The organism is Streptomyces sp. V4I23 (assembly GCF_030817975.1).
Classification (GTDB): Bacteria; Actinomycetota; Actinomycetes; order Streptomycetales; family Streptomycetaceae; genus Streptomyces.
In genome coordinates, this window is sequence record NZ_JAUSZW010000006.1 from 1 (window position 1) to 45,356 (window position 45,356).

Sequence of the window (45,356 nt, forward strand, 5' to 3'; positions counted from 1 at the left end):
CCCGCGGAGCGGGATATGCAGCGCTGGCGCGCTGCATAGGGAGCGGCTCCGCTGACGCTCCGCCAAATTCCCGCGCAAGCGCGGGAATTGAATTCCGCAAGCGGAATTTGACAGGACGTCAATTCGCGCAAGCGCGAATTGAGGGCACCCGCGCAAGCGCGGGTGCCGAGGCTGGCAGCAAGAGGAGGTGCATCACGCGCGGGACTGTGTAGCCACTGGGAATCCCAGCCACCACCCCTGCAACGGAGGTGATGGGTCGTCGGCTCGACAGGTGCCGGCCCTACCGCAGTGACGGGCTCCACTGCACTCCACCCTAAACCCCTCCTCAACTCGCAAGACCCGTACGACCAAGCTCAACAATGCTCCACCAGCATACAGGACAACCGGCCACTACGAAGTGAGAATCAGCCATGTATCACCCTGAGGGCGGAAGTTGGCGCAAGGATGATGCATCACGGTGATGCACTGTGTAGAGTCTGGGAAAGGACATCACACCCCCGGGACGCAGCCACCGCGCCGGGATTCCCTTTCTGATTACGCGCCACATTCCGCGAGAAGGAGAACACGGCGCATGGCCGTGAAGCTGCGTGACCACCAGATCGAAGCCGTTGCCGCCATTGTGCGCGGTCTCGATATCCCGCCGGGCGGTATTCCCTGGAATGGCTTGCGCGGGCAGGTGCACGCCGCGTGCGGCACCGGAAAGACGATTATTGCTGCCGCATCGGCTAAGCGGCTTGTGCCGAAGGGGCGCATTCTCGTTTTGGTGCCGACGCTGGATCTCCTGGCGCAGACGGTGAAGGCGTGGCACGAGGCCGGGCACAAGGGGCCGGCGGTTGCCGTGTGCTCGCTCCAGGACGACCCGGAGCTGTGGAACCTGAAGGTGCGCTCCACCACGAACCCCGTGCAGCTGGCGCTGTGGCACGGCCAGGGGCCCGTCACCATCTACGCGACGTACGCGTCGCTGGGCGTGCTGGCGGAGGCTTTCGAGGGCGTCTACGGCCAGCAGCTGGCCCCGATGGACCTCGCCGTGGTCGATGAGGCGCACCGGACAAGTGGCTCCATGGGTAAGGCGTGGGCGGACATCCACGACCAGACCGTCATCCCGGCGCACCGTCGCCTGTATCTGACGGCGACGCCGCGGATCTGGCAGGAGCGGCCCAACTGGGAGGTTGCCGAGGGGGTGCGGGATCCGCTGCCGCGCGAGATGGCGGCCTCGATGGACGACGAGAAGGTCTTCGGGCCCGTCCTGTACAAGCTCAGCCTGGCGTCGGCCGTTTCGCGCGGTCTGCTGGCGCGGTACCAGATCATCGTGCTGGAGCTCCAGGACCCGGTCGTCACCCCGGAGAAGCTGATGGGTGAGGAGCGGCGCAGCGAGGAAGTGCGCGGGCAGCGGCTGGGAGCCTTGCAGGCCGCGCTCCTGCACACGATGCAGCAGCACAACCTTCAGACCTGCATCACCTTCCACCATCGGACGATGGAGGCACAGGCGTATGCGGAGGGCCTGGAGCGTGTGGCCGCGAAGCTGCACGCCGATCAGCCGGAGAAGTACCCGGCGAAGATCTGGGCGGACTGGCTGTGCGGGGAGCACGTCCCGGAGCGCCGGCGCGGCGTGTTGGGTGAGTTCGGCTCCACCGCCTGGCGTGCGGTGCTGTCGAACTGTCGTGTCCTGGGTGAGGGCGTCGATATCAGGGCCGTGGACAGTGTGGCCCTGTTGGACCCCAAGGGGGCGCCTCACGACATCGTGCAGGCCATCGGACGTGCTTTGCGGCAGAAGCCGGGGCAGGGGAAATTGGCTTCTTTGATCGTGCCGGTTTTTCTCCAGCCGGGAGAGAAGCCGGAAGACATGTTCACCTCGGCATCGTATCGGCCTTTGGTGAAGGTACTCGAAGGTCTTCGGGCTCATGATGAAGAGGCCGTGGAATTGCTAGCGATTCCACAGGAGCCGCAGAAGGATGTGGCGCAGCCGTCCGTGAACATCGGTCCGGCGCCCGAGGAAGGTGAGGAAGAATCTCGTCTGTTGCTCCGTTTCGCGGTTCCGCGTGACCCAGTGATGGTCGCGGACTGGGTCAGCTTCAATGTGATCGACACGGAGAAGCAGGACTGGGCGCGCGGCTGGGCGGCGCTGAAGAAATTCACGGAGCGCGAGCAGCATGCCAGAGTCCCATATGGTCACAAAGAGGGCGCATACCCTCTTGGGTCATGGGTGGCGGAACAGCGACGGGCCTACGGCGCGGGGCAGATGAGCGGCCTGCGCGCCCGGCGACTGGAGAAGCTCGGCATGGTCTGGTCCCTGGCCGATGAGCGGTTCCAGGAGAACCTGGAGGCCGCGAAGGCGTACTACGACCAGCACTGGACCCTCTGTGCTCCGAGGTCCGCAGTGGCCCTGTCCAGACCGGTAGGACAGTGGTTGAGCAATTTGCGCCGCGCGGGTGCGCTGGACGGCCACCCCGAGTGGGAGACAGCGCTCAAGGAGGTCGACGAGGACTGGAACCCGTCGTGGCCGGCCGACTGGCAGCGGCACTACGCCGCACTGCGCGAGCTGGTGGCCGAGGAAGAGGGCCAGGCGGAAGTCCTGCCTGGCGTCACGGTCCACGGCATGGACATCGGCAAGTGGCTGGCACGGCAGCGGACGCCGAAGGTCTGGCAGGCCCTGACCGACGGACAGCGCGAGCGCCTGGAGCAGCTCGGCATCACACCGCTCGCCTCGGCGCCGGAGGAGCCGACAAGGGCTTCCACGCCGTTCGAGCGGGGCGTGGCGGCCCTCGCGCAGTACAGAGCCCGCACAGGCTCTGTGAATGTCCCCAGGGCCCATGTAGAGCTATTGGAGGACGGGGCCGAGGTCCGGCTTGGAGTGTGGATCATGAACCAGAAGACCCGCAGGGCGAAGCTCGCCACCGACAAGCTCTCTGCACTCGCCGCGCTAGGGCTGGAATGGGCCCTGGAAGGCTAAGGAACGGGATAAGTTTGTGGCTAAGCAATGCTTGCCTGGAGTGAGGGTGCAGGGTCATGGCCTCTGAGGAAGAGCTGTTCGCGTCCGTCGACGCTCTGTTGAACGAGGAGCCGCGCCTCCCGCCTCCGGCGGAGCGTGCCCGGCTGCGTGAGGCCGCCGGTATCACCCAGGCCCGCCTCGCCACCGCGTTGAAGACCACGACTCAGTCAGTGAAGAACTGGGAGAACGGCCGTAGCGAGCCGAAGTCGCCGCGCCTGGACGCCTACCAGCGGCTGCTGAACGGATGGGCGGCGAAGTACCCTGCCCCCGGCGCAGCTCCGACAGCCTCGGTTGCCGCATGGGCTCCCGCGGCGTCTACCGAACCGGCCGCGTCCAGGGTGGAGACGGCAGATGCCCCCCAGGCTCCCGCCGTTGCGGCTGCGGCGCCGGCGCGCCCCGCCATCCAGCCCGCTGCGACATCGCGGCGTCCGGCCATGAAGAAGGCGGCGCAGCCCGCAGCCGACCCACGCTTCCCGCACGGGCCCCTCGCGGTCCTGGACGGTGACGGCTGCGCGTACGGCGTGGACGGGATCGTGCTGGACTGCCCGGCGAGCACCGTGGTGGAGCTGGTGGAGTGGACGCTGCGCGAGTCCGGCCTCGGAGCGCCGAAGCTGAACCGCTACGGCAAGGACAGTGATCCGCTGATCGTGCTCACTGCCGCGGCTGCCGTGAAGCTCGGGCTGCCCGAGCGCCTGGAAGGCCACGAGCAGCGCCGCTCCCTGCGCCTGCCGGAGGATCACCCGGTGGTCAAGCAGGTGGTGAAGGCGAAGTGGCGGCTCACCCAGCGCGGGTTCGGCCCGTGGGCGAGGATCTACCGCAAGGCGCAGGGCCGCGACCGGCAGTGCGTGCAGCTCGCGATCCTGTCCTGGGACGCCCTCGATGAGCGGTCCTGGCCCGGCGTCTCGGAGATGGAGCCGGCCGACATCGCCCGCGTCCTGGGCGTGTATGCCCAGCGAGTCATCACCCCGCGCGGCTCCACGGCCGTGTCCGGCCTGGAGCTGATGACGGCGCTACGGCCGCCCACGCGTGCGGTGCGCGACGAGGCGAGCGGGAACTGGGTGCCCGGCCACAACCCCGGCTCGCTGGGCACGGAGCCGATGGACCCGGCGCCGCCGGAGGCCACCCCCGAGCACCCGGTCGTCGTGACCTCCGGCTGGACGGGCGGGTTCCTCAACGAAGAGGCGTACCAGTGGGTGCGGCCGGTGGACCTGCTCACCGATGAGGAGTGCACCCTGCCCTTCGCAGTCGGCCTGGACCTCAACACCGCCTTCCTCGCCGCAGCGGCCCGCCTGGTCGTCGGCCTGTCCGCCCCCGACCACTTCGTGGGCCCGAAGTTCAACCCGAAGATCCCCGGCTCCTGGCTGGTCGACCTGTCCCACATCGAGCTGGACCCGCGCCTGCCCTCGCCCTTCACTCCGGACGGCACCCGGCCCACGGAACCTGCCTGGTACCAGACACACACCGTCGCCTACGCCCAGGAACTCGGCTACAACGTCCAGCCCCTCGAGGCGTACCTGCGCCGGGAGACCGGCGCGTACCTGGACCCGTGGCACGACCGCCTCAAGACCGCCTACGTCGACACCCTCGCCGACCTCGGCGTCACCAAGGACCTGACCGACGCGGAGTTCCTGGCGGCGATGGAGCGGCACAAGGAGGTCGACCCCGCCCTGGCCGCCGTACTGGCCGCCATCAAGGCCACGGTGAAGGGCGGCATCGGCAAGCTCCGCGAGCGCCCGCAGGGCAAGAAGTACAAGGAGGGCGAGCGGTGGCCGGCCCTTCAGCGGCCGACCTGGCGCCCCGACATCCGCGCCGCCGTCATCGCCAAGGCCCGCATCAACATGCACCGCAAACTGCGCAACATGGCCACGATGACGGGCCTGTATCCGCTCGCCGTGCTGTCCGACTGCGTCGTCTACCCCTCACCGGGCGCGAGCCCGTTGGACTTCCTCCCCTACGCCGCCTCCGGCAAGCCCCAGCCCGGCGCCTTCCGCCTCGGCCCCACACCTGGCCTGGCGAAGCTGGAGGGCGTCCAGTCGATGCTGTGGGCGGTCGACCTCATGGAACAGGGCTACAACCCGGCCCGCCACATCAAAGGCGGCGACGCCGTCCTGGACGAAGGCGAGTAGGCGCTGTGGGAGAGATCGACGACGCCATCGAACGCGCCGACCGGGAGGGCTTCACCCGCCAGCCGCCCAAGACCCTCCAGGCACGCATCAACTTCCTGATGAAGCAGCTCAGGACGACCAAAGCCGTTGCCCAGGAGATCGGGGTCAGCCAGCGGTCGGTGGAGCGCTACCGCAAGGGCGAACGCAAGCACCCGCCCCAGGCCATCGCCGAACGGATCGACGCGGCCGTACGGGCGCGTTGGCAGCCCCAGGTACGCAGACGCCGCCGGAAGCAGGCCGCCACCACCACGGGCATCACGGTGGAGACGAGGGCCAGGTTCGGCTACACCGCACCCATCGGCACCACCGACGACGGACGCTTCCGACGGCTCACCGTCCACCTGCCCCCCACCTACGCACAGCGCCTGTTCAACGCCCGTGACGCCGGAGCCAGCGACCAGCAGATGCGCCAGATCATCGCCGAAGGATTCAAAGACATCTACTTCCAAGACGGCGGAGCCCGCGCCCTGGGACTCTCCGACGTCACCCTCAACGACATCGACTACCTCGACCTCGACTACTGACCCGGCAGCGACCGGGAGCCCGGACCTGCTCGTTGAGCCGAAGCACGGTCGTTGTCACAAGCCACGGGATGGGTTGGGGAAACTGTTGCTGACCGCGGGTGCCTTTCGGGTGGCTCCCCTGCAGGGTGAGATGACCCTGTCGTTCCTGGGGCGGATCGCGGACAGGTACGGCCTGACGGTGCCGAGTCTGCTGTCGGCGGTTACCGAAGTGGCCGGCCAGCAGGGCGTCGCCGGGGCTCTACGGGGCGACAGTGAGGTGTTCTTGAACGCCTCGGCCCGGGACCGGGTCGCGGCGCTGTGTCGTGTGCCGCAGGTGGGCTTACACCGTGCGTTGCCGGCCTGGACGCGGGAGGAACCGCTGGGCCCCTCGAAGGAGAGGCCGACGGCGCGGCTCCACAACGGGGTCGAGACGGTTGCCGCCTGGGGTCCGGCATGCCCGGGCTGTGTGGCTGCGCGGACCGGTCGCATTGCACCAGCCCGGATGTACCTGGCGGCGCACCAGCGAGTCTGCCCACGCCACCGGTGCTGGCTGATGAGCGTGCCTGGCAGCGGGGGCCGCGTCGTCGGGCTGGCCGGATGCCCGGAGGTGGTCCAGGCGCAGGAGGATCACCGGAAGCTGCTGCGCCGCTCCCCCGCCGCTGCTTCGGCGTTCGAAGTTGCTGAGGCGGTCACCGCCTCGTGGTGGGCGCAGAAGTGGCCCGAGGAGCGCCTGTGGCCGATGCGGCTGGATGCGGCCATGCCCGCGGGCGAGGATCCGCAGCGGTGGCGGATCCTGGCGCGGGATCTGGTCACCTACCCAGAGACCGTCGCCCTCGCCACGCTTCTGGCCAGCCGGGCCTGGCGGCTCCGTGTCGCTGCTGACGGTGGTGGTCACCTGCCCTACCGGTTGGCTGATGTGCCCTGCGTGCCCAGCGAGCTGGGCCATCGCTTGCGGCGACCGTGGCTCACCGAGCGTCTGGCCGCCTGCACCCACGGACCGCTGTTTGCCTGGACGTACCAGTGCATCCGTACCAAGGGCGGCAGTGGAGACGCCGAACAGCGGCTGTGGCAGGTCCCCTTGGCGCTCCGGCCCCGGCCTCTCGCCGACGTTCTCGCGGGCTACCAGCGTCGGCAGACTGCAGGCACAGAGGGTCTGCCGGCTCAGAAGCGGCTGCGGGGCCACAGCGTGCACGCCGACGGGGCCTTCGCCGCCGGCCTGGCCCACGCGCGCACCTACGCCGCCCAGCACGGCCACCTCGCCACCCAACGCGACACCCGAGTCGGTTCCTTCGCCCTGGGGAAATGGGTGCACAACCAGCAGACCCACGCCCTGGCCCTGCCTGAAGAAAAGGCCGCCGACCTGAAGGAGGTGGACCCGTGGTGGAACATCCCCTGGTCGGTGAAGTGGCAGCGCTCCTACTACCGCGCCCGCGACCACGTCAGGCGCCACGGCCCCCTCAAGGCCGCCGACGGCTTTTCCGACACCCACGTGCTGACCGGGGAGTGGCTGTACCTGCAGTGCACCGACTACAGCTCACTCCACCCCGAACAGCGCCGTCTGCTGGCCGACATCGGCCTCACAGCCCAGGCCGCCGGCAGCGCACGCCCGCGCCGAACGAGCCGGACAGCGAGCATCGATAAGGCTCTTGCCCGTGCGCGCGCCTTCGTCGCCGAACACGGATGCCTGGCCCTGGCCACCAAGAACACCTCGTACCAGGGATTTCCGCTCGGGAAGTGGCTCACTGCCCAGCGTGTCCTCGCCCGCCGCCAGGACGAACCCGGCGCGCACCTTCAGGTGCTCGACGCGATCGACTTGTGGTGGAACCCGCCGTGGCCCTTGGCGTGGCAGCGCACCTGGCACCGGGTCCGCGCTCATGCCCGAGACCGGCACCAAGAGGCTGCAGAAGGGAGCTGGCCGGACGGCAGTGACGGCTGGGCCACGTGGCTGTCCGTACAGTGCACCGGCTACAAGCAGTTGCATCCGCTGCAGCAGCGTCTGCTGGAGGAGATCGGCATCACCGCCGAGACCGCCGCCGCTTGCCCCCACGAGATCATCGCCCAGCTCTGCGGTACGGGCCCCGGGCTGGCCCACGCGCGCACGTACGCCGCCGCACACGGCCACCTCGCCACGCCCCTGAAAGCTTGTCATGAGGGGTTTCCGCTGGGCCGGTGGCTGAGCGAACAGCGCCACCAGGCGCGGGAGCACCACCGCAGGACAGGCGGGACATGGCCGGTCAGCACGCTCCTCGCAGCGCTCGACACCTGGTGGAACCCGACCTGGTCCTTGGAGTGGCAACGCAATTGGAGGCGCGTACGCGAGCGGTCAGAGTCCGCGTCGGCAGCCGACGGCAGTGGTACCGGCAATCGGGTTCTTGTGAAGGAGTTGGCCGACTGGCTGAGGCGTCAGTGCACCGGCTACGGCACACTCCACCCCGAACAGCACCGCCTGCTGACCAAGATCGGTATCACCGCCGAAACAGCCCGAGCCGCCCAACCACCGGCTCCCCGCGCCGAGCCCGGTCTTCTGGACACCGCGCTCGCACAGGCTCGCGCCTACGCGGCCGAATACGGCCATATCGCCGCGCCCGCCAGCACCGTCCTCGACGGGTTCCCGCTGGGGGAATGGCTGGCCTGGCAACGACGACGCGCCCGTCAGGGCCGCCTCTCCCCCACCCGGGCCGAAGCCCTGACCATGATCGATCCGTGGTGGAATCCGCCCTGGCCCCTGCAATGGCAGCAGGCCTACCACCGCCTCCGAGCCACGAGCGCGGGCGGCGTGCCGACCACGAACGTCCCCCGAGGCCTGTGCCGCTGGGCCCGTGTCCAGCAGGAGTCCTGGAGGCATCTCCACCCCGGCCAGCAGGACCTCCTGACCGCCCTCGGCGTCACACCCCACGCTGCCGTAGGCGAACGGCCCGCCCCGGCCACACGCTCCTACCCCGTCAGCCCCGGACTCGACCACGCACGCGCCTACGCCGCCCGACACGGCCACCTCACCCCGGACAAGCACACCCGACAAGACGGCTTTCCCCTCGGCAGATGGCTGTGCCAGCAACGCCGCAAAGCCCGCGCCGGCACCCTCTCCACCACCACCGCAACCGCCCTCACCAGCCTGGACCCGTGGTGGAACCCACCCTGGCCCTACACCTGGCACCGCACCTGGCAGCAGTACCGCACCCTCGGCTCCGCAGGCGGGCCCGTCCCGGAGAGCTTGCGGCGCTGGGCGCACCGGCAGATCGCCCAGTGGGACCGGCTCCACCCGCATCAGCAGGCGCTGCTGACCACCGCCCGCATCACTACTGCTCCGTGACACTGACGGGGAGAGCACTTGACGCGTGTGGAGGTCCGGAGTCCGGTCGTCGGTGTAGCGGCGCTCGCCTCTGGGTGGGGCCCCCTCGCGGGGTGCATAGATTGGCTGTTCAACTGGCCTTCACCACTGCAGCGCTGTCCACCCATCTCGCCAGGATGCTGAAGGCGGCAAGCTGCTCCAGTGCCTCGTTCTCTTCCAATTCCTGATCCTCTTCGTGGGCGATGGGGTTGCGGATGGCCGCGTAGACGCCCCGCGCAAAGTTTCCGGCACCGTCGTGGCGATTTTTGAACGTATCGCCTCCGTCGTTTTCGCACAGGCGCAGGCGCGGGTGCCCTGGAGTGGGTGCATTGGTGGAGAAAGCATCGGAGAGGAGCTTGGCCTCTGAAGCGTCCCGCCGTTCGAGCTTCGCCTGGGCTTGGGCATTTACCGCCCTGGCAGCAGCGCCGACCGCCTCACGGAAGTGACCGCTGCTCCACAAGCCTTGCACGCTGCCCCAGACCCATGAATGCAGTGTGGATGCGTCAAGCTGGGGTGCGCCGCTGCCGAGATTCTCCTGTAGCTCCTGCTCAGCTTCCAGGAGGGCGATCGCGCGGTGCGCTGCCTCGCGATGGCGCCACATCGGTTGCCTCTTGGCCTCTTCCCATTCTGCGGATCGCCAGTCAGGCAGTACACGGTCCAAGATCTGCTCCACGATCTGGGCCGCAGCTTGTACTTCAGCCCTCGGGTGATCGAACTTGTAGCCCCAGAAACCAATGGTGTTCGGGGCGTCTGGCACGTACGTCACCTTGGCGGTAACGAGGAAGGCCTTCAACTTTTCGATCGCCCATTCCCTGTTCATCTGCGTCATGGCCCGATGCTGCCGCATGCCACTGACATTGCCTCACCTGCACCGAGACTCAGCGGCCTGCGGTCAAAGAGGGATCACCGGAGTCCTGACGGGACGGACGCGCCGTCATGACGGAGCACCGTTCACCCGTTCGGGTGGCGGATTCGGATCACGGCGTTCAACAGGCTTGGGTGCGCTTGGGTGTTGGGGATGGAGGGGCACGGGCACAGCAGGTTGGTGCGGCAGGCTGCCGCAGGGGGCAGCGGTGCGGGAGTCGAGGCCGCCTTCGCCACTGCTGCCGGACAGGCGACACAGCTGGCGTGGGATCAGGCGGCGATGTCGGTGCGGTTCGAGGACCTGGCGCCGGTATCCGCGTTTCCGGTCGTACCGGGCCGCCTGTGGGGGCCGGGCTGGTGGTGGTCAGCGACCACCGGACGGCACGTGGTGCACGGTTCGGCAGCGATGCTCATCCAGCTGATGATCCTGGACCGGGATCCGGACGTGACCGGCCTGTCCGCGCGCCCGGTACGGCTGCTGTGGCGGGACACGTCCGACGGGCGGGTGCGCTCGTGGGTGCCCCAGCTCTTCGCCCGGCACGCGGACGGCACCGGCCTGCTCGCCGACTGCCCCTCATGCCCGACCGCCGGTGGAGACAGGGCGCAGCGGGCGCGGATGGTCCTGGAGGCGGCGTGTACCCGCGTGGGCTGGTCTTACCGGCGCCTCGAGCCACCTCCAGCGGCGGTGGCGGCAAATCTGCGGTGGCTGGCCGGCTACCGCCACACTCGCAATCAGGGCCCGCCCGGGCTGCGGGCCGCGCTGACCGAAGCGTTCGCCGAACCCCGGCCGCTGGCCGAGGGGACAGCGGCGGTGGGCGATCCCTTGCAGGTGCTACCCGCCGCCTACCACGCGCTGTGGTGCGGGCATCTGACGACGCCTCTTGATGAGCCACTACACGAGCGGGCACTGATCTGCGCTGACGCAGAACGTGATGGGGCGCCGAAATGCAGCTGAGCACCGGCGGCAGCCAAGAGAAGGGGTGAGCACAGTGGGCGGCACACACGGTAAGAGCCAGCGACCGGTGATGGAGGTGGGCGCGCACGTCGCCTACCGGGGGCAGACCTGGCAGGTCGCCGCCCTGCAGGGCCAGCAGGTCTACCTGCTGCAGGAGAACGGCGCCGAAACAAGCCTGCTGCTGGGGCGGTTGTTCGCCGATCCGGGCTTTGACGTGGTGGGCGCGCGGACACCGGACGCGGTGCCGCAGTGGGGGCTGTTCGAGACCGTTCCGCTGGCGGCCCAGCAGCGTGCGCTGGCCTGGCTCCCCCATATCCGTGAGGTGGAGACCGGGTGGCCGCGCCCTGAGGGCGGCCGTGAGGGACAAACGATGCGGCCGGAGTACGACCCCGAGCGGTGGACTCTGGCGCAGCGGGACGCGGCCAAGGCGCAGGAACTGGCGGCGCTCGGCTTCGCCCGGGTGACGCGTACGACGGTGGAGCGGATGCGGCTCGCCTACCGCAAGCAGGGTCTGTGGGGGCTGGTCGACAAGCGCGCGGTACCGGCCCGTGGCCGTCATTCGACGGGGTATGCCGACGAGCGGGTCGTGGCCGCAGTGCTGGAGGCGCTGCGGCGTCAGCGGGGCCGGTCGAAGGGGACGGTAAAGGCGCTGCAGGTACTGGTCGGGCAGATCCTGGACGATACGCACGGACGCGGGGTGGTGGAGATGCCGTCACGGTCGACGTTCTACCGGCTGGTGAGTGTGCTGGCCGACCCAGCCGATCGTCCAGGACTTCCAGCGCGTACCGCCACCGCACCCGTCCGCGCCTCGTCGGCGCCGGTGGTGCTGCGGCCCGGGGAGCAGGTGCAGATCGACACCACCCGCCTGGACATCATGGCCGTCCTGGAGGACGGCAGCCTAGGCCGGCCGGAGCTGACGATCGCCGTCGACGTCGCCACCCGTTCCGTCCTGGCCGCCGTCCTGCGCCCGCACAGCACCAAAGCCGTCGACGCCGCACTGCTCTTGGCGGAGATGGCTGTTCCGCATCCTGCCCGGCCGGCCTGGCCCCAGTCGCTTCATCTGTCGCACGCGGAGGTGCCGTATCAGCGGATGCTGTCGCTGGACGAGCGGCTGGAGGGAGCAGCCGCACGGCCGGTGATCGTGCCCGAGACGATCGTCGTCGACCGCGGGAAGATCTACCTCTCGCAGGGCTTCGTCGCCGCCTGCGAGACACTCGGGGTGAGCGTGCAGCCCGCCCCTCCGAGACGGCCGCAGGCCAAGGCCGTGGTGGAGCGGACCTTCGGCTCGATCAACGACCTGTTCTGCCAGCACGTCGCCGGCCACACCGGCTCCACCCCCCAGCGCCGCGGCTCCGCGACGGAGGCCGAGGCGCGGTGGACGATCCCGCAGTTGCAGGACTTCCTCGATGAGTGGATCACCTGCGGCTGGCAGAACCGGCCTCACGACGGACTGCGCCACCCCGTCCTGCCCAAAACCGCCCTCACGCCGAACCAGATGTGGGCCGCGCTGATCACCATCAGCGGATATGTGCCGGTGCCGCTGAGCGGGGCCGACTACCTCGAACTGCTGCCCGTGCGCTGGCAGCCCATCACCGAACGCGGCATCCGCCTCGACTATCGCACCTACAACCACCCCGTCCTCGACCCCCACCGCAGCCAGCGCTCCCCCGTCGCGGCCAGGGACGGCAAATGGGAGGTCCACCACAACCCCCACGACGCCCGCCAGATCTTCGTCCGCCTCACCGACGGACAGCTCCACGAAATTCCGTGGATCCACCGTGACCACGTCCACCAGCCCTTCAACGACGCCATCTGGCGCCACATCCAGACCGAGGTCGAGCAACGCGGGGACCGCGAGCAGCACGAAGCCGCCCTCGCCGACGCCCTCGACCAACTCCTACGCCACACCCGCAGCCCCGCCGGGACCGAGCAGAAAACCCGCCGCCGGAGAGCCCCCCGCTCCGGAAGTACGGCAGCACAGTTGCCCGATCTGCCAGGCCAGCGGCGCCCACTCGACGCAGAGACCGCACCGGCCCCGGCACCGGACTGGAGCGAGAGCCTGGACGCCCTCATCAGCGTCGACGCGGCGGCCGAGACCGACATGAGCGAGCCGGAGGGCGAGAGCGTGCTGCCGGCCGAGGCAGGCGGATACGGGCTGTGGGACGCCGAAGCGGAGGCCGAGCAGTGGTGAACGCCCCGCCGGGCACAGGCGACACACCGGCCGGCAGGTCCCCGTCGACAGCGGACCGGTCTCCCGGCGCCTCGGCAAGCACCGACGGCGACGCCCCAGCGACGCGGACGCAGTCGGTGACCACCTGGGACGGCTTCCAGGCCTTCGCCACCACACCCATGGCGGCCCCTCCCCCACCCGGGACGCCGCCCCGCAGACTGGAGGAACGCCTGGCCTACCACTCGCGGTTCGTCACCGTACGCACCCCGGCCATCGACGCCCTCGCCAAGAACGTGCGCACGCTGATGATCCTCGGCCGCCACCAGACCGTCACCGCACGTCCGTCCCTGATCGTCACAGGCCCCGCCGGCGCCGGGAAAACCACCGCCCTGCTCCAGGTCGGACGCGCATGCCACCTCGCCCACACCCGACGCCACGGCGCTGCAGCGGCGGCCGGGCGGGTCCCGGTCGCCTACGTCCTGGTCCCGCCCGCCGCCAGCGCCAAGACCCTGGCCACCGAGTTCGCCCGCTACCTGGGCATCCCCGTCGCCGCCAGCATGTCCCAGGCGCAGATCACCAACGCCGTCTGCCACACCTACACGTCTGCCGGAGTCCAGCTGGTCATGATCGACGAGGTCCACCGGCTCAACCCCCGCACCACCACCGGCGCCCAGAGTGCCGACCTGATCAAAGACCTCACCGAACGCATCGGCGCGACCTTCGTCTACGCCGGTATCAACGTCACCACCACACCCCTGTTCACTGGGGTGCGCGGCGCCCAGCTCGCCGGACGCGCCTCCCTCATCGACTGCGCCGCCTTCCCCGCCCGCCTCGGCGACAGCGAACCCTTCCGCGACCTCGTCAAGGCGATGGAGGCCGCGCTCGACCTACGCCACCACCGGCCCGGGACCCTCCCCAAGCTGGCCCCGTACCTGCACGAGCGCACCGCCGGCCGCATCGGCAGCCTTGCCCGCCTCGTCCGCCAGGCCGCCATCACCGCCTTGGTCGACGGCACCGAACGCATCACCAAGACCACCCTCGAAGCGATCCGCCTCGATCACCTCGCTGAACAGCACTACCGGCCCTGCAGCCGGGATACCAGCACCCGGTGAGCCGGACAGACGTCGCGGCCCGTACCCGAGCCGCGACCGTCCACGCGCAGCCCAGCGTCGTCACCACAGAGGCGTGGCTGCGGACCCCGTCAGCAGCACCGGGCGTGTTCCGCGTACGGCCGCTACCCGCCGAAGCGACCGCCTCCTACACCCAACGCCTCGCCCTTACCTACCAGCTGACCTTGCCCCAGCTCCTCGACGGCGCCGGCATCACCCTGAACGGCCACGGCACGCTACCGACAGCTGAACTCCACCTCAGCCCCGCCGCCTGCCACCACCTCGCCGCCCTGGCCCGCATCCCACTGCCCCACCTGACACACGCCTTGCCCCGCCTCGCCCCCAACGACAACACCCACCACACCGCAGCCGCCGCACACTGGAAACGGCTCGAGGCCGCACAGCAGCCCGTTCTTGCCTGCACCCTGTGCACCCGCCACCGCAGCCACGACCCCACCGACACCGCCTGGGTTCACCGGCCGCCGCACCGGCTGGTGTGCCCACACCACCACCAAGCCGCCCCCGACCCACGACTCACCACCACCATCCGCACCTGGGCCGCGCCCGAACTCGCCACGGCGCACCACGCCCACCAGCGCCTCCTACGCCACCCCCGCGCAGCCACCGCCTGGACCACCGCGCACGCCATCACCACACGCTGGTACGACCACCAACAACACCTCACCCACCGCTGGCACACCCGCCTGGGCCAGCTCTGCGCGACCAACCCACACCTGACCACCACGGGCAGCGCCTCCTCCGCCCTGCTGACCCGCGACCTGGTGATCTATCCGGAAACCGTCGCCCTCGCCCGCTCGCTCGCCACCCTCCCGAGCCGGCCACACCACGACACCAACGACGCCCTCACCCTCATCGCCCACCGGATGAACCTCGACCGCCTGACCCCAAACGCGAACGACCCACTCCGCGTGTTCCTCACCCACACACGCCACTGACCAGCCAAAGCGAACTCCCAAGCCCCCAGAGAACGCAGCCGCCCTATAGACGCACCACTCCATCCACTGGAAACCCAAGATCGTTCCCACACAACTACCGGACAGCAGGCCAAGCGCCCGAACAAGCAAACCGAACACACCACCAGACCACACCAAGCACGCCTGAACGCAGCCGCTCCAGCCACCCCGAGTCCCACCCCCAAAGACGGGACACCAGACCCGAAGAACCAAACCCCCTGAAGATCAATGCTCCGTCACAGTTCTGGACCCACGCAAACCCCTACGGCTGGTTCGAGCTGGACATGAACTCCCACCTCGATCTCGCCGCCGCAGCGTCCATGGTGCCCGGCCCCGTACCCGCGCCCGTACGCAGAGGCCCGAACCGGCGGTAGAGGGTGCGGCCGGGTCGGCTTCCTGAAGACCCGCACCCCCGCTCGCCGCTGGCAGGAGGCCGTCACGCAGCACGGGCGTATTGTCCGGGTGACGTACGCTGCGGCTGGTGCGGGGCACGGCGTCGCCACTGGCCAGCTCGTCAAGACCGTTGAGGAAGAGCTCAGTCCCGTCGACGTGCTGGTGAATATCACCGGCGGCCCGCCTCCTCCCACAGCCGTCGCTGGCCAGCCTGCCCAACTGTGGTCGGAACAGTTTCAGGCCATGGTTCTTTCGGTTGTCGCCGTCACAGACCGGGTGCTACCTGGAATGTGCCAGTCCAGGTCGTAGCCGAAGGCTTCCGCCACGTTGTGCGTGGCATCCACGATGTCGGCCAGTTCGGCGTCGTTGAATGCCGGGCGGTAGTAATCGGGTAGCGAGAGCTTTTCCGTGTACTGGGCACGCGTGGCAGCGAAGTCGTCGTGGGACAGACCGGTGTGGGCCAGGATCCGGTCTATCGTCTCGGCGGGGTTGCCGCACAGGTCCTCGTACCGGACGACACAGACAGAGCGAGCCAGCTCCGGGTCGTCCTCGAGCTGGCTGAGCACGAAGCCATAGACGGACGCCCAATACAGCGCGCGACTGCGGGCGTTCCGTCCTTCCTGCCGACACTGCTGGATCTGCTGGATGACGGCGTCGTCGCCCACGTTCGCCGCCACCTCGCTCGGGCCGAAGGCGTGATGTCCGGTCAGCTGGATCGACTTCGCCTGGCGCGGGTCGTCGCGATGCAGATCGCGCCAGATGCGGTCCTGTTTCAGCAGTGATGCCACATGGTTGACCGGGTGGCGGACGTAGAGCAGGAAGCGGGCGTCGGGGAAGACCTGGCGTATGTAGCGCATGCGCGTGATACATCGGTCGTTCTTGGTGAGGTAGCGCGTGCGTTCGCGTACCAGCAGCAGTTTGCGTATGTGGTCCGCGTAGAACCGCTCGAACGGCTCGTTGGTGGTTTCGGTGTCGAGCACGCTGCGCCGCGTCTCGTCGTACAGGTGGCGGAAGTACCGCTCCCAGAGCATCTCTTCGACGCCTTCGGGACTGTCGCGGGTCACTTCGATGCGATCGCGGTGGACTCGCTGTGCCGGGGTGGTCATTGCCCGCACGGGGAGCTTGGGGAAGAGCCGGTTCCACAGCCACGGCAGGTAGGGCATCAGGAAGTCCGAGTACCGGTGGGTGGCGATGTCCGGGTGTTCGCTGAGCATCTGCAGCGAGACGGTCGTCCCGGACCGGGGCAGACCGCAGATGTAGGTGGGGCGGTCGATGGGGATCCGGGAGAGCCGGCGGCTCAGGAGTGCCGACTCGATCCGGCCGAGACCGACGAGAGCCGGGGCCGCGGCGGCGGTGCCGCGCACCAGACCGTAGAACCCGAGCGGCACGGAGAACTTCCTTGCATCACTGGAGGCTTTGGACACCTTGCCGCCTCACACCTTCTCGAAGAGGGCGCCGGAGACCGTCACCCCAGGGCCGAACGCCACGCTCAGGACCAGCGACCCCACGGGTACCGTGTCGGACTCCACGATCGCCTTCCAGATGTGAGGCACCGACGCCGACGCCATGTTGCCGTGCTCGTAGAGAACCTTGCGGCTCGGCGCGATCTGGCTCTCGTCGAGGCCGAGACCGTCACGGACTTGATCGAGAATGGCCGGGCCGCCCGGGTGAATCGCGAAGCCCATATCCACTCTCCGCTGGTGGAAGTCAACACCGGCCTCTTTGCACAGCGATCGCACGAACTCACTGATGGAGTCTCCAATCAGTTGCGGCGTCGCCTTGGCCAGGAACATGTCGAACTGGCGGGGGCCGGGCTTCAGGCTCATCTGCTGCAGCGACTCAGGGATGATGGACTCCTTCAGCGCCAGGAACTTCAGGCCCCTCTTGCCGCTCCCGGCGAGCGCGGCCTGCGAGAACGCCGTGTACTTGACGAATCCGTCGGCGAACAGGGTGCTCGTGACCAGCTTGTCGGGTTCCCGGGCCAGCAGGTTGAGGTGCACCGACAGGAACTCGGTATGGACAATATCCACGCGCTCCTTGCCGTGCGGCAGGCAGGCGTGCGACGAGCCGATGAGCCCGAGTGCGATGCGGATCGCGGGGAAGGCTCCGTAGCAGCCCATGTGGTAGGAGTGCGTGACCGTCGAGCCGAGCCAGCCGCGATCGGAGACGAATCGCTGGGCCGGGCTCGGCAGCAGATAGCCCGCACAGCTGACGTGGATGATGTCGTCAGGGGGCGGCAGCCCCGGCTCCTTGTAGCCGCGTTCGAACACCTCATAGGCCATGCGGTCGAACAGCGCCATGCGTTGGTCGAGCCCGTCTCCGGTGGGGTCGCTGAACAGCAGCTCGAAGTCGGCAGCCGAGCCGGGCGACACAAGGGGGCTCACCGGGGCCATGATGTTGACCGCACGCTGTGAGATGTGCTGAGCCGATACACCGTACCTGGTCATCAGGCCATGAATGTCGTCCCGGACGCGCTCGCGCTCGTCAGCAGAGGTGATGTTCTCAGCCTGATAGCGAGCGACGGCCATGGCCTCCGCCTGCCGCTGCCGGAGCACGTCCTGAGGAACAGGCGAACTCAGGAAAACTGGCTGGAAATCTGACAAGACAACTGAAACTGATGGATGCTTCCCTGCTGGCCCACGGGGAAGCCGCACGGCCTGTGTGCCATCGTCTGCGCGGGACCCAGTCAGCACCGTCATACGCAAGTCCTCTCCTCGGTGGCCGCCCCAACGAACCGGAGGTGCCCACACCGCCCGGCGTTGTGGACCGGGCACGTCAGTGCGCCGGCGAAGTTCTTCGCCTATCCAGTACGGGCATAATCTCCGGTTCTATTGAAGGATTGTTGAACGATAGTTGTTCCGTGGGGGAAGGTTGCAACAAGGAGGCGTCGCACCACGCTTCCCCGTGTGGCACGGAAACGATCTCTGGCGACGTGATAGAAGGGCGACCTTCCGACTCTTCGCGTGCAGTCACAGGGCGTGGAGAGCCGGAGCCTGGACGCGCCCGAGGTGTGGGTTCGGTCGCTTGGTTCAAGGGTGCGCATGGGACCGGCTGCCGTTGCCATCAGTGGACCTATCGCGATGGCCGCGCTCACGGGAGTCGCGGTCACGCAGATCAACGGCATCCTCTTCTTCGGGCCTCCGGCCGACGATCCGATGCGGGTCCGCGCTCTCGCCGGCGCCTGGTCCCTCATCAACGCTCTGCGAGTCGCCGCCACCGCCCTGACTGTGGCCGAGCTCGTCGGCATCTACACGGATGACCGGAGGGCCGCAGCTTGCGCGCCAGGTGATGTCGACGCCTAGCTCCGGTTACACACTCCAGCACCATCCGGCACCGCAGAGCCAGTGCACTGTGCCGCCACCCGCCTGGACGTCGCCGACCTCGCGCAACATGACCTGGAGGGAAACGGCGGATCTGGGCGATGGCTGCGTCGACCGCTTCGCGTCGGCGGGCTACTGCGCCACGGCCGTCAATGGTCCAGCGTGGTGGACCAGTCCCGGTGGAACGCGTCGCCGGCGTAGAGGGCAGCCTGGGCCTCGACGAGGTCACCGGCGAAGAGGATCTTGGTGCTTGGGCAGCCAGGCGACGATGTCGCCCTCGGTGTGGCCTCGGCCGACGTGCTCCAGCACGAGGTCGCCACAGTCACCGCCGGGGCCGATGGTGACCATGCCGCTGAAAGTCTGGCTTGGCCATGTCAGTCCCGGGATGGAGTCCGGCAGAGGAAGCCTTGAACGAAACAAAGGAGCATTGGTAGGATTGTTCAATAACCCCCAAGTTCTCGAATCGAACGTTTGGCCCGAGAGTGGGGGAAGGCCAGCGAGGTCGAGAGTGTGGAGCGTCAGGATCCGCAGCACTTCTCCAGGAGCGCCACCACTTACGGTCGCGGAGTGTCCGTAGGGTGGGTGGCTGTCTCGGGGCGGGAGGTGCCCACACGCGACGCCGGCTCTCGCTCTCCTCGGTCGCGAGCGTCGGCCACCCACCGGCCGCACACGAGGAGGGGGCGACCGGATCGGCCCCGCCCACACCTGGCGGCGTACGGCCCACGCGGGTCGCCACTCCCCTCATCTGCGGCCAGGACGGCGAGCTGTCACACAGGAAGCGAGCCCATACAGGCGTCAGCGGAGACGGTTCGCTGGCCGAACTGCGCTCTGGGTTTTGAACCGTATCGGCCGCGCACAGCCGGAACAGGTCAGATGAGTCGTAGTCCTGGTGATCGCGCCAAGGGGCGTCACGAAGAGCTCTCTTCCGACTCTTGTGCGGATATTGGGTGGTCAGATACCTTTTGCCTCAACTATCCGGCAGAACGCCGGACCCCCGGCCATGTCGTTGGGTGGGGTTCGGTCGGTCTCCTGCTCTGGCACCTCTGTGGCCGCTTCGCCACCAGGCGCACGGCCTGCGGAAGTTCCCGCTCTGCGACGTTTGAGCTGGGCCTGTAATGCCGTGAAGCCAAACCGAAGCGGCGCTCAGTCTGCCGCCCTGCGGGAAGCAAGGACCACATCATGGAGTACTCAACCCGGAAATCGAGCCCCTCAGGCAGACCACAACGCCCGAACCCGCAGTGGCCGGGCGCCGTGTGCCCACCGAACACTCCCGGCTTCCTGCAGTCGGCCAAGGCGTGGCTGTTCGACCTGGCCCCGGCCCGATGGCATTACGAAGAACTCCTGCACCGGCACCCAGTGGAGCTCGCCCGCCTGGTCAGATTGAGGCTGGAGGCCGACATCATGGCCATGCGGGCCGCCCTCCTGCCACACCCCTCGCCGAGCGCCGGCGACGCGGAGATCCTGGAGATCATGGAGATCTATCGGCATGAACGCGAGTGGGCCACTGGGATGCGCGAGCAGGTCAGGCAGGTCGAGACGGCCCTTGGTGAGACATGCGGACGTGCTCGGGGGAAGACCGCGAAGACGATGGCCACGCGGCACACAACGCTGCCTTCCCCGCGTCCCGCCTCCGGTTAGAGGAAGCAGTCCCGCCCGTCCCCCGTCCCCGTACGGGGCGGCGTAGCCTGCTCAGGTGGGACAACGGCCTGCTGCGCTCCCCCGCACCAGCTGCTGCAAGCGCGACCATCGTCGCCGTGTCCACCGCCAAGGGCGCGCTCCACAACCCCAGCGGCCTGGATGTGCAGTCCCTGCTCGCAGCCCGCGAGGAGCACGGCGACGACTTCGTGAACCGGCACCCCGAGGGAGCCGTCATCCCCCCGGGCCGGGAACTGACCGTCGACTGCGACATCCTGGTTCCCGCCGCCCTGCAGGATGTCATTAACGACGAGACCGCCCACCAGATCAAGGCCACACTCGTTACGGAAGGCGCGAATCTGCCCACTTCTCCGCAAGCACAGGAAATCCTCGCACAGCGCGGCATAGCTGTCCTACCCGACTTCGTCGCCAACGCGGGCGGCGTCGTTGCCGCCGCATTCGCCATGGACGCCCGATACTCTGGTTTCCGCCCCGAAACCCCCACCATCTTCCAGACGATCTCCAACCGACTGCGCGCCAATGCCGTCGCCGTCATGGAAGAGGCACTTGCTCACCGGCGGCGACGGACAAGTCGTAGTGGCCGCGCTCGAAACCGAAGTTGCCGGCCATTCCGCAGCAGCCGGACTCGAGGCTGTCGTTGTCGACACCCATGGCTTGCAGCAACGTGTTGTCGGCGCTGAAGCCGGAGGTGGCGTGCTGGTGGCAGTGCGTCGGGCTTCAAGGCGCGGTGGCTGCCAGTCGGGTACCTGCTGAACGAGGAGTTCGGCGAAGGTAACGGTCGCCCGGGCCAGGGCATGGGCGTCGCTGTTGCCGTCGAGAAGTTCGGGCAGGTCGGATTTGAGGGCTGCGGTGCAACTGGGCTCGAGGCCGACGACGGGTATCCCGACGCGTGCGGCCGGCGCCAGCGCAGTGACGGTGCGTTGCGCGATGCGGCGGGCAATGCCGAGCTGCCCGGTGGTGATCCACGTCAGTCCGCAGCACTGTGTGCCGTCGGGGACCTGAACGCGGAAGCCCGCGTGTTCCAGCACGGTCACTCCGGCCTTGAGGACCTCGAGGGTGAAGTGGTTGTTGAAGGAGTCGACCCAGAGCATGACCGGTCCGCGGTGTCCGTCACCGTCGGGGGTGCGGGTGCGGAACCAGGGCAGGAAGGTCTGTTCGGCGAACTGTGGTACGTCCCGCTCCGCGGCGATGCCGCCCAGGCGTTTGATCAGCGGGGCGATGCGGGATGCGGTCAGCGCGTTGGCGAAGCGGGGCGTGCGGGCGGCCATACGTGAGAGCAGGGGCAGCCAGCCCATCGTGTAGTGGGAGGTGGGCCGGATGCGTCTCTTGTAGTGAAGCGGGCCATGACCCGGGCGAACGCGGGTGCGTCACCGGCCTGGCCAGGCGTGAGGACGAAGGCGAGCGGGCGGCAGTTGCCGTCTGCGGCGAGGTGGATCTTCGTGGTCAGTCCGCCGCGAGATCGTCCGAGGGCATGGTCGTGCGGCTCGCCGGCCGGGGCCCCTTTTGACGGGCCCCGGCGGCGTGCTGATGAGCCCGGACGATCGTGGAGTCGACCGCGACGACCCAGTCGAGGTCGCCTTCGGCGTCGGCCTGGGCGAGCAGGGCGGTGAAGACCTTCTCCCAGGTGCCGTCGGCGGCCCACTTCCGCAGCCGGTTGTGGGCGCCCTTCCACCACCCGAAGTGCTCGGGCAGATCCATCCACGGCGTCCCAGTGCGGTACTTGAACGCAATCGCGTCGATTACCTGCCGGTGATCACGTCACCGCCCGCCCCGCCTCGGCGTCCGGTCGGGCAGCAACGGCTCGATCCGTGCCCACTGGGCATCAGTCAACGACACACATCAACCAACGATCAGATGACCCGAAGAAAACGGCCTAGGCCGCTCTCGGCGAGGTAGCCGTCTATGAGGTCGCTGCGGTACTGGATGTGCCGCAGGGAGCATCGACACAGCCGGAGCCAGACCACTACGTCGCTGCTACGGCCGTCGGTGGCTTCAGCCTATGGTCACCATGGGCCGCCATCGGCGTTGCGTCGAGCCTACTTTAACGTCCGGCCGGTGCCTTCAGTTGTCCGAGCTGCTGGCGGATTCAAACCAAGAGGGCCTCTCGTACGCGCCGAGATCGAATCCTGCGCCTTGCGGCCGCGGAATCCGCTCGATGTCTGTGGTCGGCGCATAGGTGGCCGATCCGCTATCCAGCGCCGGGGAGCCGCTGCGTAGGCGGTAGTTGGCGCTGGCGAGGTCCATGAACTTCGGATCTCCGGTGACGTCCTGAGTGTGGGGGTTGCGGAGGTTGTAGTTGTGCAGCGAGTTGTTGTACGACAGATTGTTGGTGTAGGTGTTGTGGGTACCGAAGTTGCCCTGTTCGGCGATTCCTTGGGTGTTGCCGTAGACGATGTTGTTGGAGACGTTGACGTAGTCGCACGGGCCGGCGAGATGGTAGTTGTCGCCACCGCCGACGATGATGCCGTTGCCGTTGTGAACGACCGTGTTGTTTGCGATATCGATGTTCCTGGCATCGTGCCAGAGATGGATTCCCCAGTTTCCGACGTGATGCACAACGTTGTTCTTCACCGTGCCCTTCGTCGCCATGTAGATACCCTGAACCAATTTGCAGCTGGCGGTACCTATGTGGTGCACGACGTTGCCGACGATATCGACGTGGTATCCGTGTTCGTAGTTGCTCGCGTTGATGCCGGAGCCGCCGTTGTCCGTGTTGCAGTCATCAGCTGAAGTTGCGATGTGGTGGACGTGGTTGCCCGTGATGCGGGTGTAGGAGCCGAGTGTGCCGATGCCGTTCCACCACTTGGTGCCGCTTTGGTGTGCCGTGCCGTCCACCTCGAACCCGACGATGTCGACGTAGCTGCCCTTGTTGCTCCAGGCGATACGGCTCCCGGAGATAGCTGCCGGCACGATCTTCGCACCCCACTCGACGTCGGAGACGTATCGGATGCGGCCCGCCTCCGTCCCGCTCGCTGTCGTGGTGAAGTCTCCCGGATAGGTTCCCGCGGCGACATGCACGGTGGTGTCCGGCTGGGCGGCTCGAGACGCAGCCGCGATGGTCCGGAACGGCTGCGCCTGGGTTCCGGGGTTGCTGTCGGAACCCGTAGTGGCCACGTACAAGTGGTAACGGGAGTCCCCGCTGGATGCTGACACGGTGACCTTGCCGACGGTGTAGCGGACTTGGTCGTCGACGGTAACCCCGTCTCCTTGCGTGAGGGCCACCCGGTCCCACGGTGAGTGGTTCTGGTAGAGGCCGACGCGTACGGAGTACTGTCCCGCCGGGGTTTCCGGGGGAATGGAAACGGTGTGGTCGTAGCTGACTGCGCCGCTCCACGTGGAGGTCGGCCGGGGCGGCGAGTGGTCCCCGTTCAGGGCCGAATGGTGCTCTCCGTTCACGCCTATGAAATGTACGAAGACCTCGTAGTCTTCATTCATCGGCACGGCGTCGAAGCGCATTGCCAGCGTCAGGTTCTGCCCCGTCTGGACGGACATCTCCGGCTTTCCGAGCATGAGCACCCGGGTTGCATCAGCGGCACCGGCTGACGGCAGCCAGAACAGCGATGCGAAGAGAAGAAGAACGCCTAGCAGGGTGATCTTGCGGCGGAACATCATTGGTTCTCCGTGATTGTGGGGGTTGCTGCACTATGGGGGATGACTGCGCTGTGTGGAAAGTAGAACTGCAGGTGGTGGACGAGTACCTGCCTGGAGCACACTGTCCGCCCATCCGGCATGGAGTCGAGGACTATATCTTTGTGGTCCTCGACGACCGAGGACTAGATGCGCTCCCGTTCTCACTGCGGTGAGAGGTGTGAGGAGGGACGCGAGGCTCTTCGTCATGTGGACGCGGGCAGATGGCCCGCAGGTGATGCGGTGGTGCCTCCGCGTCACGCACGGCTGGAGTTCGTTTTCGGCACCATGGCGGTGCAGCGCACTGGTCTTGTTCGCGCAGCCGGGGCAGTTGGAGTTGGCGAGGCTGAGCTGCCGAGACGGTACGAAGTATGTCTGTGCATCAACGTCAGGAATCGGGCCCTCTTCCGGATCTTTTCCGCTGGGCCCACTTGACGCGCACTGACCTGGTACTGCGCCGCCGCACGACGTGCTGCAGCTTCTGCCCCAGTCTCCTCGGTCTGTCTACGTCATTCCCGCCTCCCATGTTAATGAGCAGTGTCGGGTTGGCTCCAGGCCAGTCGGTGAAAGGTTACGGTCGCGCACGCCCCTCATGAATGTCTGCCAAGTGCGTAGTGGGTTCAGATAGTTGCGAAGGTTGCCGGGGCACGCACGAATCGTGCGTGCGGTATGGCGACCTGCCCTGCATGCCTGGCCATAGACCGTGGGAGAGGGCCCTCGCCGCTGCTGGCTTCCAGCCACTGACGGGGACTTGACTGATCTGGCCGAAAGCCGCAGTTCAATGGAAACGTATGAGAAGCCGTATCTCAACCGAACGTGATTCGCTGATTCTGCTAGTCAGACATGGTTCGTTCGGGTTGAGGGAGGCATGTGGCGTCTTGTGTCTGCTTCATGCCCGAGGGGTGTCCGGTGACGTCGGTGCTGGGAATGCTGGAGGCACGGGAGACGGCTGCCCGGGTGCGCGTGGAGGGCCTGCGGGAAGAAGTGGCGCGGCTGGCCGAGGTGTTGGAGGCCGCTCTTGATTCCACGGTGGGATGGGGCGAGTCGCCAGATTCGGGGTGTTGGGGGTGTCGCTGTGTGAGTGGTGGAGTAGGGCGTAGGTGCCTTGTTGGGTGAGGAGGTGGGTGTGGGTGCCGCTTTCGGTGAGGTGGCCGTGGTCCAGCACGGCGTCGGGGGCGAGGTTGACGTCGTGGGTGATCAGGATGGTGGTGCGGCCTGCCATGAGCCGTCGCAGTGGGGTGAGTATGCGGCGTGCGGCGACGGCGTCGAGTCCGGTGGTCGGTTCGTCCAGGACGAGGACGGGTGCGTCGCGGAGCATGGCGCGGGCGATGGCGATGCGCTGGAGCTGACCGCCGGAGAGCTGGGCGGTGTGGGGATCGATGGGGGTGTCGTAGCCGTGGGGTAGTCCGGTGATGAAGTCGTGGGCGGCGGCGCGGGCGGCCTGGACGATGTCGTGGTCGCTGGCGCCGGGGCGGCCGCAGGCGATGTTCTCGCGGATGGTGTCGTGCAGGATGAGGGTCTGCTGCGGGAGCAAGGCGATGTTCCGACGCAGGAATTCCAGAGGGATGGTGGGAAGGGGCGCCCCGTCCAGGCGGATCTCGCCGTGGCTGGGGTCGTAGAAGCGCAGCAGGAGGTTGCCCAGGGTGGATTTGCCCGCTCCGCTGGGGCCGGTGACGATGACCAGTTCGCCGGGGCGGGCGGTGAGTGAGACGTCGGCCAGGGCGGGCTCCGGTGCGCCAAGGTGGTGGAAGCGGACCTGGTGGATCGGTGACGGCTGGTCGGGTGTGGAGGATCTCCAGCAGGCGTTCCGCTCCTGCGGTCGCGGCGGTCAGGCTCAGTTGGAGCTCTGGCCCAGGGCGCGGATGGGCGGGTAGAGATAGCCCAGGAAGGCGGCGAAGGGCAGGAGCTGGCCCACTGTCCTTCGCCCCCCGCCTCCGCTCCACGCCGCGCGAGCCAGGATGGACTTCTGGCCCACTGCGGCCCTGGCGGCCGCACCACGCCTGCAGATCGCCGCCTGCCTGGCCGGCCAGAGCCGCAGCACCCAGGAACTCGCCACCCTCCTTGGCCTGTCGCAATCCGTGATCTCCCGGCACCTCCGGCAGATGACCCAGGCGGGGCTGAGGACCGCACGGCGCGACGGCTACTGCGTCCTCTACTCCCTTGACCCCACACGCCTCGATCAGATCTCTGCAGCCATCGCTGACATCGCCGCACCTGACAACTGACGCAGCAGCTCCGCCCGGGGACTGTGACGCAGGTGAGTGCGAGGTGCCGTCGTCCGCTCCGCTGCCGTCATCCCACCCCTCGTCCAGGCAGAACTACCTACCCAGTTTGGATGGTGATGAGCGAGCGCGACGGGAAGCGGGAGGCGGTGCCCTGCTCGGGAGCGGCCGCTGGTGGCGGCGGTCCGGACTGAATCATGTGGGCATGCCTTCTGCGCAGACGTCATCGGTTGGCGAGTAGCTTCCCGTCCTTCGCCCAGTTCTCCGGGTCGACCTCGTTGAAGATGATGCCGACCGATTCTGGCGCGCATCTGCCGATACGGCTGATCTCCCTGGTCAGTACTTCTGCAAGCTCACGCTTCTGTTCCACGCTCCTGCCGGGCAACCAGTCGATACGGATGAAGGGCATGGGGCTTCCTTTCGTGACGGCGAGGCTGGATACGGGATGAAACGCCCACGCGGCTGTGCAGGCAAGGCCAGGGTGTCCTCGTCGGTCAGGCGCGGTAGCGGACCTCGAAGGTGACGACACCCTCATCGGTTCGCCAGGGGCCGTGCGGCATTCCGGGAGGACGGCACGCATACATGCCGGCTGTGAACGTCTCACCCAGCATGAGATCGGTGAAGGATCCCTCGAGGATGTAGACCTCCTCCCAGAAATCGTGCTTCTGCACACCCTGCGGCGTCGAATCGGCGCCGGCCTCGTACCGCAGGATGCGAGTGGCGATGCCGGTCTCCGGATCGCGGGAGAGAATCCGCTCGGTGATCCTCGAGTCGCCACCGGGGCACACCGTGTAAGCAGCGTCGGTGACAGGGAAGAACTCGGACTCGGGTTTGCTCATGAGCTGCTCCTGATGTTCTAGAGGGACGGATCTGGCAGAGCGACAGTGCCGTCGCCCGCGTCGCCGATGAAGTGGGCGCGCAGAGCGGCGAGGACGGCGGCCGGGCGCTCGGCGGGCGCGAGGTGGGCCGCGTGCGCCAGCTCGGTGAGGGTGGCGCCCGGGACGGCGTCGGCGAGTTCGCGGGCGTGGCCGGGCGGGGTCGTCGGGTCGTCGCGGCCCGCCACGACGAGGGTCGGCGCGCAGACGGCACCGAGGTGCGGGCGGACGTCATAGGCGGCGAGCGCGTCACAGCACGCCGCGTACGCCTGCCGGTCCGCGGCGCGCAGGTCGTCCAGAAGCCGTGGCGAGGTGAACGCCGGGGTGAACCACCGGGAGGCGGCCGTCGCGGCGACGGGTGCGGTGCCCTCGCGGCGGACCAGCGCGGCCCGTTCCCGCCAGGGGGCCGCGTCCCCGAAGTGAGCGGAGGAGCAGACGACGGCGAGGCTCTCGACCCGCTCGGGGTGGTGGGCGGCGAGCCACAGTCCGACGGCCCCGCCGAGCGAGACGCCCGCGTAGCGGAAACGGTCGATGCCGAGGGAGTCGGCGAGGTCGAGGATGCGCGCGGCGAGGTCGGCGACGCTCGCTCCGGGGCCGATCAGGGACGCGGCCGAGCCGCCGTGTCCCGGCAGGTCCCAGCGTACGACCCGGTGGATCGTGGAGAGTCCCGGAGCGACGCCGTCCCACAGGGCCGTGGAGGTGCCGAGGGAGGGGGCGAGCAGCAGCGGCGGTGCGGTGGCGGGTCCCTCGGCGCGGTGGTGCAGGAGTGTGTCGTTCATCGTCTGTCCAGTGCCCGGTCGGTGAGCGGCCCGGCGGAGCCGGTGTAGCGGGTGGGGTCGGTGAGCTCGTGCAACGGCAGCCCGGCGAGGCGCGGTTTTTCGGCGAGGACGTCCGCCAGGGGGGTGCGCTTCGTGCGAACGCGCTCGGCGGCGCGGGCGAGGAGGTCCTTGGCACCTGTGCGGCCGACGCGGGGCGCGAGTACGGCGGCGAGGCGCTCGGAGACGATCAACCCGTCGGTGAGGCCGAGGTGTTCGCGCATGGGGGCCGGGTGGACGCGCAGGCCGGCGGTGGGTTCGGCGGCGTCGCGTGCGGCGCCGCCCACCAGCCGCAGCAGGTCGCGCAGTGTGTCCCACCCCGCGTGCCAGGCGCCGGCCGGGCGCTCGTCCTCGGCGGCCGTGCCGCCGAGGAGAACCGCGGCCAGGGCGGGTGCGCGCCGGGCGGCGGCCGCGAGGAGTGCGGCCCGGACCGGGTTCGCCTTGTGCGGCATGGCCGACGAGCCTCCGCCGCTCCCCTCGCTCCCCTCGCTCACCTCGCCGATCTCGGTGCGCGAGAGGGTGAGGACATCGGCGGCGATCTTGCCGAGTGCCCCGGCGGTGAAGGCGAGGGACCCGGCGAGGTCGGCGACGGGAGTGCGCAGGGTGTGCCAGGGCAGCGCCGGTTCGGCGAGTTCGGTCTCCCGGGCGTACGCGGCGGTGAGGCGGAGCCCGATGTCGCCGCCGGGGCGGGCCGTGCCGTCCGTGCCGGTCTCGGCCCAGGCGTGGAATGCGGCGAGGATGCCTGCGGCGCCGGAGACGACCCCACACGGGTCTTCGCGGGGAGACTCGTGCCTCACACGTTCCTCCGCTTGGTCTCGTAGGCGTGCGTGAGGACTGTTCCACCGGGCAGTTCAAGGTGAATGCGCCAGCCGCGGCCATGCAGGAATTCTCCGCCGAGAAGTGGCAGGGTGCCGCAGAACAGCACCAGGTCACCGTCGGCGTCGCCGAGCGCCGCGTTCATGCGCTCGAGGAGGTCGCGCGGGTGGCGCAGCGTCGACAGGCTGCCTCTCTGATAGGGCACGCCGTCGACCGTGGAGTACGCGATCAGGCCGTCCCAATCCTCGGCGGTCGGCTCGGAGCCGAGTGCGGCGACCCATTCTCCAAGTGGTTTGGCGCATGCGGCCTTCGACGCGGCGATGTCCTCGCGTTCCCGTTGCCGGTCGGTGTGGTCGGAACCAACTGCCAGGAAGTAGCGTCCACCGTGGCGGATGAGCACCGGCTCCACCTCCCCCGAGGTTGATGGTCCGCCCACCTCGACCACTGTCTCCGTGGTGAGCAATCCGGGATCGAGGTCGTAGAACGCCGGCACGGTCGCGGGTGGTGGCACCCCTATGGCGGCCAGTTCGGCTATGTGGCGGGCCACGGCGGCCTGGTCCCTCGCCGTGTACCCGGCCACGATGAGCCTTTCCGGGGACACCGACAAGGGTTCGCCGGTGTCTATGACATGCAGGTTCAGGGGTACTGCGGCGGAGGTCATGTCGGCCGCCTCACTGGGTTTCGGCCGCTCTGCGGTGCCGGAGCGGCCGGCATGGTCCAGCGACGGTCGGCGAGCACCGGGAACTCGGCGCGGACCTTCCTGACCACGCCTGGGTCGACATCGCAGAAGGTGATGCCTTCCTCGCTGCCTGCCTCGGCGAGCACGACACCCCAGGGATCGACGACTCGGCTGCACCCGCCCAGTTCGACGCGGCCGTCCTGGACACCGACGGCGTTGCAAGCGATCAGCAGTACCTGCTCCTCCACCGCCCGGCAGGTGGTGAACAGCCGCCAGTGTTCGCGGCGTGCGGCCGGCCATGCCGCCGGCACGACGACGCACTCGGCTCCGCGGTCGATCAGACCACGCCACAGCTCCGGGAAGCGCAAGTCGTAACAGGTGGTGGTGCCCAGTCTGCCGAGGGCCGTGTCGGCGACGTCGAGTTCGGCTCCGGGGGTGAGCAGTTCCGCCTCGAGCGAGGCATGGCCGAAGACGTGGATCTTGCGGTAGGTGTGGGCGATCACACCGTCAGGGGCTATCAGCACAGCGGTGTTGAACATGCGCCCATGCGCATCGCCTTCCACGATGCTGCCGACGTGGACATGGGCGCGCAGTTCCCGTGCCCACTCGCGACCGGCGCCGACAGTAGGCCCGTTCAGCGGCTCTGCCCGTTCGGCGTAGCTCTCGAACGCGAAGTATCCCGCCGCCCACAGTTCGGGCAGCACCACCAGATCGGCTCCTCGTGCCGCCCGAACCATCCGGCCGACCCGGTCCCGCCGGTCGTCCGGTGTCTCTTCCGGCGGACTAGCGACCTGCACCATCGCGATCCTCATGACAGCCCCGCCACGGACTGCGGGCCCGGCCACCCGGCGACGTCGGGCAGTTGGAGTGCTGCCAGCGTACTGGCCAGGTGACTCGCGACCGCGTCGGCTGCCTGCGCGGGATCACCGGTTCGCAGGGCCGCGACGATTGCGGAGTGTTCGGTCAGGACCGTGCGAGCGCGGTTCTCCACGTTCGCCACCGCACGCAGGCCCATGCGCACCTGGCGCTCCCGCAGTGATTCGTAGAACTCGGCGAGCACGGGGTTGCCAGCCTGCTGCACGATCGCGCGATGGAACGAACGGTCACGGTCGACGAACTCCCACGGATCGTCGATCAGACTCTCCTGCTCGTTCACCAGGCGCTCAAGCTGCGCAATGAAATCTCCGTCGACCGTGACGATCGTGCGCACAGACCAGTCCTCGATCAGCCCGCGGGCTTGCATCACTGCCCTCACTTCGGCGTCGGTGATCGGGGGGACGAAGGCGCCCTTCTTCGGGACGATCTGCAGGAAGCCTTCCGCTTCCAACCGCAGCAGAGCCTCACGCACCGGGGTGCGGGACGTGCCCGTCGCTCGCGCCACTTCCGACTCGGTCAGGAATGTGCCCTCATGCCGCGGCATCCTCGCGATGGTCCACTTCAACCACCGGTAGCTCACATCCTGGGCGGTCCCCGGGCCGGACGCCGGGAAGCCCTGCAAGTTCGTCATAGACAGCTTGTATACAAGATGTCTATGAGAGGCGCAAGGGGTTCCTCGAAGGCGTTGATTTGACCCTGCCAATCCCCGGCCATGAAACGTAGCTGTGTCTGACCTGGACTCACTACGGGGGAATGCAGCCGAGGCCAGATCCACCAGGCACGTCGCTGATGGAGCCAATGTGGCGCAGCCCGGCCGGAGCTGAACAGCCGCTGCAGACCCGAATCCACAGTCGCGACGCTGCGCCACACCGCCCACAACTGGCAATCGTTCAACGCCCCTTCAAGTCGTTGAGAGGGATCCGGACCCTGCACCAAGAGGTGCGTGTGGGCCTCACCGCGGGAGGACGACGTTGAGGCTGCCGACCGCCATGTACGAGAGGACTCGTCATGCGCGTGAGCTCGAGCCCCGCAAGTGAGTGGTCTCGCCCGGCGGACGGCACCACGGGGTGAAGGAGCCGTCTGCCGGGCGTTCGTGGTCAGATCTGCGGTGCGGGAGCCCTGCCCAGGACCTGTTCCATCGCCATACCGATCGCGAGCAGCCTCCGATCGCTGCCGACGGGTCCTTCAAGACTCAGTCCGACCGGCAGCCCCTCGCCCGACATGCCGCCCGGAAGGACCAGTCCGGGCATGCCGACGCAGCTGCCCGGCGCAGTGTTGCGGACGCTCGTGATGAACGTGTCGACCGGCGGGCCGCCGTCCACGGACATGGTGCCCGACCCGTGGACCGGGTCGATCGGCGCGGGCAGCACCGGAGCGGTGGGGAAGAGCAGAGCGTCAACCCCCTGCTCTACGAAGTAGCCTCCCACCAGCTGCTGGATCTGCGGTCTGTAGACGTTCATGGCGTCGGGGTAGGCCCCCGCCATGACGTCGTCGACCACGTTCTGGAAGAGATTGCGGACGTCCGGACTGGCGACCTCCGCCGCGATGTCCTGCATCGTCAGCCCTAGGCCGTTCTCCTGCAGGTAGCGGGGCATGTCGATGTTCGGCTCATGCAGGGCGATGGGGAAGATGACTTGGTTCGCGCGGTCGAGGAGATCGGGCATGTCGACCTCGACCAGTTCGACGCCGGCCTCGGCCAGCCGCCGCTTCGCCGCTCCGGCCACCTCGCCCACGGCCATCTGCAGGCCGTTCCACAGCACGGGCGGCACGCCGATCCGGAGACCTTCCAGACGCGCCGGCCGTACAAAGTTTGTGCCGGTGACGACGGCGTCCAGCAGGGCGACGTCGGCCACGGTCCGGCCCATGGGGCCGACCGTGTCCAGCGTGTGGCTCAACGGCAGTACGCCGTGGTCGCTGTAACGGCGCTCGGGCCCTCCGTTGCCGACCGAGGGACGCAGGCCGACGATGCCGTTGAAGGCCGCCGGCAGACGGACTGAGGCGCCCGTGTCGGTACCGAGACCCGCAGGAACGATGCGCGCCGCGATGGAGGCTGCTGTCCCGCCGGAGGAGCCACCGGGTATCCGGTCGATGCCATAGGGATTCTTGGCGAAGCCGGCGAAGGGACTGAAGTTGGTATTGGTGATTCCCAGGGCGAGTTCGTGCAGGTTGGCCTTTCCCAGGACGATCGCCCCCGCGGCGAGCAGCCGCCGCAGGACCGGGGCGTCGTCGCCGGGGACGAAGCCGCCTAGCGCCGGCGTGCCACCCGTGGTGCGCAAGCCACGGGTGTTGATGTTGTCCTTGACCAGCAAGGGAAGGCCCGCCAGAGGGCCGAGCTGCCGGCCGGCGCCACGTGCGGCGTCGATCTCCACTGCGGCGGCCAGCGCACCCTCGCGGTTCAAGGTGATGACCAGGTGGAGGTCTGCCAGCGCCTCCGCCCGGGCCAGCAGCGTCCTGACGTAGGCGACGGCGCTCAGTCTTCCCGTCCGTATGGCCGCGACCGCCTCCGTGGCGGTGAGGGCGAGTTGCTCCTCGCAGTCCATACCACCGAAACACCCGGCTGACTTGGCCTGCGCCTGAGCCGGGTTGGAACTTGCGGCGCTCAAAGAGGCAGCGACGGACAAGGCGGCTCCCGCGGCCAGGAGGCGCCGTCGTGAGAGGGCTGGGTGAGGAGAAGAGGACATCGCGTTATCCTGTTCTGGTCTAAAGCCGACGCCGCTGTCGGTGGCCTGTCGGCTGGCTCAGCAGGAGGATCTGCGCCGATACCCGGGGCGGCGTTCTGTACCGATATCCGGGACGGTCATCAGAGATGCAGCGTCTTGGTCAGACGCTCGAAACAGTGCACGACGAGGCCGCAATCACACCGCAACACAGCAGTGCTCCGGCTCGGGGGGGTATTGCTTCCCCATGGGTAGGTAGACGTTGCTGGTCAGGAGAGTCTCAACAGTCGGACGCTTCTGAGCCAGGGGAGAACTACTCAGTCCTTACTCAGACAGCTGCCCCGTATCCACTCGACGGGCCAGCGCCGGGCCCCGGCACCGCCCGGGCCGCAGGCTCTCCTACCTGGACCTCGGATGGCGGCGCTTTGTCGTGCCCCGGACTACCCACCTTGATACGGCCGGGCATGGACCGCGGCCCGCGCGCCGCCGCGTCCGGAGGCGACCTGGTCACACCGGGCCCTCACCCAACGGGTGGCCGGTACTTGTTTCGCGCCGGTCTCCGCCTCCAGCGTCGGTGGGATCCTGGCGGATCTGGACGTCAAGCCGCCCAGGGTCCGCGGCTGGCTCACCCGCCAGGACACTCCAAGCTTTTGGCACCGGGCTTCCGAGGTGTGAGCTCGACCCGCTCGTGGTCATTGTGGGCAGCCGAAGTAGCCGCGGACGATGTGCGTGGCTCGCCGGGGCGCCGTCCACGCAGCCGGGCCGTCAGCACCTCACGTCCGCCTGCCAGCCACTTCGCCACCAGTCGTCCACAGCCTTGAGCGAGACCTGGAACACCGTCGCGGCATCCTTGCGAGTCCGGCCAGCAGCCGAAGGTCCTCCTGCACCGACACGGCGGCAACAGCCGTGCCGTACGAGTCCATTCACCAGAGATCAATGACCCAGAGCATCTCGCTTTTCGGATCAATAGCCCTCGATTGGCTGCTGCGGCGCCAAGGCGGCGTGAGGCGGCCGAGCTGCCCCACGCCGCCTTGGCGGGAGAGCGGGTCTACTGGAACTGCCACGCCCTGACGTAGTTCACCTCAAAGGCGTTGCCTTCGCCGGTGGGCGTCGAGGCGTCGGGAGTACCACTCGCGCTTCCGAACCAGAGATCCAGCATGATGTACATCGGATCCGACATGGTGACGTTGAGGGAGTAGAACTCCTGGCCGTCGAAGTAGAACGTGAGCTTGTTCGGCTCCCACTTCACCGCATACTTGTGGAAGTCTGCGGAGAGGTCAGGGGTGGAGATTGCCCGGTGCCCGGCCGGGCCGCTGGCGGAAGAGCCGTTCGGCCAGACAGTCGCAGCGAATCCTGTGGGGTGCAGGTTGCTGTCGCCCCAGGGAGGTCCGCTGTTCGGGCCGGCCCCCGGGTACGCTTCCATGACATCGATCTCAGGTCGACGGTCGTCGATGTGGTTGAACAGCCAGAATGCGGGCCAGACGCCCTTGCCGAGCGGCAGTTTGGCTTCCATCTCGAAGAATCCGTACCGCTGGTAGTACTTGCCGTCGGTGTCTACGGTCCGGTTGAAGAACTGTCCGGACGCGTCACGCTCCGGCCAGATCTTGAGCGCTCCATTCGAAACCTTGTAGTTCTTCGTCGGATTTGACCCCTCGTACCAGATGTGGTCGTTCCACACACTGGTGTCGAACCCGCCGTTGAACTCCTCGGAGAACGTGGAACGGAAGTTGCTGGGGTCTTGTCCGTGAGGGCCGCTGCCGGGCGGCGTGGCGGGTGCCCCGATGCTCCAGGTCTGGTTCGCCTGTCCCGTGCAGTCCCATAGTTCGAGGTGCACGCCGTCACCGGTGGCGTTCACACCGCCGGTGACGTCCAGGCAGCGGCCGCTGGGTACGTGAACGAACCGGTACTCACCGGCGGCGCCTGCGCTCTCCATCCGCCACAGCTGGTGCGGCTGGCCGGTGCAGTCCCACTGCTGAATCTTCGTCAAGTTCGCGGTGCCGCCGTTGACGGACTCGATGCACTTGCCGCTGCTCTGAGCGATGATCTCGTACTGCCCTCCGCTCATGTCGCGCAGCGTCCAGTTCTGATTGGATTCACCGGTGCAGGACCATTGCTCGATGATGGCCCCGTTGGCGGTCTGGCCCGGGCCGCCGGTGACGTCCATGCACTTGCGCGAATGCTTGGCGACGAGCGGCTGAGGCGTCGAACCCACCGAGGGTGCGGTCAACGCCCATGATTGGTTGGCCTGACCCGTGCAGTCCCAAAGCTCGGTCAGCACACCGTCCGCAGTGGCCGTGGGCCCACCCGTCACGTCCAGGCAGCGGCCGCTGGAGACGGAGATGATCTCGTAGCTGCCATTTCCCTTGCTCTTCAAGGTCCACAGCTGCCGCGGTGCGCCGGTGCAGCCGGCCTGCTGGATGCGCGCACCGTTGTGGGTAGCACCGTCGACGACGTCGACGCATTTACCGCTGCTGCTGGCAACCAGCTCGTACCGGCCACTGCCCCGGTCATTGAGCGTCCACGCCTGGTTGGCCTGACCCGTGCACGACCACTGCTCGATCAGTGCGCCGTCCGCAACAGCAGTCGGGCCACCACGCACATCAAGACACTTACTGGAGTGCTCAGCCACAATCGTGGTCGTGGCCGGCGCCGCCGAAGCAGACGACGGCACTGCAAGGCTGCCGGCGACGACGGCGACCATGACAAGTCCTAACGCCGCGAATGCAGCCAACAGCGACGCACACGTGCTCCGCAACCGCACTTGCATGACGAACCTCCTGTTGAGTACCGGTGAATTGTCGGTTGGGTGGCCGCTATGCGCGTTTCCCGGGCTCCACTGCCGCTGGCTAGCCGTGAGCGCTTCGGACTGGGGCCGGTGTACAGATAAGGCGTGAAGGATCCGTTGGGCGCGGCATGGCAGAACGGATCCTGGCGAAGCCCGGTTGAACTGCCCATGTGGCCCTGCCACATAATCAGGCCTCAACCAATAGTCCCTTGGTCACCCTTTCCTGTCGGCGACCTCACCGGTGCGGCACCACGGCGCTGAGGGAAGACGAGAGCGGGGCCCGCGCACCTGGCGTCCCTCGCCTCGACCACCCTAGCGATCGTTCAACGATACTTCAATGGGTTTCGCGATTGTCGTGTGCGCCGGATCAGCGAGACCCCGCACATTCGGATGACTCGGCCCCGCGGCCGAGGCCTGTCCCTTCTCACGCAATCGGGCCAGGGCGGCATCGAGGGTGAAAGCCGCACCTACCGAAAGATCTGGCCACCGCTGCGGGATTCGGGCACGGTTCGCAGGGCCCTGGGCCGGCCGGTTGTCCAGGTATGCCGATGAGCGTTCAGGGGCTGGGCTGCGGGTACGGCGTGACTTCACGCCGAGTAAAGTATCGTTTAACGATCCCTCAATCGTTCTCGGGAGGTCCTCGTCAGCACCGACCAGACACGTCGCGCAGGCATCGCAGCGCTCACCGCGCTGGCCCCAGCGGCTTGGGGCACCACCTACATCGTGACCACTGAGCTTCTTCCGCCAGGACGCCCCATGCTCGCAGCTACCTTGCGCGCGCTGCCTGCCGGTGTGCTGGTTGTCCTGATCGCCCGAAGCTGGCTCCATGGAGCATGGTGGTGGCGCAGCGCCCTGCTTGGCATGCTCAACTTCACCGCGTACTTCCCGCTGCTGTTCTTCAGCGCCTATCGGCTTCCCGGCGGGGTCGCCGCCACCGTCAACTCCCTTCAGCCGCTGCTCGTGGCGGGGTGGTCGGCGGCTCTGCTGGACATCCACCCGAGCGCTCGGCGCCTGGCTGCGGGCCTGCTGGGAGTAGTGGGCGTGGCGCTGCTGGTATTGACCTCACAGGCGCGGCTGGATGCACTCGGGTTGAGCGCCATGCTCGTCGCCACTGTTGCGATGGCGCTCGCTGTCGTCCTCGCCAAGCGATGGGGGCGCCCGCCGGGCACCTCTTGGGTGGCCTTCACCGGGTGGCAGCTGGCGATGGGAGGGCTGGCACTGGTGCCGGTGACGCTGTTCCTCGAGGGTCTGCCGCCCCGGCTGACCCTCTCACACATGGCAGGATTCACGTATCTCGGGACGATCGGCACAGCGGTCGCCTACGCACTATGGTTCCGCGGCATCGAGCGCCTCAGCGCCGCCTCGGTCTCCTTCCTAGGGCTGACGAGCCCCGTCGTGGCCACGCTTGCAGGGCTTACGCTGCTCGACCAGACACTCAGCGAGTGGCAAACAGCGGGGCTGCTGCTGGTGACTGTCAGCATCGCCTGGGGACAGGACCGCCGCCGAGCCCTCCGCTCAGGCGGCTGAGGCCGGCCGCAGGTGCGGGGTGGTCGGAAGCAACCGTCATCGGGGCTGCCTCGCGAGTCGTTTCGGCAAGTGGCGGATCGCATCTGGAACTACAGATCAAGCGGGGTTGCGATATATCACCCGGCGCCCGACCCCGATCTGTCCGGCGCCAGGATGGGCGGACCGAGCGGCGACTGTACGTGGACATCGTGGCCAGGCCGCATGCCCGGGTCGGCATGCTCATGGCCGCCGACGACGAACTGGATGTAACACCAGAACCTTCACTTCTCTGTCAGGCCCGTCGGGCGCATTCGGCCGGGCCTACGCCGAAACGTTCGATGTACGCCCGTGGCGTGATCACGAACTTGGGGCGGAATCAGCACGAGACGCGGTCCCTCGGCGGTTCACCGGTTTCCTCCCATGCCTGAAGCGGCACCCGACCGTCAGCCCCTGCTCGGCTACCACCACCTGCGCCACTACGTCGGCAACGCCAAGCAGGCGGCCCACTACTACCGCACCGCCTTCGGCTTCACCCCGATCGCCTACTCCGGCCCGGAGACCGGTAACCGCGAGAGCGCCTCCTGGGTACTGGCCCAGGGGACGTACGCCTCGTGCTCACCGCCGGGCTGCTGCCGGGGCACAGGTCACCGACGAGGAGCACCAGCACGGCGACGGGGTGAGCAACATATCGCCACCAGGGGCATGGGTGCCGGTGGTGAATCGAGGCACAGCACACCCGACTGCCGTGATGGGCATCTCCAGGTGTTCCAGTTATCCGAACCGGCAGGTCCGATTCAAAGGGAGCCATCGGTCTCGGCGATCGCCAAGATTCCCATCAGCAGATGGCTCCTCCTCGCGCCCAAACCACCGATCAGGATCAGCGGGGATCAGCGCGACGCCGGCGGCGGCCGTTACGGGTGGCCCGGCTGGTCGGCTCGCCGCCTACGACCGCCGCCCTGCGCGTCTGCCGCGCGTCCTCAAGGCCACCGCCCTACGGGTGCATGCCGTGGAGCTGCAGGTCATTTGCACGAAAGAGGTTGACAGTCAGAGCATTGAGTGGATTAATCCAGGAAAGGATTGTAGGACAATCCTCGATGGGCGAACCGCGAGCGATTTCGCGGCTGGACCGATGCCGCAGTGACCAGCCATCATCCAGCCGCTCCGAGCACTCCTGCATGGCAGGCAGCTGCCTGCGGCGGGTCGTGCCACCACAGACCGCGCACACCCCCTAGTGAGCACGCAATGCCTCCTTTCATCTCCGCCCACCAGCAGCCGGACTCCACAGATGGCGAAAATGCGGACGAGGCGACCTGGGTCCTTGCCTCAACAACCGCCTCGCCCTGCTCGGCCCGCCAGCAGGTCGCTGCCCGACTGCGGACATGGGGACTTGCGCATCTCGTCGTCGATGCCCAGCTGATCGTCTCCGAGCTGCTGACCAACGCGGTCTGCCACGGCTCGGAGCGCGATCCGGTATGGCACACCGTTCGGCGCATTCACACGGAGGCCGGGCATGCAATCCGCCTTGAGGTCGGCGACTACGGCCAGGGATGGAGCGGTGCTGCCAGCTCGCTCGACCGCGGCGACGACAACAGCTGCGGCGGCCGGGGCCTGCACCTGGTCGAGGCACTTTCCTCGAGCTGGGGCGCTTGGCGCCTGCCCCACGGAAATGTGGTGTGGGCGGTGCTACCGGTCGACGCCTGCTCGGTCGGACCGGCTGAGCCCTCCGGTTCGACCGAGATGAAACCGAGTCGTAGAAGAAACTTACCCGACCTTGAAGGATCGTTCAACGATCCCTATGTTATCTCCACCCGTAACGTCGAGCCGCCTGGTTCGGCCTTGTCGGCTCTCGTCAAGGCAGGAAGCCCGGACGACCGGCAAACACGAAGAACGACTTGACGCAATCCCTTCCTTCACCCGTGAGGTCACCGTGACATCCACACCCACTAGCCCACCGACGACAGTGGCGGGCGAGGTAACCGGTCCGTTCGCTTGGTTCCGGTCGATGTCCCCGCAGGGCCGTCGCGCCTTCAAGGGGGCGTTCGGCGGCTACGCCCTCGACTCCTACGACTTCCTCGTGCTCCCGATGGGCATGGTGGCCATCGCGGCCTACTTCAGCCTCAGCACGGCACAGACCGGCCTTCTGACCACGGTCACCCTGCTGGCGTCCGCGGTCGGCGGCGTCCTCGCTGGTGTCCTGATCGACAGGGTCGGCCGGGTCAAGACCCTCATGATCACCGTGGGCACCTACGCTCTGTTCACCGTGCTCTGCGGCTTCGCCACCAACTACCCGATGCTGCTGGCGTTCCGAACCCTGCAGGGAGTCGGCTTCGGCGGTGAGTGGGCAGCCGGAGCGATCCTGGTCGCCGAGTACGCAAAGCCGCGCTACCGTGGCCGCGTCCTGGCCTGGGTGCAGAGCTCCTGGGCGGTGGGCTGGGCGCTGGCGGTCATCGTCGGCACCACGCTGACCAGCCATCTCGACCAGGACCTGGTCTGGCGGGTGCTGTTCTGGACCGGAGCCCTGCCGGCGCTGCTGCTGGTGTACGTGCGCCGCAACGTCGAGGACGCCCCCGAGGTGACCGAGCGGCTCGCGAAGAAGGAGGCGCGCGTTCCGCTGTCGTCGATCTTCCGGGGCGGTCTGGCCCGCAGGACGCTGTTCGCGACGCTGCTGTCCACCGGCGTGATGGGCGGCTACTACACCTTCGCCACCTGGCTGCCCGCCTATCTCAAGACCGAGCGCGGACTGACGGTCGTCGGCACCGGCGGCTACCTGTTCGTCCTGATCACCGGCGCCTTCTGCGGTTACATCACCGCCGGCCACCTCATCGACCGCCTCGGACGCAAGAAGTCCTTCGCGCTCTTCGCGTTGCTCAGCGCAGGCCTGCTCATGACCTACGTCAACATCCCCGCAGGCTCGAACAGCCTGCTGCTGTACCTCGGATTCCCCCTGGGCTTCTGTGCCTCCGCCATCTTCTCCGGATTCGGCTCCTACCTCGCCGAGCTCTACCCCCACGCAGTTCGCGGCACAGGCCAGAGCTTCACCTACAACGTCGGACGCGCGCTCGGGGCGGTCTTCCCCACTGCCGTCGGCTTCTCCTCCGCCGGCGTCGGCGGAGCCCTGATCTACGGTGCCATCGGCTACGCACTCGCCCTGATCGCCCTGCTCGGCCTCCCGGAGACCCGCGGCTCTGAGCTCAACTGAGTTTACAAGCAGCAGCGAACTCACTGCCTGGCAGTTCCGGTCGGTGGTGGCTGTCTAGCCACCACCGACCGGACGTACAGCGCTGCAGCCGGTTTGTTGCCGAGGACAACCGACGAAGCGGCCTGATGTGCCGGGTGGCCCTCGGCACGTGGCCCGAAGGACGCCCATGCAACACAGCACGGCCATATCCCTGCCTCTCGCTCGAGCGAGAGGCAGGGCGCACCTCAGGGCACCCCTCGTCGGAATGCCGGGACAGGCAACGATCGACGACCCCGCAGCTCCTCGGTGCGTCTCCTGGCAGACGGGCCGGCGGCATCACATGAGAGGTTCGATCCCCTTTGCGCGCGAGAGTCAGCCGACCCGCCAGAGCACGGCCCCGGCACCGTTACCGGCCCGACTTCACCGTGGTGCGTCACCTCACCCGGCCCAAGAACTGGCCCGTACGGGACAAGCTGATGGCCGCGGTGCTGATTCCCGGGCTGTTGGCCGGTGCCCTGGCGGCTGTCAGCCTCTCCCGCACCGTCAGCGACGTGGGCGACTACGGGCAGTTCTCCGCCCTCGCTCGTCTCCAGCAACCGGCCCTCCGTCTGGTCAGCGCCCTACAGGACGAGCGCGACGCCACAGCCGGGTTCATCGCCGGCCCCCGAAAGGGCGCCGAGAGCACTCCCCTCAAGGAACGGACGGAAGTTGACACCGCAGCCGCGCTCTACCGACAGGCAGTCGCCGGCATCGACACCTCCGACGATGCCCGGCTCGATGCGGTGCTTGACGCCACGGCGAAGGAACTGCGCAGTCTTCCGGCGCTGCGGGCGTCCGCGGATGAAGCGGTCTTGACGCAGGGCTCTATCCTCGCGAACTACACCACGGTTATCGGCAGGTTCATGGACCTGGAATCGGTGCTGGCCGCACACAAGGGCGACAGCAACGCCGCGCGCCAAGCGCGGGCTCTGCATGCGCTTTCTCGCGCGGTGGAGAACACCAGCCGGGTGCGAGCCCACCTCACCGGTGTTCTGACCACGGGCACGTTCCTCGTCGGCCAGTTCCCGGACTTCGCGGGCGCGGTCGCACGCCAGCAGGAGTCCGTCGACGACTTCCTGGCCACGGCCGACACGGCACAGCAGACCTTGTACGCGGACACCGTCAAGGGCGCACCCGTCAGCGCCTCCCAAGCCTTCCAGGAACGTGTCGCCGAGCAGGCGCAGGCACCCCGCCTCGACGTCGACCCGGCGACATGGAAGAAGGTGTCCACCGAGAAGATCACGCTCATGCGCACGGTGGAGGCACAGATCCTCGACGACCTCATCGCCCTCAGCGACCAGGCACACGCCTCACGGCAGAGCGCAGCGCTGTGGGGAGCAGCAGGCCTGCTCGCCGTATTCCTGGCGACGGGCGGGGTGGTCACCGTCGTCGTACGGTCCATGACCCGCCCACTGAAAACCCTGCGCATCTCGGCGCTTCAGGTCGCCAATGAACACCTGCCCGAGGCGCTCACGCGGCTGCGGCAGGCCGACATCGACGACTTGGCCGACTACCGGGCCACACCCACCGCCGTGGCGTCCCATGACGAGATCGGTGAGGTCGCCGAGGCATTCGACGCCGTGCAGAATGCCGCCGTCGCTCTGGTGAGGGACCAGGCCGCGCTCCGTGCCCACATCAACGGCATGTTCATCCACCTCTCCCGCCGCAATCAGCAGCTGGTGACCAAACTGCTCTCGGAGATCGGTGACATGGAGCAAAACGAGCACGACCCGGATCACTTGGCGCGGCTCTTCCGGCTGGATCACCTGGCCACGCAGATGCTGCGCACGGACGAAAGCCTCCTGGTGCTCGCCGGCTCCGACACCGGGCGCGGATGGGATCAGCCGATGCCCCTGTCGGAGATCCTGCTGGCCGCGAGCGCTGAGGTGGAGCAGTACACCCGCATCGACTGTCTCCCGGTGGGCGAGGTCTCCGTCGTGGCGGACGCCGTCACCGACCTGGTGCACCTGCTGGCCGAGCTGATGGAGAACGCCACGGTCTTCTCCAGTGCCCGCTCCCGCGTGATCGTGACCTGCCGGCTGGCTCCCGGCCGCCGCACCGACCTGGTGATCGCCATCGAGGACCAGGGCAGTGGCATGACGCGCGAGCACCTGGCGGCTGTGAACCACCGCCTGGGCTCGACCGTGTCCCTCGACCCCGCAGCGGGGCAGTCCATGGGGCTGTTCGTCGTCGGCCGCCTCGCGGCCAAGCACGGCATCGGCGTAAGCCTTATCCCCTCTCCGCAGCAGGGGATCACGGCCCTGGTACGCATCCCCCCGGTGCTGCTGGCGGGCGCACACGCCGTCCCGCCGGCCGTGCCCGAAGCCTCCGCGGCAGACGAGGCCACAGCCCACCCCCGTCTGCCACGGGCAGCGATTTCGCTGCCCGGGGCCGCATCCCTCCTCCATGGGGAGGCTGTGGTCACCCACGACGAGGCAGCCAGCGGCGGCGAGCCGGCCTTCCAGTCCTCACAGGAATGGCTGGCCCATCGCCGCTTCGCCGAGGGCCTGCACGCCGGTGGCCGGTCATCGCCCGCCCCGCTCCCCAGCCACCGCACCGGCGACGTATCCGGCAGCGACACTCCCGGCACCCCGCCGAGCGCAGAAGGGGAATCGTGATGGGAAGACCGGCCACCACCACCGCCATACTGCTGTGTACCGCCCTGCTCGGCTCTGCCTGCACCAGCGAGCCGTCCGTACCGGCGTCCCACGACCCGGTGCACATCGGCTTCCTCGCTCCACTGTCCGGCCCCGCCGCCTCAGTGGGCACCGACATCAAGCGGGGCGCAGAACTCGCTGTGGACATCGTCAACGGCCATCACCCGTCGATCCCCTTGCCGCTGGGGCCCGGATCGGGTCTTACCCGCCTGCACCACGCCAAGATCAAACTGATGGCAGCCGACACCAGCGGCCCGCTCGCGCGTGGCGCCGACCACATCACGCGGCTGGTGAGCACCAAGAATGTGGTCGCCGTGGCCGGCGGATATGAATCAGTCGTCACCAAGGCCGCCAGCGCACGTGCCGAGGAGCTGGAGATTCCCTACGTGAACGGGAACTCCTCGGCATCATCGCTGACCGAGCGCGGACTGGACTGGTTCTTCCGCACCGGTCCCTCCGACCTGAGCTACGGCCGCGTGGTGTTCTCCCTGCTCAAAGAACGCCAGAGCAAGGGAACCGCCGTCAAACGCATCGCGGTCCTGCACACCGACGACCAGTACGGCAATGACGGCTCGGCCATGATCAAACGCCTTGCCAGCCACATCGACGGCCAAGTCGTCGCCGACATCAAGGTCAGAGCCCAATCCACCGACCTGTCCTCCCACGCCCAGGCCGTGATCGCCTCCGAACCCGATGTCGTCCTCACCCTGCTCTACACTGCCCCCGCCCTCGCACTGGATGCCTCTTTCGACCGTCTCACCTACCGGCCCCCCGCACTCATCGCCTTCGGAGCGGGCTATACGGATCCGGTTTTCCTCAAGAAGAGCGAGCGTGCAGAGGGAGTCTGCAGCCGCTTCGCCTGGTCTTCCGACCTGGCCCAGCGCAACCCCACGGCCAAAGCCGTCGCAGACCTCTACCAGCAGACCTACAAAGCTCCCATGAACGACGACGCCGCCCGCGCGTTCACCGCCGTCATGACCGTCGCCCAGGCGATCAACGAGGCCCGCTCCCCCACACCGACTGACATCCGCTCAGCACTGGTGAACATCGACATTCCGGGCCGGGACACGATCATGCCGTGGGACGGCGTGAAGTTCGACGACAACCACCAGAACACCGGAGCCCGGGGCGTCATTGAGCAGATCCAGGATGGGCGGTACCGCCTCGTCTATCCCTTCGATGTCGCCCGCGCACAGCTGCAATGGCCCATGAGCGACAGCGGTGGATGACAGGAAAGAACCCGCCGCCTCCTGCAAGAGCGCGTCAATGGCGGAGCCTCTGGCGCCGGAGCGGGCTATGGGAGTTGTTCAAGCGGGTGGAAGCAGCAGCTCCGGTGTACGGCTCGTGTTCGCGGCCACGACAGGCTCTACGCGGCGGCGGCTGCCGCCGGCCTTCGGTCCGTCCGGGCCGACCGCACACCGGCGTTTCACCGAGTGGAGCCGGATCTGGGCCAGGCTGCACCGCCTCATCCCTTGTCGAACTCGGCTTGCGTAGAGAGTGGGAGTGGTCGTGTGCAATCGACTCCGTAAGCGTGCGGGCAGCGAAAGGAGGGACCGACGGCGCCAGATCCCGTAGAGCGCAGACAAGAAGGGCTCGAAGAGGGCACGATCCCCCCGTCGGCAGCACGCGGGGCCAACTCTGGGCATGCCGCGTCGAACGTCACTGGGCCGGCGTGTCGTCCCACTGATCCAGCAAGCTGGACTCGAATGCCTCATTGGCGATGTCGACCTCGCCGCCGTGACGTGCCTGCTCGTCCAGATCACCTTGCCGTGCGGGGGATAGCGGGTTTCCCAGCGCTGTGCGAACTGGGCAACGAGGAACAGGCCGCGGCCGCCCTCGTCGGTGGCCTTGGCGCGGTGCAGATGGGGGGAGGTGCTGGAGCCGTCGGCGACGGCTGCGGTCGCTGAGGAGGCGCAGGGTGATGGGCTCGCTGCCGTAGCGGATGGCGTTGGTGACCAGCTCGCTGAGGATCAGCTTGGGTGAAGGCGATACGTCCAGCCCCAGTCCGCCAGCTGCCGGGACACCTCGGTACGGATGGGCGTCAGCGGGCACGTCCCATGTGGCGACTCGTGCGAGGGGTTGTGGCACACATTCCGTGAGGGCGATCAACGGCTCCGGAATTCGTCACCAGTCGTGGGGGCGACGGCGTTCAACCAGCCCGGCCCTCGGTGTCCGAGTACGCGTCTTCATTCATGCTG

Annotated in this window: 31 protein-coding genes and 5 pseudogenes; 19 read left to right on the forward strand and 17 right to left on the reverse strand. The window is 67.9% G+C overall.

Annotation, left to right across the window (positions count from 1 at the left end; genetic code table 11):
• Positions 1-571 precede the first annotated feature (571 nt).
• The 5 genes and pseudogenes from QFZ82_RS39375 to QFZ82_RS39390 all read left to right on the forward strand — a co-directional run bounded on the left by QFZ82_RS39375 (position 572) and on the right by QFZ82_RS39390 (position 8,967).
• A complete protein-coding gene (locus QFZ82_RS39375) occupies positions 572-2,950 on the forward strand; it encodes a DEAD/DEAH box helicase (protein WP_307718045.1) in 2,379 nt (792 codons plus the stop codon).
• 56 nt (positions 2,951-3,006) lie between these two features.
• The gene (locus QFZ82_RS39380) at positions 3,007-5,115 is read left to right on the forward strand and encodes a helix-turn-helix transcriptional regulator (RefSeq protein WP_307718046.1); all 2,109 of its coding nucleotides are present in this window, start codon (positions 3,007-3,009) and stop codon (positions 5,113-5,115) included.
• Positions 5,116-5,120: 5 nt separating this feature from the next.
• A complete protein-coding gene (locus tag QFZ82_RS39385; RefSeq protein ID WP_307718047.1) occupies positions 5,121-5,678 on the forward strand; it encodes an XRE family transcriptional regulator in 558 nt (185 codons plus the stop codon).
• A 109-nt stretch (positions 5,679-5,787) separates the two neighbouring features.
• Positions 5,788-6,198: pseudogene (locus tag QFZ82_RS39945) on the forward strand (TniQ family protein); the annotation flags it as partial.
• 12 nt (positions 6,199-6,210) lie between these two features.
• Positions 6,211-8,967: a helicase associated domain-containing protein gene (locus QFZ82_RS39390; RefSeq protein ID WP_307718048.1), complete on the forward strand. Its 2,757-nt coding sequence runs from the start codon at positions 6,211-6,213 to the stop codon at positions 8,965-8,967.
• Between the two features lie 109 nt (positions 8,968-9,076).
• Here the strand turns inward: QFZ82_RS39390 and QFZ82_RS39395 are convergent, their stop codons facing one another.
• Positions 9,077-9,814, reverse strand: coding sequence for a TIGR02391 family protein (locus tag QFZ82_RS39395; RefSeq protein WP_307718049.1), 738 nt, complete (start codon positions 9,812-9,814; stop codon positions 9,077-9,079).
• Positions 9,815-10,003: 189 nt separating this feature from the next.
• Here QFZ82_RS39395 and QFZ82_RS39400 point away from each other — a divergent pair, with 189 nt between their 5' ends.
• The 5 genes from QFZ82_RS39400 to QFZ82_RS39420 all read left to right on the forward strand — a co-directional run bounded on the left by QFZ82_RS39400 (position 10,004) and on the right by QFZ82_RS39420 (position 15,759).
• Positions 10,004-10,804 carry a TnsA-like heteromeric transposase endonuclease subunit gene (locus tag QFZ82_RS39400; RefSeq protein ID WP_307718050.1) on the forward strand — a complete coding sequence of 267 codons (801 nt, stop codon included), beginning with the start codon at positions 10,004-10,006 and terminating at the stop codon, positions 10,802-10,804.
• A 70-nt stretch (positions 10,805-10,874) separates the two neighbouring features.
• On the forward strand, positions 10,875-12,995 hold the full coding sequence (locus QFZ82_RS39405) for a DDE-type integrase/transposase/recombinase (protein ID WP_307718070.1): 2,121 nt from the start codon (positions 10,875-10,877) through the stop codon (positions 12,993-12,995).
• A gap of 116 nt (positions 12,996-13,111) precedes the next feature.
• On the forward strand, positions 13,112-14,086 hold the full coding sequence (locus QFZ82_RS39410; RefSeq protein ID WP_307718051.1) for an ATP-binding protein: 975 nt from the start codon (positions 13,112-13,114) through the stop codon (positions 14,084-14,086).
• Entirely contained in the window at positions 14,083-15,039 is a 957-nt protein-coding gene (locus QFZ82_RS39415) for a TniQ family protein (RefSeq protein ID WP_307718052.1), read from the forward strand. Before QFZ82_RS39410 ends, QFZ82_RS39415 begins: the two co-directional genes overlap by 4 nt.
• A gap of 480 nt (positions 15,040-15,519) precedes the next feature.
• Positions 15,520-15,759 carry an SDR family NAD(P)-dependent oxidoreductase gene (locus QFZ82_RS39420; protein WP_307718053.1) on the forward strand — a complete coding sequence of 80 codons (240 nt, stop codon included), beginning with the start codon at positions 15,520-15,522 and terminating at the stop codon, positions 15,757-15,759.
• Here QFZ82_RS39420 and QFZ82_RS39425 read toward each other — a convergent pair.
• Entirely contained in the window at positions 15,687-16,874 is a 1,188-nt protein-coding gene (locus QFZ82_RS39425; RefSeq protein ID WP_307718054.1) for a sulfotransferase, read from the reverse strand. The genes QFZ82_RS39420 and QFZ82_RS39425 overlap by 73 nt on opposite strands.
• A gap of 9 nt (positions 16,875-16,883) precedes the next feature.
• On the reverse strand, positions 16,884-17,978 hold the full coding sequence (locus QFZ82_RS39430) for a 3-oxoacyl-[acyl-carrier-protein] synthase III C-terminal domain-containing protein (RefSeq protein ID WP_307718055.1): 1,095 nt from the start codon (positions 17,976-17,978) through the stop codon (positions 16,884-16,886).
• Positions 17,979-18,530: 552 nt separating this feature from the next.
• Between QFZ82_RS39430 and QFZ82_RS39435 the strand changes: the two genes are divergently transcribed.
• Entirely contained in the window at positions 18,531-18,752 is a 222-nt protein-coding gene (locus QFZ82_RS39435; protein WP_307718056.1) for a hypothetical protein, read from the forward strand.
• A gap of 243 nt (positions 18,753-18,995) precedes the next feature.
• Here the strand turns inward: QFZ82_RS39435 and QFZ82_RS39440 are convergent, their stop codons facing one another.
• Positions 18,996-19,118, reverse strand: coding sequence for a hypothetical protein (locus QFZ82_RS39440; protein ID WP_307718057.1), 123 nt, complete (start codon positions 19,116-19,118; stop codon positions 18,996-18,998).
• 831 nt (positions 19,119-19,949) lie between these two features.
• Between QFZ82_RS39440 and QFZ82_RS39445 the strand changes: the two genes are divergently transcribed.
• Together QFZ82_RS39445 and QFZ82_RS39450 are read left to right on the forward strand one after the other, a co-directional pair.
• On the forward strand, positions 19,950-20,408 hold the full coding sequence (locus QFZ82_RS39445) for a hypothetical protein (protein WP_307718058.1): 459 nt from the start codon (positions 19,950-19,952) through the stop codon (positions 20,406-20,408).
• Positions 20,324-21,106 carry a hypothetical protein gene (locus QFZ82_RS39450; RefSeq protein ID WP_307718059.1) on the forward strand — a complete coding sequence of 261 codons (783 nt, stop codon included), beginning with the start codon at positions 20,324-20,326 and terminating at the stop codon, positions 21,104-21,106. Before QFZ82_RS39445 ends, QFZ82_RS39450 begins: the two co-directional genes overlap by 85 nt.
• A 216-nt stretch (positions 21,107-21,322) precedes the next feature.
• On the opposite strand, the pseudogene QFZ82_RS39950 reads toward QFZ82_RS39450, so the two are convergent.
• The 4 genes and pseudogenes from QFZ82_RS39950 to QFZ82_RS39470 all read right to left on the reverse strand — a co-directional run.
• Positions 21,323-21,721, reverse strand: a pseudogene (locus QFZ82_RS39950) (FAD-binding oxidoreductase); the annotation flags it as partial.
• A pseudogene (locus QFZ82_RS39460) lies at positions 21,721-22,262 on the reverse strand (IS5 family transposase); the annotation flags it as partial. The pseudogenes QFZ82_RS39460 and QFZ82_RS39950, both read right to left, overlap by 1 nt.
• Positions 22,263-22,487: 225 nt before the next feature.
• A complete protein-coding gene (locus QFZ82_RS39465) occupies positions 22,488-24,038 on the reverse strand; it encodes a right-handed parallel beta-helix repeat-containing protein (protein ID WP_307718061.1) in 1,551 nt (516 codons plus the stop codon).
• A gap of 904 nt (positions 24,039-24,942) precedes the next feature.
• Positions 24,943-25,818, reverse strand: a complete 876-nt coding sequence (locus tag QFZ82_RS39470; RefSeq protein WP_373429468.1) for an ABC transporter ATP-binding protein — start codon at positions 25,816-25,818, stop codon at positions 24,943-24,945.
• Positions 25,819-26,011: 193 nt separating this feature from the next.
• On the opposite strand from QFZ82_RS39470, the gene QFZ82_RS39475 reads away from it, so the two are divergent.
• Positions 26,012-26,278 carry a metalloregulator ArsR/SmtB family transcription factor gene (locus tag QFZ82_RS39475; protein ID WP_307718062.1) on the forward strand — a complete coding sequence of 89 codons (267 nt, stop codon included), beginning with the start codon at positions 26,012-26,014 and terminating at the stop codon, positions 26,276-26,278.
• Positions 26,279-26,498: 220 nt separating this feature from the next.
• Here the strand turns inward: QFZ82_RS39475 and QFZ82_RS39480 are convergent, their stop codons facing one another.
• The 9 genes and pseudogenes from QFZ82_RS39480 to QFZ82_RS39520 all read right to left on the reverse strand — a co-directional run bounded on the left by QFZ82_RS39480 (position 26,499) and on the right by QFZ82_RS39520 (position 35,694).
• A complete protein-coding gene (locus tag QFZ82_RS39480) occupies positions 26,499-26,684 on the reverse strand; it encodes a tautomerase family protein (RefSeq protein ID WP_307718063.1) in 186 nt (61 codons plus the stop codon).
• An 85-nt stretch (positions 26,685-26,769) separates the two neighbouring features.
• Positions 26,770-27,114 carry a cupin domain-containing protein gene (locus QFZ82_RS39485; RefSeq protein ID WP_307718064.1) on the reverse strand — a complete coding sequence of 115 codons (345 nt, stop codon included), beginning with the start codon at positions 27,112-27,114 and terminating at the stop codon, positions 26,770-26,772.
• A gap of 47 nt (positions 27,115-27,161) precedes the next feature.
• Positions 27,162-27,929: pseudogene (gene pcaD, locus QFZ82_RS39490) on the reverse strand (3-oxoadipate enol-lactonase); the annotation flags it as partial.
• A pseudogene (locus QFZ82_RS39495) lies at positions 27,926-28,723 on the reverse strand (lyase family protein); the annotation flags it as partial. The pseudogenes pcaD and QFZ82_RS39495, both read right to left, overlap by 4 nt.
• A 35-nt stretch (positions 28,724-28,758) precedes the next feature.
• Complete coding sequence (locus QFZ82_RS39500) at positions 28,759-29,442, reverse strand: DUF2848 family protein (RefSeq protein ID WP_307718065.1); 684 nt, start codon at positions 29,440-29,442, stop codon at positions 28,759-28,761.
• Positions 29,439-30,260 carry a carbon-nitrogen family hydrolase gene (locus QFZ82_RS39505; protein ID WP_307718066.1) on the reverse strand — a complete coding sequence of 274 codons (822 nt, stop codon included), beginning with the start codon at positions 30,258-30,260 and terminating at the stop codon, positions 29,439-29,441. Before QFZ82_RS39505 ends, QFZ82_RS39500 begins: the two co-directional genes overlap by 4 nt.
• A gap of 8 nt (positions 30,261-30,268) precedes the next feature.
• Complete coding sequence (locus QFZ82_RS39510; RefSeq protein ID WP_307718067.1) at positions 30,269-30,967, reverse strand: GntR family transcriptional regulator; 699 nt, start codon at positions 30,965-30,967, stop codon at positions 30,269-30,271.
• Positions 30,968-31,433: 466 nt separating this feature from the next.
• Positions 31,434-32,876: an indoleacetamide hydrolase gene (gene iaaH, locus QFZ82_RS39515; RefSeq protein ID WP_307718068.1), complete on the reverse strand. Its 1,443-nt coding sequence runs from the start codon at positions 32,874-32,876 to the stop codon at positions 31,434-31,436.
• 1,165 nt (positions 32,877-34,041) lie between these two features.
• A complete protein-coding gene (locus QFZ82_RS39520) occupies positions 34,042-35,694 on the reverse strand; it encodes an RICIN domain-containing protein (RefSeq protein ID WP_307718069.1) in 1,653 nt (550 codons plus the stop codon).
• A 774-nt stretch (positions 35,695-36,468) separates the two neighbouring features.
• Here QFZ82_RS39520 and QFZ82_RS39525 point away from each other — a divergent pair.
• From QFZ82_RS39525 to QFZ82_RS39550, 5 genes are all read left to right on the forward strand, one after another.
• Positions 36,469-37,305, forward strand: a complete 837-nt coding sequence (locus QFZ82_RS39525; protein ID WP_307717594.1) for an EamA family transporter — start codon at positions 36,469-36,471, stop codon at positions 37,303-37,305.
• Positions 37,306-38,526: 1,221 nt separating this feature from the next.
• Entirely contained in the window at positions 38,527-39,180 is a 654-nt protein-coding gene (locus tag QFZ82_RS39535; RefSeq protein ID WP_307711482.1) for an ATP-binding protein, read from the forward strand.
• 31 nt (positions 39,181-39,211) lie between these two features.
• Entirely contained in the window at positions 39,212-40,483 is a 1,272-nt protein-coding gene (locus QFZ82_RS39540) for an MFS transporter (protein WP_307711483.1), read from the forward strand.
• Between the two features lie 404 nt (positions 40,484-40,887).
• Complete coding sequence (locus tag QFZ82_RS39545; RefSeq protein WP_307711484.1) at positions 40,888-43,119, forward strand: nitrate- and nitrite sensing domain-containing protein; 2,232 nt, start codon at positions 40,888-40,890, stop codon at positions 43,117-43,119.
• Positions 43,119-44,387 (forward strand): ABC transporter substrate-binding protein, encoded by a 1,269-nt coding sequence (locus QFZ82_RS39550; protein ID WP_307711485.1) that lies wholly within the window; start codon positions 43,119-43,121, stop codon positions 44,385-44,387. Before QFZ82_RS39545 ends, QFZ82_RS39550 begins: the two co-directional genes overlap by 1 nt.
• The last annotated feature ends 969 nt before the right edge of the window (positions 44,388-45,356 follow it).

Excerpts from the sequence above, each read along its gene's own strand:
- QFZ82_RS39375 (WP_307718045.1), top strand. The coding sequence starts at position 572 with ATGGCCGTGAAGCTGCGTGACCACCAGATCGAAGCCGTTGCCGCCATT.
- QFZ82_RS39390 (WP_307718048.1), top strand. The coding sequence starts at position 6,211 with ATGAGCGTGCCTGGCAGCGGGGGCCGCGTCGTCGGGCTGGCCGGATGC.
- QFZ82_RS39430 (WP_307718055.1), bottom strand. The coding sequence starts at position 17,978 with ATGGCCGTCGCTCGCTATCAGGCTGAGAACATCACCTCTGCTGACGAG.
- QFZ82_RS39465 (WP_307718061.1), bottom strand. The coding sequence starts at position 24,038 with ATGATGTTCCGCCGCAAGATCACCCTGCTAGGCGTTCTTCTTCTCTTC.
- QFZ82_RS39480 (WP_307718063.1), bottom strand. The coding sequence starts at position 26,684 with ATGCCCTTCATCCGTATCGACTGGTTGCCCGGCAGGAGCGTGGAACAG.
- QFZ82_RS39405 (WP_307718070.1), top strand. The coding sequence starts at position 10,875 with ATGGAGGTGGGCGCGCACGTCGCCTACCGGGGGCAGACCTGGCAGGTC.
- QFZ82_RS39395 (WP_307718049.1), bottom strand. The coding sequence starts at position 9,814 with ATGACGCAGATGAACAGGGAATGGGCGATCGAAAAGTTGAAGGCCTTC.
- iaaH (WP_307718068.1), bottom strand. The coding sequence starts at position 32,876 with ATGGACTGCGAGGAGCAACTCGCCCTCACCGCCACGGAGGCGGTCGCG.
- QFZ82_RS39450 (WP_307718059.1), top strand. The coding sequence starts at position 20,324 with ATGCGGACGTGCTCGGGGGAAGACCGCGAAGACGATGGCCACGCGGCA.
- QFZ82_RS39445 (WP_307718058.1), top strand. The coding sequence starts at position 19,950 with ATGGAGTACTCAACCCGGAAATCGAGCCCCTCAGGCAGACCACAACGC.
- QFZ82_RS39435 (WP_307718056.1), top strand. The coding sequence starts at position 18,531 with ATGGCCGCGCTCACGGGAGTCGCGGTCACGCAGATCAACGGCATCCTC.
- QFZ82_RS39380 (WP_307718046.1), top strand. The coding sequence starts at position 3,007 with ATGGCCTCTGAGGAAGAGCTGTTCGCGTCCGTCGACGCTCTGTTGAAC.
- QFZ82_RS39500 (WP_307718065.1), bottom strand. The coding sequence starts at position 29,442 with ATGACCTCCGCCGCAGTACCCCTGAACCTGCATGTCATAGACACCGGC.
- QFZ82_RS39510 (WP_307718067.1), bottom strand. The coding sequence starts at position 30,967 with ATGACGAACTTGCAGGGCTTCCCGGCGTCCGGCCCGGGGACCGCCCAG.
- QFZ82_RS39505 (WP_307718066.1), bottom strand. The coding sequence starts at position 30,260 with ATGGTGCAGGTCGCTAGTCCGCCGGAAGAGACACCGGACGACCGGCGG.
- QFZ82_RS39550 (WP_307711485.1), top strand. The coding sequence starts at position 43,119 with ATGGGAAGACCGGCCACCACCACCGCCATACTGCTGTGTACCGCCCTG.
- QFZ82_RS39520 (WP_307718069.1), bottom strand. The coding sequence starts at position 35,694 with ATGGTCGCCGTCGTCGCCGGCAGCCTTGCAGTGCCGTCGTCTGCTTCG.
- QFZ82_RS39400 (WP_307718050.1), top strand. The coding sequence starts at position 10,004 with ATGGAGGGGCACGGGCACAGCAGGTTGGTGCGGCAGGCTGCCGCAGGG.
- QFZ82_RS39475 (WP_307718062.1), top strand. The coding sequence starts at position 26,012 with ATGGACTTCTGGCCCACTGCGGCCCTGGCGGCCGCACCACGCCTGCAG.
- QFZ82_RS39535 (WP_307711482.1), top strand. The coding sequence starts at position 38,527 with ATGCCTCCTTTCATCTCCGCCCACCAGCAGCCGGACTCCACAGATGGC.
- QFZ82_RS39485 (WP_307718064.1), bottom strand. The coding sequence starts at position 27,114 with ATGAGCAAACCCGAGTCCGAGTTCTTCCCTGTCACCGACGCTGCTTAC.
- QFZ82_RS39440 (WP_307718057.1), bottom strand. The coding sequence starts at position 19,118 with ATGGTCACCATCGGCCCCGGCGGTGACTGTGGCGACCTCGTGCTGGAG.